This is a genomic window from Bradyrhizobium sp. CCBAU 45321, from assembly GCF_028128975.1.
Lineage (GTDB): Bacteria > Pseudomonadota > Alphaproteobacteria > Rhizobiales > Xanthobacteraceae > Bradyrhizobium > Bradyrhizobium yuanmingense.
This window is the reverse complement of record NZ_LFKZ01000130.1, coordinates 168,998-224,839: the sequence shown is the minus strand read 5'-3', so window position 1 is coordinate 224,839 and position 55,842 is coordinate 168,998. Positions and strand designations below refer to the sequence as shown.

Annotated in this window: 51 protein-coding genes (2 of these 51 only partly in view); 25 read left to right on the top strand and 26 right to left on the bottom strand. The window is 64.7% G+C overall.

The window, feature by feature from the left end; genetic code table 11:
- From ACM43_RS33570 to ACM43_RS33560, 3 genes are all read left to right on the top strand, one after another.
- Positions 1 to 316, top strand: the 3' portion of a protein-coding gene (locus ACM43_RS33570) for a DJ-1/PfpI family protein (protein ID WP_157283137.1). It extends 389 nt beyond the left edge of the window; the window shows 316 of its 705 coding nt (coding positions 390-705); its start codon lies off the left edge, out of view; it ends in the stop codon at positions 314 to 316.
- Between the two features lie 55 nt (positions 317 to 371).
- Entirely contained in the window at positions 372 to 1,598 is a 1,227-nt protein-coding gene (locus ACM43_RS33565; protein WP_157283136.1) for an ABC transporter substrate-binding protein, read from the top strand.
- Between the two features lie 371 nt (positions 1,599 to 1,969).
- The gene (locus ACM43_RS33560; protein ID WP_271545967.1) at positions 1,970 to 3,583 is read left to right on the top strand and encodes an acyl-CoA synthetase; all 1,614 of its coding nucleotides are present in this window, start codon (positions 1,970 to 1,972) and stop codon (positions 3,581 to 3,583) included.
- A gap of 36 nt (positions 3,584 to 3,619) precedes the next feature.
- On the opposite strand, the gene ACM43_RS33555 is transcribed toward ACM43_RS33560, so the two are convergent.
- Together ACM43_RS33555 and ACM43_RS33550 are read right to left on the bottom strand one after the other, a co-directional pair.
- Positions 3,620 to 4,570: an AraC family transcriptional regulator gene (locus ACM43_RS33555; RefSeq protein ID WP_271545966.1), complete on the bottom strand. Its 951-nt coding sequence runs from the start codon at positions 4,568 to 4,570 to the stop codon at positions 3,620 to 3,622.
- A 197-nt stretch (positions 4,571 to 4,767) separates the two neighbouring features.
- The gene (locus tag ACM43_RS33550; protein WP_271545964.1) at positions 4,768 to 5,967 is read right to left on the bottom strand and encodes an MFS transporter; all 1,200 of its coding nucleotides are present in this window, start codon (positions 5,965 to 5,967) and stop codon (positions 4,768 to 4,770) included.
- A 186-nt stretch (positions 5,968 to 6,153) separates the two neighbouring features.
- Here ACM43_RS33550 and ACM43_RS33545 point away from each other — a divergent pair, with 186 nt between their 5' ends.
- The 3 genes from ACM43_RS33545 to ACM43_RS33535 all read left to right on the top strand — a co-directional run bounded on the left by ACM43_RS33545 (position 6,154) and on the right by ACM43_RS33535 (position 9,077).
- Positions 6,154 to 6,957, top strand: a complete 804-nt coding sequence (locus ACM43_RS33545) for an MBL fold metallo-hydrolase (RefSeq protein WP_157283132.1) — start codon at positions 6,154 to 6,156, stop codon at positions 6,955 to 6,957.
- Positions 6,958 to 7,097: 140 nt separating this feature from the next.
- Positions 7,098 to 8,114: an alpha/beta fold hydrolase gene (locus tag ACM43_RS33540; protein WP_271545961.1), complete on the top strand. Its 1,017-nt coding sequence runs from the start codon at positions 7,098 to 7,100 to the stop codon at positions 8,112 to 8,114.
- 15 nt (positions 8,115 to 8,129) lie between these two features.
- Positions 8,130 to 9,077, top strand: coding sequence for a fatty acid desaturase (locus ACM43_RS33535; RefSeq protein WP_271545959.1), 948 nt, complete (start codon positions 8,130 to 8,132; stop codon positions 9,075 to 9,077).
- A gap of 56 nt (positions 9,078 to 9,133) precedes the next feature.
- Here ACM43_RS33535 and ACM43_RS33530 read toward each other — a convergent pair whose 3' ends face one another.
- Entirely contained in the window at positions 9,134 to 9,382 is a 249-nt protein-coding gene (locus ACM43_RS33530) for a hypothetical protein (protein WP_028138614.1), read from the bottom strand.
- A gap of 137 nt (positions 9,383 to 9,519) precedes the next feature.
- Positions 9,520 to 10,500 carry a helix-turn-helix transcriptional regulator gene (locus tag ACM43_RS33525; protein ID WP_271545957.1) on the bottom strand — a complete coding sequence of 327 codons (981 nt, stop codon included), beginning with the start codon at positions 10,498 to 10,500 and terminating at the stop codon, positions 9,520 to 9,522.
- 86 nt (positions 10,501 to 10,586) lie between these two features.
- Between ACM43_RS33525 and ACM43_RS33520 the strand changes: the two genes are divergently transcribed.
- Positions 10,587 to 11,231 carry a glutathione S-transferase family protein gene (locus ACM43_RS33520; RefSeq protein ID WP_271545955.1) on the top strand — a complete coding sequence of 215 codons (645 nt, stop codon included), beginning with the start codon at positions 10,587 to 10,589 and terminating at the stop codon, positions 11,229 to 11,231.
- 7 nt (positions 11,232 to 11,238) lie between these two features.
- Here ACM43_RS33520 and ACM43_RS33515 read toward each other — a convergent pair whose 3' ends face one another.
- The 3 genes from ACM43_RS33515 to ACM43_RS33505 form a co-directional block, all read right to left on the bottom strand.
- Positions 11,239 to 12,024 carry an enoyl-CoA hydratase/isomerase family protein gene (locus tag ACM43_RS33515; RefSeq protein ID WP_271545953.1) on the bottom strand — a complete coding sequence of 262 codons (786 nt, stop codon included), beginning with the start codon at positions 12,022 to 12,024 and terminating at the stop codon, positions 11,239 to 11,241.
- A 123-nt stretch (positions 12,025 to 12,147) separates the two neighbouring features.
- A complete protein-coding gene (locus tag ACM43_RS33510; RefSeq protein WP_271545951.1) occupies positions 12,148 to 12,366 on the bottom strand; it encodes a hypothetical protein in 219 nt (72 codons plus the stop codon).
- A gap of 253 nt (positions 12,367 to 12,619) precedes the next feature.
- Positions 12,620 to 14,065 carry a TAXI family TRAP transporter solute-binding subunit gene (locus ACM43_RS33505; RefSeq protein ID WP_271545950.1) on the bottom strand — a complete coding sequence of 482 codons (1,446 nt, stop codon included), beginning with the start codon at positions 14,063 to 14,065 and terminating at the stop codon, positions 12,620 to 12,622.
- A 402-nt stretch (positions 14,066 to 14,467) separates the two neighbouring features.
- On the opposite strand from ACM43_RS33505, the gene ACM43_RS33500 reads away from it, so the two are divergent.
- Together ACM43_RS33500 and ACM43_RS33495 are read left to right on the top strand one after the other, a co-directional pair.
- Positions 14,468 to 14,815 (top strand): DUF3307 domain-containing protein, encoded by a 348-nt coding sequence (locus ACM43_RS33500; protein ID WP_050991738.1) that lies wholly within the window; start codon positions 14,468 to 14,470, stop codon positions 14,813 to 14,815.
- 309 nt (positions 14,816 to 15,124) lie between these two features.
- Complete coding sequence (locus ACM43_RS33495; RefSeq protein WP_035997226.1) at positions 15,125 to 15,523, top strand: hypothetical protein; 399 nt, start codon at positions 15,125 to 15,127, stop codon at positions 15,521 to 15,523.
- On the opposite strand, the gene ACM43_RS33490 is transcribed toward ACM43_RS33495, so the two are convergent.
- Positions 15,520 to 15,834 carry a YkgJ family cysteine cluster protein gene (locus ACM43_RS33490; RefSeq protein WP_271545947.1) on the bottom strand — a complete coding sequence of 105 codons (315 nt, stop codon included), beginning with the start codon at positions 15,832 to 15,834 and terminating at the stop codon, positions 15,520 to 15,522. The two genes, ACM43_RS33495 and ACM43_RS33490, sit on opposite strands and share 4 nt — an antisense overlap.
- Positions 15,835 to 15,839: 5 nt before the next feature.
- Positions 15,840 to 16,538 carry a helix-turn-helix transcriptional regulator gene (locus ACM43_RS33485; RefSeq protein ID WP_025033709.1) on the bottom strand — a complete coding sequence of 233 codons (699 nt, stop codon included), beginning with the start codon at positions 16,536 to 16,538 and terminating at the stop codon, positions 15,840 to 15,842.
- 113 nt (positions 16,539 to 16,651) lie between these two features.
- Between ACM43_RS33485 and ACM43_RS33480 the strand changes: the two genes are divergently transcribed.
- On the top strand, positions 16,652 to 16,927 hold the full coding sequence (locus ACM43_RS33480) for a hypothetical protein (protein WP_157283123.1): 276 nt from the start codon (positions 16,652 to 16,654) through the stop codon (positions 16,925 to 16,927).
- 38 nt (positions 16,928 to 16,965) lie between these two features.
- A complete protein-coding gene (locus ACM43_RS33475; protein ID WP_271545944.1) occupies positions 16,966 to 17,694 on the top strand; it encodes a glutathione S-transferase family protein in 729 nt (242 codons plus the stop codon).
- 264 nt (positions 17,695 to 17,958) lie between these two features.
- Here ACM43_RS33475 and ACM43_RS33470 read toward each other — a convergent pair whose 3' ends face one another.
- From ACM43_RS33470 to ACM43_RS33445, 6 genes are all read right to left on the bottom strand, one after another.
- On the bottom strand, positions 17,959 to 19,110 hold the full coding sequence (locus ACM43_RS33470; protein ID WP_035997239.1) for an ABC transporter substrate-binding protein: 1,152 nt from the start codon (positions 19,108 to 19,110) through the stop codon (positions 17,959 to 17,961).
- 90 nt (positions 19,111 to 19,200) lie between these two features.
- Positions 19,201 to 19,620, bottom strand: coding sequence for an acyl-CoA thioesterase (locus ACM43_RS33465; protein WP_271545942.1), 420 nt, complete (start codon positions 19,618 to 19,620; stop codon positions 19,201 to 19,203).
- A gap of 10 nt (positions 19,621 to 19,630) precedes the next feature.
- Positions 19,631 to 20,392 (bottom strand): SDR family NAD(P)-dependent oxidoreductase, encoded by a 762-nt coding sequence (locus tag ACM43_RS33460; protein ID WP_271545940.1) that lies wholly within the window; start codon positions 20,390 to 20,392, stop codon positions 19,631 to 19,633.
- A 230-nt stretch (positions 20,393 to 20,622) separates the two neighbouring features.
- Entirely contained in the window at positions 20,623 to 22,506 is a 1,884-nt protein-coding gene (locus ACM43_RS33455; RefSeq protein WP_271545938.1) for a feruloyl-CoA synthase, read from the bottom strand.
- A gap of 10 nt (positions 22,507 to 22,516) precedes the next feature.
- Positions 22,517 to 23,326, bottom strand: coding sequence for a crotonase/enoyl-CoA hydratase family protein (locus tag ACM43_RS33450; protein WP_035997250.1), 810 nt, complete (start codon positions 23,324 to 23,326; stop codon positions 22,517 to 22,519).
- A 127-nt stretch (positions 23,327 to 23,453) separates the two neighbouring features.
- Entirely contained in the window at positions 23,454 to 24,299 is an 846-nt protein-coding gene (locus ACM43_RS33445) for an SDR family NAD(P)-dependent oxidoreductase (RefSeq protein ID WP_271545936.1), read from the bottom strand.
- Between the two features lie 181 nt (positions 24,300 to 24,480).
- Between ACM43_RS33445 and ACM43_RS33440 the strand changes: the two genes are divergently transcribed.
- The 4 genes from ACM43_RS33440 (at position 24,481) to ACM43_RS33425 (ending at position 30,004) form a co-directional block, all read left to right on the top strand.
- Positions 24,481 to 25,977 (top strand): aldehyde dehydrogenase family protein, encoded by a 1,497-nt coding sequence (locus ACM43_RS33440; RefSeq protein ID WP_271545934.1) that lies wholly within the window; start codon positions 24,481 to 24,483, stop codon positions 25,975 to 25,977.
- 235 nt (positions 25,978 to 26,212) lie between these two features.
- A complete protein-coding gene (locus ACM43_RS33435; protein ID WP_271545932.1) occupies positions 26,213 to 27,340 on the top strand; it encodes an alkene reductase in 1,128 nt (375 codons plus the stop codon).
- Between the two features lie 246 nt (positions 27,341 to 27,586).
- Entirely contained in the window at positions 27,587 to 28,090 is a 504-nt protein-coding gene (locus tag ACM43_RS33430) for a GFA family protein (protein ID WP_271545930.1), read from the top strand.
- Between the two features lie 252 nt (positions 28,091 to 28,342).
- Positions 28,343 to 30,004, top strand: a complete 1,662-nt coding sequence (locus tag ACM43_RS33425; protein WP_271545928.1) for a thiamine pyrophosphate-binding protein — start codon at positions 28,343 to 28,345, stop codon at positions 30,002 to 30,004.
- Positions 30,005 to 30,165: 161 nt separating this feature from the next.
- On the opposite strand, the gene ACM43_RS33420 is transcribed toward ACM43_RS33425, so the two are convergent.
- A complete protein-coding gene (locus tag ACM43_RS33420; protein ID WP_271545926.1) occupies positions 30,166 to 31,545 on the bottom strand; it encodes an LLM class flavin-dependent oxidoreductase in 1,380 nt (459 codons plus the stop codon).
- Between the two features lie 296 nt (positions 31,546 to 31,841).
- Here ACM43_RS33420 and ACM43_RS33415 point away from each other — a divergent pair, with 296 nt between their 5' ends.
- The 6 genes from ACM43_RS33415 (at position 31,842) to ACM43_RS33390 (ending at position 37,599) form a co-directional block, all read left to right on the top strand.
- Positions 31,842 to 33,239, top strand: coding sequence for a M20 family metallopeptidase (locus ACM43_RS33415; RefSeq protein ID WP_271545925.1), 1,398 nt, complete (start codon positions 31,842 to 31,844; stop codon positions 33,237 to 33,239).
- 86 nt (positions 33,240 to 33,325) lie between these two features.
- Positions 33,326 to 34,237, top strand: a complete 912-nt coding sequence (locus ACM43_RS33410) for an amino acid ABC transporter substrate-binding protein (RefSeq protein WP_271545923.1) — start codon at positions 33,326 to 33,328, stop codon at positions 34,235 to 34,237.
- A 145-nt stretch (positions 34,238 to 34,382) separates the two neighbouring features.
- A complete protein-coding gene (locus ACM43_RS33405) occupies positions 34,383 to 35,114 on the top strand; it encodes an amino acid ABC transporter permease (RefSeq protein ID WP_126259516.1) in 732 nt (243 codons plus the stop codon).
- Between the two features lie 3 nt (positions 35,115 to 35,117).
- Positions 35,118 to 35,810 carry an amino acid ABC transporter permease gene (locus ACM43_RS33400; protein ID WP_271545918.1) on the top strand — a complete coding sequence of 231 codons (693 nt, stop codon included), beginning with the start codon at positions 35,118 to 35,120 and terminating at the stop codon, positions 35,808 to 35,810.
- A 12-nt stretch (positions 35,811 to 35,822) separates the two neighbouring features.
- The gene (locus ACM43_RS33395; protein WP_128266202.1) at positions 35,823 to 36,554 is read left to right on the top strand and encodes an amino acid ABC transporter ATP-binding protein; all 732 of its coding nucleotides are present in this window, start codon (positions 35,823 to 35,825) and stop codon (positions 36,552 to 36,554) included.
- A 184-nt stretch (positions 36,555 to 36,738) separates the two neighbouring features.
- Entirely contained in the window at positions 36,739 to 37,599 is an 861-nt protein-coding gene (locus ACM43_RS33390; RefSeq protein WP_157283109.1) for a D-amino-acid transaminase, read from the top strand.
- A 136-nt stretch (positions 37,600 to 37,735) separates the two neighbouring features.
- Here ACM43_RS33390 and ACM43_RS33385 read toward each other — a convergent pair whose 3' ends face one another.
- The 3 genes from ACM43_RS33385 to ACM43_RS33375 are packed head-to-tail and all read right to left on the bottom strand — an operon-like array spanning position 37,736 to position 41,020.
- Entirely contained in the window at positions 37,736 to 38,197 is a 462-nt protein-coding gene (locus ACM43_RS33385) for a carboxymuconolactone decarboxylase family protein (protein ID WP_271545917.1), read from the bottom strand.
- 26 nt (positions 38,198 to 38,223) lie between these two features.
- Positions 38,224 to 39,834, bottom strand: a complete 1,611-nt coding sequence (locus ACM43_RS33380) for an MDR family MFS transporter (RefSeq protein WP_271545916.1) — start codon at positions 39,832 to 39,834, stop codon at positions 38,224 to 38,226.
- Positions 39,835 to 39,838: 4 nt separating this feature from the next.
- Complete coding sequence (locus ACM43_RS33375) at positions 39,839 to 41,020, bottom strand: HlyD family secretion protein (protein ID WP_271545914.1); 1,182 nt, start codon at positions 41,018 to 41,020, stop codon at positions 39,839 to 39,841.
- Positions 41,021 to 41,225: 205 nt separating this feature from the next.
- On the opposite strand from ACM43_RS33375, the gene ACM43_RS33370 reads away from it, so the two are divergent.
- Complete coding sequence (locus ACM43_RS33370) at positions 41,226 to 42,137, top strand: LysR family transcriptional regulator (protein ID WP_157283105.1); 912 nt, start codon at positions 41,226 to 41,228, stop codon at positions 42,135 to 42,137.
- Here the strand turns inward: ACM43_RS33370 and ACM43_RS33365 are convergent.
- Positions 42,121 to 42,465 (bottom strand): hypothetical protein, encoded by a 345-nt coding sequence (locus ACM43_RS33365; RefSeq protein ID WP_271545912.1) that lies wholly within the window; start codon positions 42,463 to 42,465, stop codon positions 42,121 to 42,123. The genes ACM43_RS33370 and ACM43_RS33365 overlap by 17 nt on opposite strands.
- On the opposite strand from ACM43_RS33365, the gene ACM43_RS33360 reads away from it, so the two are divergent.
- Positions 42,458 to 43,477, top strand: a complete 1,020-nt coding sequence (locus ACM43_RS33360; protein ID WP_271545910.1) for a DUF3616 domain-containing protein — start codon at positions 42,458 to 42,460, stop codon at positions 43,475 to 43,477. The two genes, ACM43_RS33365 and ACM43_RS33360, sit on opposite strands and share 8 nt — an antisense overlap.
- 81 nt (positions 43,478 to 43,558) lie before the next feature.
- On the opposite strand, the gene iaaH is transcribed toward ACM43_RS33360, so the two are convergent.
- Positions 43,559 to 44,980 carry an indoleacetamide hydrolase gene (gene iaaH / locus ACM43_RS33355; RefSeq protein WP_271545909.1) on the bottom strand — a complete coding sequence of 474 codons (1,422 nt, stop codon included), beginning with the start codon at positions 44,978 to 44,980 and terminating at the stop codon, positions 43,559 to 43,561.
- Positions 44,981 to 45,055: 75 nt separating this feature from the next.
- Positions 45,056 to 48,505 (bottom strand): indolepyruvate ferredoxin oxidoreductase family protein, encoded by a 3,450-nt coding sequence (locus ACM43_RS33350; RefSeq protein ID WP_271545907.1) that lies wholly within the window; start codon positions 48,503 to 48,505, stop codon positions 45,056 to 45,058.
- 153 nt (positions 48,506 to 48,658) lie between these two features.
- Between ACM43_RS33350 and ACM43_RS33345 the strand changes: the two genes are divergently transcribed.
- Positions 48,659 to 49,114 carry an Lrp/AsnC family transcriptional regulator gene (locus ACM43_RS33345; RefSeq protein WP_036021113.1) on the top strand — a complete coding sequence of 152 codons (456 nt, stop codon included), beginning with the start codon at positions 48,659 to 48,661 and terminating at the stop codon, positions 49,112 to 49,114.
- Between the two features lie 245 nt (positions 49,115 to 49,359).
- Complete coding sequence (locus ACM43_RS33340; RefSeq protein WP_271545905.1) at positions 49,360 to 53,475, top strand: bifunctional diguanylate cyclase/phosphodiesterase; 4,116 nt, start codon at positions 49,360 to 49,362, stop codon at positions 53,473 to 53,475.
- Here the strand turns inward: ACM43_RS33340 and ACM43_RS33335 are convergent.
- The 4 genes from ACM43_RS33335 to ACM43_RS33320 all read right to left on the bottom strand — a co-directional run.
- Positions 53,449 to 53,790, bottom strand: coding sequence for a hypothetical protein (locus ACM43_RS33335; protein WP_157283101.1), 342 nt, complete (start codon positions 53,788 to 53,790; stop codon positions 53,449 to 53,451). The two genes, ACM43_RS33340 and ACM43_RS33335, sit on opposite strands and share 27 nt — an antisense overlap.
- 220 nt (positions 53,791 to 54,010) lie before the next feature.
- Positions 54,011 to 55,003 carry a UDP-glucose 4-epimerase GalE gene (gene galE, locus ACM43_RS33330; RefSeq protein ID WP_035997363.1) on the bottom strand — a complete coding sequence of 331 codons (993 nt, stop codon included), beginning with the start codon at positions 55,001 to 55,003 and terminating at the stop codon, positions 54,011 to 54,013.
- A 19-nt stretch (positions 55,004 to 55,022) separates the two neighbouring features.
- Positions 55,023 to 55,826: a WecB/TagA/CpsF family glycosyltransferase gene (locus ACM43_RS33325; RefSeq protein WP_271545900.1), complete on the bottom strand. Its 804-nt coding sequence runs from the start codon at positions 55,824 to 55,826 to the stop codon at positions 55,023 to 55,025.
- On the bottom strand, positions 55,819 to 55,842 hold the 3' portion of the coding sequence (locus ACM43_RS33320) for a Wzz/FepE/Etk N-terminal domain-containing protein (RefSeq protein ID WP_271545898.1). 2,352 nt of this gene lie beyond the right edge of the window; only the last 24 of its 2,376 coding nucleotides appear in the window; its start codon lies off the right edge, out of view; its stop codon occupies positions 55,819 to 55,821. Before ACM43_RS33320 ends, ACM43_RS33325 begins: the two co-directional genes overlap by 8 nt.

Genomic DNA, 55,842 nt, shown 5'->3' with positions numbered 1-55,842 from the left:
GCTTGCTGCCTTTGGCGCCATCGCCGTCGACGAACGCGTCGTGGTTGACCGCAACCGCATTTCCGGCGGCGGTGTCACCGCCGGTATCGATTTCGGTTTTCAGGTCGCCGCCGAGCTCTGCGGCGAAGACGTTGCGAAAAATCTCCAGTTGATGCTGGAATATCAGCCGCAGCCGCCGTTCGACATCACCGTGCAGAATGCGCCGCGTGAGCTAATTTCCCGCATGCGCCGCGAGGCCGAACCTTGGCTGCAAAAGCGCGCAGCCGCGGTGCAGAAGGCAGTTTCTAAACTCAAGGCGAAAGCAACGGCAGCTTAAGCCCGTTCGGCACAGGGAGGAAAGCCACAAGCGCCACTATTGGAAAGGTGTTCGCATGAACTGGCACGGCCGCATCGCTACCCTTCTCGTCGTTGGGACTTTCATCGCATCTTGTCCGCCCACTCGCGCCGCCGAACTCTCCGGTAGTGTGGTCCGGATCGGCATCATCAATGACCAGACCGGGCCATTGTCCGACCTGTCGGGATCGGGCTCCGTTGCGGCAGCCAAGATGGCGGCGGAAGATTTTCAGAAATTAGTGCCGTCGATCAAGGTCGAGATCTTGGCCGCCGATCATCAGAACAAGCCTGATATCGGCGTCGGCATTGTGCGGAAATGGTTCGACGTCGACGGCGTCGACATGGTCGCCGACGTGTCCAATTCGGCCGTGGGGCTGGCGATCCAGTCGCTGGCGCGCGACAAGAACAAGATTGCGATCTATTCGGCGGTGGCGACCACCGAATTGACGGGCAAGCAATGTTCGCGAAGCGGCCTGGCCTGGCTGCACGATTCCTACAATCTGGTGTCGGGACCGATCCGTACCCTGGTCAGCCAGGGCTACGACACCTGGTTCTTCATCGCGGCCGATTACGCGTTCGGCAAGAACATGGTGTCGGAATCGCAGCGCGTGCTGGCGGCCGCGGGCGGCAAGTCGCTCGGCGCGGTGTATCACCCGATTGGCAACGCGGACTACAGCTCGTTCATCCTGCAGGCGAAGGCGTCTGGCGCGAAGGCGATCGCCTTCGCCAATGCCGGCGATCAGCTGGTCAATCTGATGAAGCAGTGGAACGAGTTCGGCATGAACACGGGAAACCAGAAGCCCGTGGCCGAACTGATGTTCGACACCGATGTTCATGCCATGGGCCCGAAAATCGCCATGGGCCTGACCACGCTGACGGCATGGTACTGGGCGCTGGATGACGAGAGCCGGGCGTTCGGCCAGCGCTTCTTCAAGCTTCGCAGCGCCATGCCCACGGCACCGCAAGCCGCGGTCTATTCCGGCGTCAGCCACTATCTGAAAGCAGTCGCTGCCGTAGGCACGGATGCAACGGATCCAGTGCTGGAGAAGATGCGCGCGACGTCCGTCGACGATTTCTACGCACGCGGCGCGCGGTTGCGCGAGGACGGCAAGCTCGTGCACGACTTCTACCTTGTGCAGGTGAAGGATCCGTCCGAGGTCAAGGCACCCTGGGAGTACTACAACGTGCTCGAGAAAATTCCGAGCGGTGAAGTCTACGCTTCGCTCGCTGACAGTGAATGCCCGCTGGTCAGGCGGGGTAATTGAGCTTGGAGTGCCAAACCGCGATGATGCCACTATGCTCCTGTTTTGCCCGACGAAGCAAATCACGGGAGACGTCATTCGGATGGGAGCAACCATCGCGGCCAATTCTCCTCGGCTCGCTTAGGCGCGCCGGACGGGCGAGTGGAACCACTGTCCCTTGGCTTTTTGGCTCCTGAAATCCTGCCCGACTCACACCCAATCCCGCTTCCCACCTAACCCATTGATCTTGCAGCCACCGTCTACTGTGCATGGGGTTGTTTTCGCGGGTTTTATTTGCCCGCGTGTAATTTGACGTCGCTGACGGCGCCGACTACGGTCCGCGAAACACGAAAGCTCGCGGCCTTTGTGCTGAACGAAAATTCCACGGGGAAGAAATGACCGGCCACATTGCAGCCACCATCTCGAAAGCGCGCGAGCATTCCATCGGCGATCTCCTGCGCCGCTCCGCAGGCCGCGAGCCGAACAAGCTCGCGGTGAGCTGCGGCGACGTGAGCTGGAGCTTTGCCGAGATTGACGCGATCTGCAACCGGCTCGGCCGCGGCCTGCTTGGCCTCGGCGTCGGGAAGGGCGACCGCCTCGCCGTGCTCTCGCGCAACTCGCACGCCTTCGCTGCGCTGCGCTTCGCGGCGGCGCGGATCGGCGCGGTGCTGGTGCCGATCAACTTCATGCTCAATCCGGACGAGATCAATTTCATCCTGAAGAGCTCCGGCGCAAAGCTGCTCGCGACCGGTCCCGATTTCGTCGAGCCCGCACGCGCGGCGAGCGCAAAGGATTGCGCGGTCGAGAAGATGATCTGGCTGCCGGGCGAGGATCCGGCCGCGCCGCCCGCAGACCTCACCACCTTCGATGATCTCCTGCATCCGGACGGCTCGTTCCTGGACGCCTCGGTCGACAGCCGCGATCTCGCGCAGATCGTCTACACCTCAGGCACGGAATCGCTGCCCAAGGGCGCGATGCTGACCCATGAAGCCGTGATGTGGCAGTATGTCAGCTGCATCATCGACGGCGGCATGAGCGTGGACGACAAGTTCCTGCACGCTCTGCCGCTCTATCATTGCGCGCAGCTGGATGTGTTCCTGGGCCCGCAGGTGTATCTCGGCGCCTCCGGCGTAATTACCGGCAAGCCGACCGCCGACAACATCCTGGCGCTGATCCAGGCGCACAGGATCACCTCGTTCTTCGCGCCGCCGACGATCTGGATCGCGATGCTGCGCTCGCCGAACTTCGACAAGACCGATCTGTCGACCTTGCAGAAGGGCTATTACGGCGCCTCGATCATGCCGGTGGAGGTGCTGCTCGAATTGCAGCGCCGTCTGCCCGCGGTCAAGTTCTGGAATTTCTACGGCCAGACCGAGATCGCGCCGCTCGCGACCGTGCTGCGACCGGAGGATCAGCTCCGCAAGGCCGGCTCCGCCGGCAAGCCCGTGCTCAATGTCGAGACGCGCGTCGTCAACACGGCGATGGAGGATGTCAAGGTCGGCGAAGTCGGCGAGATCGTGCATCGCTCGCCGCATCTGCTCTCCGGCTATTACAACGATCCGGTCAAGACTGCGGCGGCATTTGCCGGCGGCTGGTTTCACTCCGGCGATCTCGCCACCGTCGACGAGGAAGGCCACATCACCGTGGTCGACCGCGTCAAGGACATGATCAAGACCGGCGGCGAGAACGTCGCGAGCCGCGAGGTCGAGGAGATGGTCTATCGCATTCCGGAGGTCTCCGAGGTCGCGGTGGTCGGCCTGCCCGATCCGCGCTGGATCGAGGCCGTGACCGCCATCGTCGTGGTCAAGACCGGGGCGAAGCTCGACGAAGACGCCGTCATCAGGCATTGCGCCGGCCACATGGCCCATTTCAAGGTGCCCAAGCGCGTGATCTTCGTGGACGCCCTGCCGAAGAATCCGAGCGGCAAGCTGCTCAAGCGCGAGCTGCGCCAGCGCTTCGTCGGCGGCGAGACGCTCGACAAGGCGGTGCAGAAGAGTTTTGGGACCTAGCAGGCGCCGTTCCGGCGCCGTCGCGGCGGAACTCGCTTATTCGGCCTCGCCAGCCAGCTTCCTGACATCGTCGGGCGTCGCTCCGAAACGGCGGCGAAACGCGCGATGGAAGTAGGAGACGTCGTGAAAGCCAGCGAGGTGCGCGATCTCGATGATCTTGCGGCTGCGCATGGCAGGACTTCGCAGCAGTCGTTCGGCGCGCAGTAATCTTTGCTCCAGCACGAAGCCGCTATAGGTGATGCCGGCGCGCTCGAACAGCAATTGGATGCTGCGCGGACTGATCCGGTGCGCGGCTGCGAGGTCGGACAGCGACAATGCGGGGCTGTCCAGCTGAGCCAGGATGTCGGACTTGAGCGCTTCGAAGCGCGCCGCCGCAAGGCCCCGCAATTGAGCCTCTTCGGCGGCATCGCCGCGTGCGCCGAGCATCAGGACGGCGAGGTCGAACAGGTGCTGCGAGACCGCATCGAGCTCCGCCGGCGCGAGCTTGTCCGCGTGCGCGTGTGCGAGGTCGTAATATCGCAGGAACATCGATGTGATCGGGTTGGCGCCGGAGATCGACCCCGCGATTAGGTCCTCGGCATTCGGGCAGGCGCGCAGCAGAGCTTTCCGCGGCAGCAGCGCGGTCTGGAAATTACCATACGCCAGTTGCGTGATTTGGGCCCCCTTGATCGAGGGATCGCCGATCGTGATGTCGCCGGCGGCGACCTCCAGTGGCCGTTTCCCCATGGCCCCACGCAATGCCGAATTGGGCGACGTCGTGATCACCAACTCGTCGTTCGTTCCCAATGACACGAAGGACATCGGCGTGCCGAACGAGGCCGAGAGTCTGAGGCGGGGAAGAATGGCAGGCGCAATGGTTCGGTGAACGCGCCCTTCACCAACCGGCACGAAATCGACGTTCGCTACCTGACGGCAAAACTGCTCGCGCCATTGCTCATAGGCCGCACCGTTCGGGTCGCCATCGAATGAGAGCTGCGGCTGGGTCATCGATCGCCGGAACGCCTATTGCCGATTCATTGCGGTCCGCACTTTCGTCGGCGCGCCGGGGATGCGGCAACTGGAAAAGCGCCAGATTGCGCGAAAAACCACTCGCACCTACGCGCTGAGCCAGCGACGAGGTGCCGCAGCCTGCTTATTGGGCAAATCGAGCACTTTGCGCCGCGACCGCCAGGCGCCGGAGAACCTCAATACCTCTTCACCGCCGCACTGAAGGCCAGCCACAGCGCGATCGACGCCAGGCCAAAGCCGCCGAGCAGCAGGAAGGTCGGCCCATAGCCGATCCATTGCGCGATCCAGCCGCCGAGAGCGGGACTGAGGCTCGCGCCGATACCCTGCACGGTGATCACGGCGCCCTGGCCGAGATTGATGCGGCCGGTGCCGTTGAGCGAGCGCGCGACCATGCCGGGGACGGCGACCGTTTGCAGTCCGGTGCCGATGCCGTCGAGCACCTGCATCGGCACCACGCCCCACCATCCCGTGACGAAGAACGCGAGCACGCCGCGGACCGGCAAGAACATGAAAGACACCAGGATCACCGGCCAGTAATTGCGCTTGCTCGCGGCCTTCATCGCGATCAGCGAGGTCACGATCATCACGCCCTGTGCGATCACCACGGTCGTTGCGACGAAGCTCGGGCCGTTGGCCTGTCCCTCGGCGACCGCGGCAAGTCCGTACAGCGGCACGATCGCGGCATTGCCGAGGTGGAACAGCGCGAGGGCGAGAGCAAGCACGAGCAACGCCTTGTGCTTCAGCAGCATCGTCATCGCATCCGGCGGCGCCTTGGAATCGTCCTCCTTGCTGCCGCGCGCGGCGCGGTCGTCGATCGCCTTGGCTGGAATCATCAGCACGCAAGCGATCGCGATGGCGCCGAACAAGGCCGCCAGCGCGAACACGGCAAAATAGCCATACTTGTAGCCGAGATAGCCTGAGAGCGCGGCTCCGACCATGTTGCCGGCGTGGTTGTACGCCTGGTTGCGGCCATTGAGCGCATTGAAGCCCTTCTGCTTGGCGATACCGAGCGTGATGCCCGTGACGGCCGGCACGATTGCGGCGCTCGCCAGCGATTGCGCGACTTGCGAGAACGTCACCGCCCAGAAGTTTTGCGAGATCAGGATGATTGCGGACGCCGAAACGACGCAGATGCCGGGAATGATCACCCACAGCCGCTTGTTGCGGCTGGAATCGATGAAGCCGCCGATCGGAGTCGTGACCAGCATGCCCGCGACGTTGCCGATCGTCATTGCCGTGCCGATCAGGCCGGTCGCCCAGCCGCGTTCCTGAAGGAAGACCCCGACGAACGGCCCGATGCCCGACTGCATGTCGGCCATGAAGAAATTGAGCGCGAACAGGGGCCAGATGCGAGACGTTGAAGGGCGCGATGTCATCGAGACGCTGAACTTGATGCTGCCGATCGAATCGGATCTCGCATGAGACGGGCTCGGCGGGCGCTGCGGGCGCCCGGGGCGGACCAGAACTTAACCTGCTCTCATGGCGTTGGTTCCGGTTGCTCTTGCGATCCGGCGCGCGCGACGTCATGTCTTGCAAGGATGGACTCACGATGGATCAGCGCGATGCCCCTCTGGACCTGCGCAACCTGCGGCGCTCAATTCCCGGATAGCGGGAATCCCCCTGCGGCCTGTCCGATCTGCGAGGACGAGCGCCAGTTCGTCGGCTGGGACGGTCAAGCCTTCCTCACGCGCGAGGAGCTCGCGCGCAAGCACCGACTGGTGGGGCGCGACGATCTCGGCCTGACCGGGATCGGCATGGAGCCGAGCTTCGCCATCGGGCAGCGCGCGCTGCTGGTGCCCGACGGCGGCGGCTGCTTGATGTGGGACTGCATTCCACTCGCGAGCGACGAGGCCATCCATCACATCGCAGCGCTCGGCGGCCTCAAGGCCATTGCGATCTCGCATCCGCATTATTATGGCGCGGCCGCCGACTGGAGCGACAGGTTCGGTGGCGTGCCGGTCTATCTGCATGCCGACGATCGCGCCTTCGTCACGCGACCTCACCCGGCGATCGTGCACTGGACCGGCGAAAGCCATCGCCTCTCCGACGACGTGCTGCTGCTGCGCACCGGCGGCCACTTCGCCGGCGCCACCGTGCTGCATTATGCGCGTGGTGCGGACGGCAAGGGCGCGCTGCTCACGGGAGATATCGCGCAGGTGACGATGGACCGGCGCTTCGTCAGCTTCATGTATTCCTACCCGAACTACATGCCGCTCAACGCCGCTGCGGTACGGCGGATCGCGTCGGCTGTCGAGCCGCTCGCCTTCGACCGGATCTACGGCGCCTGGTGGGGCCGCAACATCGCCGGCGGTGCCAAGGCGGCGTTTGCTGCGTCGGTCGCGCGCTATCTCGCGGCCATCGCTTGAGCCGGGTTGCGGATGGGATTTATCTTGCCGGCCTCTAATAACTGTACTAAAAGTACACTATAAGGAAAGCGACACGTCCGGTGAAAGCCGGCATGATCGATGCATCGCGGACGCCGGGAAGGTGAGCGGGAGCTGAGTGCATGACGGTGCAGCGCGATGACGAGATCTTCGAGGCTGGCGACGTCGCGCTCCAATCCGGGACCGTCTTTCCCTCCCTGAAGCTCGCCTACAAGACCTACGGCACGCTGAGCCCGGCCAAAGACAACGTCATCCTCTATCCGACCTCGTTCAGTGCCCAGCACACCGACATTGAATGGCTGATCGGTCCCGACGGCGTGCTCGATCCCACGCGCTACTTCATCATCATCCCGAACCTGTTCGGCAACGGCCTATCGTCTTCGCCCTCGAACACGCCCGCGCCCTTCCCGGAGGTGAGCTATCACGATGCCATCGCGGTCCAGCACCGGCTGCTCACCGAACGCTTCGGCATCTCGAAGCTTGCGCTGGTCTATGGCTGGTCGATGGGCGGCATGCAGGCCTATCACTGGTCGGCGCTGCATCCCGACATGGTCGAGCGCGCCGCCGTCGTTTGCGGCAGCGCCCGCTGCGCGCCCTATAACTACGTCTTCCTTGAAAGCGTGAAGGCCGCGCTCACGGCCGATCCCGCCTTCCGCGACGGCCGCTTCCTCGAAAAACCCGTCGCCGGCTACCGCGCCATGGGACGCGTCTATGCCGGCTGGGCGATGTCGCACGGCTTCTATCGCGACGAGCTCTGGCGCGAGGCCGGCTTCACTTCACTCGAGGATTATCTCGCCCGCGCCTGGGATGCGACCTTCGCGCGGCGCGATGCTAACGATCTCCTGGCGCAGATCGGCATCTGGCAGCGTGGCGACATTAGCCGGTGTGTGGCATTCGCCGGTGATCTCGATCGCGCGCTGGCGGCGATCAAGGCACACATGCTGCTGATGCCGGGCGCGACCGACCGCTATTTCGACGTGCACGACAACGAGGACGAGCTCGGCAAGCTCGTCAACGCGAGATCGGCGGTGCTGCATCCGATCCCATCGCTGCATGGCCACCGCGCCGGCAACCCCATCAACAATCCCCGCGACCAGGCCTTCATCAAGGCCGAGATCGCCGAGCTTCTCCGCAAATAGGGCACGCAACCGATCATGAGCGACGCAACCATTTCGGACGCCGGCCATCGCCTGAAGCCCCTGACGCCCACCACGCTGCGCGAATTGTCGGTTCGCTCCAACATCAGAGGTGCGGTGCAGAGCCTCGGCCATTACAGCGTGATTGTGCTGGTGGGCGCGCTGATCTGGAAGGTTTCGTCGAGCTGGGGCGCGCTCTGGGCGCTGCCGCTGATGGTGGTGCAGGGCTATGTCGTTGCCTTCCTGTTCATGGCGGTGCACGAGACCGCGCACAAGACGGCATTCAGGAGCCGGGGCCTCAATCTCGGCGTCGGCTATCTCTCGGCGTTCATCATCGGGCTGCCTTACGAATATTACTGTCTGTTTCACTGGGACCATCATCGCTACACTCAGGACCCGGAAAGGGATCCCGAGCTGATCGTTGGCGTGAAGCCGACGTCCGACACCCAGCTTGCGCTCGCCTATAGCGGCATGCTCCAGGTCGCCGGCCGTCTGCGGCTGATGCTCGGCCACGCGATCACCGGCAAGGTCGTCGTGCCATGGATTCCCGAGAGCAAGCGCAGCACCATCGTGGCCGAGGCGCGCGCCTATGTCGCGCTCTACGCCCTGCTGTTCGCGCTGTCGCTGTGGTTCTCTTCAGCGCTGCTGCTCTGGGTCTGGATCGTGCCGCTCCTGATCGGGCAGTTCTTCCTGCGGCCCTATCTTTACGCCGAGCATACCGGTTGCGACCGCACCCGCAGCGCCTTTCAGAACACCCGCACGACTTACACTGGTGCTATCGTCAAATGGTTCGCGTGGAACATGCCGTATCATGTCGAGCACCACGCTTATCCCTCGATCCCCTTTCACGCCCTGCCGAAGCTGAACGCGATTGTCGACGGCGAGATCGTCCATCGCGGCCGCGGTTACATCAGAACGACGCGCGAGACCTGGGCTTGGTTTCGCCGGCAGCGGCAGGCCGGCTAGCTCAACGCAAAACTCCGGCCGCGATGCGACCGGAGCTTTGTCGGGATATCGAGATATCAGTAGATCCCGTAGGCGCAGACGTTCACGACGCGCACGCGCAGGCCGTGACGGGTCCGGACCAGGCGCTCCTGATAGCAATTGCTGACGCCGGTGTTGAGGTAGATACCGCCAAAGCCCCAGCCGGGACCCCAGTGGTGATGACCATGATGGTGATGGAAGCCGCCGGCCGAGGCCGCGGTGGGGGCGAGAGCGGCAACGCCGAGCGAGCCGGCGGCGATCAGACCAAGTGCAAGCTTACGAAACATCTTCATTCTCCATTCGGCGCTAGGGCCATTGTTGCGTCCCTGCATTTCCGTCGAGACGAGACGCGATCGCGTTCATGGCAAGCGGGAAGAATCGTGTTTCAGGAATGTTTCGTCGGCTGCGGCAGAATGCGCCGCGATCAGGCTTTCTGCGCCGCGCGATACCGCGCGGCCATCGCCTGCGTCAGCTCGGCCATCTTGTCGCGGAGATCGGCCGGTTCAAGGACTTCGACTTCCGGGCCGAGCCGCAGCAGTTCGGCCGCGGCATGCCACGATGTCTTTCCGACCGGCACGCGCGCAATGCGCCAGCCGTCTGCATCGATTGTCTCCTCGAGCTGCGTGCGTGCCTTGACATAGGGCTGGCTCAGCGCGCCGAGCAGCTTCACGCCGAACGGCGACAGCCGGACGATCGCGACATTGGGATGCATCTCCGCTTCGAGCCGCAGCGTCGCGGCCCGCCAATGGGCGGCGAGGTCGAAGCCGGCGGGACGATCGAAGCGGTCGCCAAGGGCTGTGCAGTCGAGCACGCGTGCGACGCGATAGGTACGCACGCTGGCGTCGACTTGTCCTGCGAGATACCAGCTGCCGCCCTTCAGCACGAGGCCGAGCGGCGCGACGCGGCGCTGCTTCTCAGCACGCCAGCTCTGGTACCGAATCCTGATCAAGGTCCCGCGCAGTACGGCGCCGGCGATGGTGCGCAGGTGCTTCGGGTCTTCCGCTTCGCCGAACCAGCCGGGCGCGTCCAGGTGGAAACGCTCCTGCATCCGCCCGGCATCCTCGCGCAAATTCGGAGGCAGTGCCGCCATCAGCTTGTTTTGGGCGGCGATCATCGCGGCATCGAGCCCGAGCGCGGCGGCCGGGCCCGGCAATCCTGCCAGGAACAACGCGCCCGCCTCGCTCTGCGACAGCCCGTTCAGTCGCACGCGATAGCCGTCGAGCAGGCGATAGCCGCCTTCCGCGCCGCGGTCGGCGTAAACGGGAACGCCGGACGCCGCGAGCGCGTCGATGTCGCGATAGATCGTGCGCACCGAGACCTCACAGGCCGCCGCGAGCTCGGGAGCGGTAACCATCCCCCTGGCCTGAAGGGTGGTGAGAATCGACATCATTCGGCTCGCGCGCATGATCCCTTAGATCATACCTGACAGAGGATGTCAGGTATGGTCCGCTACAAGCGGCGCCATCGCCAGCCGGCCAGATGGAGATTGCCATGACCGATCCGAACCGCATCACCCTGTTCTATTCGCCGCAGTCGCGGGCCACCGGCACGCGGATGCTGCTGGAGGAGCTGGGGGCTCCTTACGATCTCCATGTCCTCAACATGAAGGCCGGCGAGCAGCGCAAGCCCGCCTATCTCGCCGTCAACCCGCTGGGCAAGGTGCCGGCGATTCGCCACGGCGAGGCGCTGGTGACCGAGCAGGTCGCGATCACCATCTATCTCGCCGACCTGTTCCCGCAAGCGGGGCTGACCCCCGCCCTGAACGATCCGCTGCGCGGGCCTTATCTGCGCTGGATCGCCTATTATGGGTCGTCGTTCGAGCCGGCCTTGATCGACAAGTTCATGCAGCGAGAGCCGGCGCCGATCACGCAATCGCCCTATGCCGATTACGATACGATGCTGGGTGCGCTCGAGGCCCAGCTGGCGAACGGGCCCTATCTGCTCGGCGAGCGCATGACGGCGGCCGACGTATTGTGGGGCGTCGCCTTCAGCTGGACCATGATGTTCGGCATCGTGCCGAAGAAGGATGTCTTCGTCCGCTATGCGGAGCGCATGACGGCGCGGCCGGCGTTCCAGCGCATCAATGCCGCAGATGCGGAGATGGCGGCGCAGCATGCCGCCGCGGCGGGTGGATGAGAGGGCGTCAAAATCGCGGTGCCCGCTTCTCGGCGAACGCCTTGATGCCTTCCTTGATCTCGTCGCCGCGCATGCTGTCGCGGTGGCGCTGATCGGCGGCGTCCTCCTCGAGCTCGCCGCGGGCGAATTCGTTGATCGCCCGCTTCATGCCGCGCATCGCCTCCGGGGCGTTGCCGGCGAGGATCGCAGCGAGCTTGTCGACCTCCTGATCCAGCAAGTCCACCGGCACCATCGCGGTGAGATAGCCGATACGCAGCATCTCCGGAGCGTCGATCTTCTGCGCGGTGAGGAACAGCTTTTTCGCATTGTCCATGCCGAGGCGAGTCACGTAGCGTTTGATGCCGCTCGGGTAGTAGTGCAGCCCAAGTCGCGCCGCCGGCATGAACATTTCCGCGGTATCGACGCCGATGCGGAAATCGCAGGCGAGCGCGAGGTCGGTCGAGCCGCCATAGACGCCGCCATTGAGCCGGCAGATCGTCGGCACGCCGAGATCCTCGAGCCGGTTGACCACCGCCTCGAAGGCCGAGCCCGCGCTCTGCTGCTCGCTCGCGCTGACCGCGCGTTCCGCGACTGAATTGAGATCGTAGCCGGCGGAGAAGGCGCGCCCGGTGCCCGTCAGCACCAGCACGCGAATATCAGGGTCGGCCTCGACCCGGCCGAACAATCTCGTCAGCTCGTCGAGATCCTCGGCCTGGAGCCGGTTGAGATGCTTGGGCCGGTTGAGGCGGATGGTGGCGCGGGCGCCGATGATTTCGAGCAGGGGGCTGGAAGCTGCGTCGGCTGTGTCCGACATTCTCGTCTCCGTTGTCGGCGCCAAAGTGCCCGCCCGGGCGGAGGCCGTCAACGACGGCGCCGGTCGTTTGCCGCGCCGCTGCACCGGGCCTGCCGTCCACGCCGCTGTCCCTGGCGAGGTGCCCTACCTGAAATGTGGCGGTTCGTCGTAGCCGCGGCGGCTGCTGAAGAACAGCAGCACCATCAGCCCGACGCCGACGATGACGGAGAACCCCGCGCCCAGCGCCAGCGCCACATAGCCTTCCGTCGGGATCGGCTCACCTTCGACCGCGATTGCGGAATAGGCGAAGTAGCCGGCCGCCGCCAGCATTCCCAGAAGAAGGATGATGAGGAGTGCACGCATGCCGCGTTCTCCGGTTGCAACCGGAAACCAACGGTTGCGGATGGGCAGGGTTCCAGACGGCCGGCTGGCGATCGGACGGGCCTCGGTGTCGTGCCCCGGACGCAGCGCAGCACGCAGTGATGCGCCGCAGAGCCGGGGCCCATGTGGCAACGCATACTGTCGCCGGTTCCTGGGTCCCGGCTCAGCGCTGCAACGCCTTTGTGCATTGCAGCTTGTCCGGGACACGGACGGTGGTGTGCTCAATCCGGCGGGGTCAGGCGCTCTGGGCGGTCTTCACCACCACGACATTGCTGTCGTCCGACGGAGCCGGGCCGGCATCGCGTACCGTCTTGTCGGCTTCGCCGGCATGACGTTTCAGATAGTCGCGGCGCATGCCGATCTCGTCACGAACGAATTCGTAGCCGAGCTTGAAGGTGTCGAGCCCGTCGGTACTGATCGTGCCGTCCCTGAGGCCGATGACGGCACCGCGCAAGATGGTCTCGAGCTCATCCTGGAGACATTCGAGCTGATCCAGCGAGTGGGCGTGCTCGATCCGCTCGCCGATGTCGAGGATGGCGGTCGAGAGCTCGCTGGCCTTCTCCGGCGCGATGCGGGTGATCTTGGCGTAGATCGCCGCGAAGATCGAGCCGATGATGCTGAGCGCGGCGACGCCCAGATACATCACGTCACTGTACTTATCCAGGAACGACTTGGTGTCGTCGTTGATGTAGTCGGCGGCGCCGCGATGTGCGATCACGAAGGCGTCCTTCTCCACCGAGGCCGGCTCGATCCTGGTGGCAAAGCCGTTGTCGAGCCCGAGCGCCGACTTATTCTCGTAGACGATGCGGGCGAGCTCGCCGGCCGTGCTTGGGGACATCCGGGATTGCGCGACCAGCAGCCATTCGAGACCGATCGTGTCGAGATCGTCGTCGGGAATCTGCGGGGATGTCGACACCGAGCCGGCTGTCACGGTCTCGTCGGAAATGCCGGGAAATTTGCGCGCCAGCGTCTTGGCTTCTTCGATGGTGTTCAGTGTGAAGCCGCCGCGCTTGGCGGCTTGCTCATAGGATTTGTCCCGGACCGCCTTCGAGGCGTGGACGATCGCGATCACCGCGCTGAAGCCGTTTGCCGGGGCGAACAGTTTGTCGAGCGTCGCGCCCTGCGGCGCCATCTGGATCTTCGCAGCCTCAGGGCCATCGGGGACGTCGAGGATGCTGCGGACGAAGGCGAGCGAGGATTCGTTCTCGGCGACGACCGCGACCTTCTTCTTCTTCAATTCGGCCAGCGACTTGATCTTCTTGTTGCCGGGACCGAGCAGGAGCACGAGATCGTGCTCGAGGATCGCCAGCGTGCGCGCCCGTAGCGGCACCTTGGCGTCGGTGCGCAGCACGGCGAGGTCGGCCTGCCTGCGGTCGAACTGCGCGAGCGCCTTGGCATTGTCGGCGTTGTTGACGATGTTGATCCGCAAGCGCGACGCATTGTTCTTCAGGAGGGCGGCGAGCTTGGCCGCGAACAGCGCCTCATCGCTGTTGGGGCCGCCGACGGCAAAGGTCAGCGTCTCCGAATTGTGCACCAGCGTGCGGCCGGCCCAGACGGTGGCGAACGACAGCAGCAGGGTCAGCACGACGTAGAGGAGAACCTGCTGCTGGTTGGTCTTGATCACCTTGGAGCGCCGGGGCGGCGGCATGGTCGGCGATGCGATGGGGCCTTCGGTACTCATGGCAGCACTCTGGCCTTATCGTTTGGCTGGCGGCGGCGCGTGGCTTGGAAGCGCGGCGGGCCCCGGTAATTCGTAAACGCCTGAAAAAAGAACGATATTCCCGATCGCCGATGATAGCGCGAAGGCGGCGGAATGCAAATTTCGAGCCGGAGGTACTTACTCGATATGTCCGCGGCGATTGGCCATCCTATCACCGGTTAGCCACACTTGGCGATTTTCCGGTTCCACCCGGCTGCATTCCGCCGCGGGAGATGTCATAAATTGCGCGTCCCGGCGATTTGACCGGTCCAAGAAGAAGTTGCGCTGAACGCTCCAATTCTTCTCGTCACGTCAATGAGGGCGTCAGCTTTGTCGTTTCCACCCATGTCATCGGCGATTCCGGTTGAAGCGCTCATTGGCTGGATGTTGCTGCTCACCTTCAAGCACGTCATCGCCGATTTCGTTCTTCAAACCGCCTGGATGGCGCACGGCAAGGATCAGAAGCATGGCTGGGCCCTGCCGCTTCTGGTGCACTGCCTGGTCCACCTTGCCGTCGCGCTGCCGCTGATCGTGATCGTGGCGCCGCGATTCTGGTTCGTGGCCTTCATCGACTTCCTGATCCACATCACGATCGACCGCGCCAAGGGATACGTCTCCGCCAATTTCGGCGTCGACCTCGCCCATCCCTGGTTCTGGACGCTGATCGGCGTCGACCAGGCGCTGCACCACCTGACCGGCTTCGGCCTCGCGATCTTCATGGCGGCGAACTGAGGGGCGGGCTGCCCTTTTGAGCGAGGCAACTTTTCATCGGCACTAGAGGTCGTCATGCCCGGGCTTGTCCCGGGCATCCACGTTCTTCGTGCATCTGGGCTGTCCGTGGACGGCCGGGACAAGCCCGGCCATGACGCAGTGGAGACGCCGGTGCCCCGCTATCCCAGCCGGCGCGGTAGTCCCCGAGTCCCCACTGCGCCCCACCGATTCGCGGCCGACGCGCAACTACCCCGGATGACTACCGGGCAGAGTGGTTAACCTTTCGTTAGAGAATTGCGCTGCATCTTCCTCACACGAGGGAGAACTGCAATGTTTTCAAGCCGCGACGCCTTTGAAAGCGATTTCTGCCCGGTCCGCGACGAGCTCCTTGGCGAGATGTATCGCGCCAGCGAGAGTGGCCTGCCGAGGCTGGTTGAGAGTGTTTCCCCTGACGTGCGCGCCAGGCTTGCGCTGTTCTGCTACCGCCGTAGCCATTTGCACTCGCTGGCGGTCGCGATCGCAGCGAGCTGCAGCGAGCGCGACCTGATCGAGAATGGCGGCCGCGTCGGCTCGACGCTCTTCGCGCTGTCGCGCGAAGGCACCGCGAAAGCTTCGACGTCGCTGACGGGTGGGCGCAAGCCGATCACGCTGTCGACCAAGCCGCTCTCGGTGCTCGCACCGCTCGATGACGAGCTCGACGACGAGATCGGCGAAGCCGTCCCCGCCTAAGCGGCCTCGATAACGGGCAGGCCGAACTTCCGCCGCGCCATCGCGCATTCGGCGTCACCAGGCATGCAGGTGCGGCACACCTCCGGCCGCACGTCATAGATGCCACAGGCCGTCATCTTTCCGATCTCGCCTTGCAACGCCGCGCAGCGATCGCCGTCGCAGCGCATGCCCGATTGCCGGTCGTTGACGAGCGCCTCCGGGATCAGCGCAAGCTCCTCGTCGCTCTCGATCGAGAAGCGCGGCCAGTTCTGCGAATAGCCGCAGCAGGCGCCGCAGCCCTGGCAACAGCTCGACAGCTCGGTCTCGTCCATCGTCCTCACGTGTCCTTCGGCGGACCCCAGACCAGGCTTTGCCGCCATCTCGCGCGCAGCACGTCGCGCCTCTCAGGATATTTCTCGTCGAGATAGGTCGCCTCGACCACGCGGTCGGTGCGGAAGCTGCGGAAGTCGCCGCGCAGCTCGCACCAGGCCGCCAGCAGCCGCACCGCTTCGAGATAGCCGACCGAGATCGGCCAGATCATGCGCTCGCTGGGGCGGCCCTGTTCGTCGCGATAGCGCAGCATGATCTTCTTGCCTTCATGGATTTGGGTGCGGGTGCGCGCCATGTCCAGGCGGTCCGGTTCCCGGTTCCAGCTCGGACGCGCCCGGCTCGCCGGCTCCAGCACGAAGGGGCGCAGGCGCTCCGGGACGGTATCGGCGATCTTGGCCATCAAGTCTTCGGCCGCGCGCGCCAGCGCAGAATCGGCGTGGCCCGCGACCCATTGCGCGCCCAGCACGGCCGCCTCGATCTCGTCCGGCGTCAGCATCAGGGGCGGCAGGTCGAAACCCTTTTCCAGGATGTAACCCATGCCGGCTTCGCCGCGGATCGGCACGCGCTGGCCGATCAGTGTTGCGATGTCGCGGTAGATGGTGCGCTTCGAAGTCTCGAGCTCGGCCGCGATCGCGTCTGCCGTCAGCGGCTTACGCGTGCGCCTCAGCACCTGGATGATTTGAAACAGCCGGTCGGCGCGTCTCATGACAATTCTCTTCTCGAACGATGGATCAGAAATCGGCGCGCGGCTGCTGACAGGATGTTGGCAGCAGGGGGGTTCTATACCGGGACAACACATCGACTGAAGAGGATTTGTCCATGATCATTCCAACCCATTTCGGCCAGGCCGGTCCACTGTGGCGGGCGCAGCTGTGGCACGGCCAAATGTTGCGGGCTTGGGCGTTTGGCCGCCTCGTTCCGCTCGATTTCATGGCCGTTGATCTCCGATTTGCGCTCGCAAGCGTGGTGACACGCTCGCTGAACCATGCCGCGGATGCGCTGGTCCGCCATCTGATGGGCCGCGCCTGGCGCGGGGCCCGCTTCGCAGAAGATATCACGGCTGCTGCCACCATGGTGGCAGCAGCCGGCCGCTAGGTTCCTTCCACTCGTTCGACAGGTTCAGGAGAGCTTGCATGATCACGCTTTACGGTTTTGGCGCCGGCTTCGGCCTGCCGGAAATCAGCCCCTTCGTCACCAAGACCGAGGTGCAGCTCAAGATGGCGGGACTGCCTTATCGGAAAGAGCGGGCGATGCCGCCGGCCTCGCCCAAGGGGCAGCTGCCCTTCATCGACGACGGCGGCGAGGCGGTGGCCGATTCCACCTTCATCCGGGCCCATATCGAGCGCCGCTATGGCTTCGATTTCGATGCCGGCCTCACTTTGGCCGAGCGTGCGCAGGCCTGGGCGTTCGAGCGCATGATCGAGCACCATGTCTATTGGGCGCTGGTGGGCGCGCGCTGGGTCGATCCGGTCAATTTCGCCAAAGGGCCCGCGCATTTCTTCGACGGCGCGCCGGAGCACAATCGCGAGAAGCTGCGCGAGGATGCGCAGTTCCGCGTCGCCGAGAACTACCTGCTCTCCGGACTCGGCCGCCATGCGCCGGATGACGACGTCGATCTTGCCGTGCGTTCGCTGTTCGCGCTCTCGGTGCAGCTCGGCGACAAAGCCTACCTGTTGGGCAACAGGCCCTGCGGCGTCGATGCCACTGCGTTCGGCATGCTCGCCGGCGTTCTCTCGCCGTTCTTCGAATCCGCCTTGCGCGAGCGGGCAGAGGGATTTCCGAACCTCACCGCTTATGTCGACCGCATGATGGACGACTATTATCCCGAGTTCGCCTGGACGCCGCTACGGCAGGCGGCGTAGGGCCACCGGCGCGTCCGCGGGTTCGGTGCAACCTCTCCCGCTTGCGGGGGAGGTCGGCGCGAAGCGCCGGGTGGGGGCTCTCTCCTCTAGGGGATTGTCACTGCAGGCCTCGGACAGTCCCAACGCGGAGGCACCCTCTCCCCAACCCTCTCCCGCTTGCGAGAGAGGGGGCGCACCTGGGCCGGTGCCGCAGCTTGCCCCATTGACCAAACAAAAGAGCCGGCCCATCGGGCCGGCTCTCGTCGTTTCGAATCTTGGCGACGCCTACTTCACCAGCGTGTACTTGCCGTCCTTCACCGTGAGCAGGATGCGCGAGCGCTCGTCGAGGCCGTAGCGGTCCTTTTCGGTGAAGTTGTAGACGCCCTGGCTCGCCGCCAGCTCCTTCTCCGTCAGCAGCGCCTGGCGGATGGCTTCGCGGAATTCCGGCGTGCCGGGCTTGGCCGTCTTCAACGCCGCCGGAATGACGCGCTTGAGGATCTCGAACGCATCAAAGGAATGGCCGGCGAACTGGCTGCGGCTGTTGGGGCCGTACTTTGCCTCGTAGGCGGAGTTCAGCGCGAGGCCCGGCTTCTTGGTCAGCGCGCTGTCCGGCTGTTCCTCGGGGGCCATGACGGGACCCGAGGCCATCAGCACGCCTTCCGCTGCTTTGCCGGCAATGCGGATGAAGTCCATGCTGGCCGCGCCGTGGGTCTGGTAGATCAGGCCCTTGTAGCCGCGTTCGCGCAGCTCGGTCTGGGGCAGTGCGGCCGCGGTGCCGGAGGCGCCTACCAGGATCGCGTCGGGATTGGCGGCGACGAGCTTCAGCACCTGGCCGGTCACCGAAGTGTCGGGACGAGCGAACCGCTCCTCGTCGACGATGGTCATCCCCATCGGCACGGCCTGCGCCTTCAAATCGTTGAACCAGAGGTCGCCGTAGGAGTCGGAATAGCCGATGTAACCGAGCGTCTTCACGCCCTTGGCCTTCATGTGGTCGTACAGCACCTTGCCGACGATCGGAATCGGCTGCGGCATCGCCACCGACCACTTCATGCGCTCCGGCGTGATCGGGAAGGGTGCCAGACCGAAGTGCGGGATACCGGCTTCGTTGGCGACATTGGAGACCGCGATGGTCGGCGGCGTCAGCGCCGAGCCCATGATGATGTCGGCCTTGGATTCGGTGACGAAGCGACGGGCGTTGGTGGTGGCGGTGGTGGGATCGCCGCCGTCGTCGAGCACGATCACCTTCAGCGGCACGCCGCCGATCTCCTTCGGCACGAATTCCAGCGCGTTGCGCTCGGGAATGCCGAGTGCCGCACCCGGGCCGGTCGTGGTGGTGGTGATGCCGATGGTGACTTCGCTGGTCTGGGCCAGCGCGGGCAATGCCGGCAGGGCCAGCGCAGCCGCAGTGATGGCAGCGGTCAAATAAAAGCGTTTCATCTATTCCTCCCTTGACGTGTTCATTTGAAAGCAGAAATCGCGGGGTAATTCAGCCCCGTCTTTTGGTGATGCGGCGATTTAGCTCTGGACTTAACTCCCCGTGAATTTGGCTATCATTTCCGCCGGGAATGGTGCGGATTTCAGCTTGTCAGGGTTACCAGGATCGCGGCCGACCAGGACGCGGGTCTCGAAACCCTCAATCGCGAGCGCCTCGCCCTTGTAGACGTTGTGCTTCACCTCGAAGCTCGAGCGCTTGATGCTCTCGATTCTGGTCTCGATGGTGATCCAGTCGCCATAGGTCGAGGGGATGTAGAACTTGGCCCGCGTGTCGACCATGGGGATGCCCACCAGGCCGTATTTGCGGACCAGGTCCTGCTTGGAGAAGCCGGCGGCTTCGAACAGGGTCGAGGTCGAATCGTCGAACATCGCGAAATAGCGCGGGTAGTAGACGATGTTCGCGGGGTCGCAATCGCCCCACTGGATCTGGACCTCGCGCCGGTTCACGAACATGAGCGCTGCCTTACTTGGGCGCCATGCGCAGCGAACCGTCGAGGCGCACCACCTCGCCGTTCAGGTAGGCATTCTCGACCATGTGCAGCGCGAGCGCGGCGAACTCGTCGGCCTGGCCGAGCCGGCGCGGGAAGGGGATCGCGGCGGCGAGCGAGTCCTGGGCCTCCTGCGGCAGGTTCGCCAGCAGCGGCGTCAGGAACAGGCCGGGGGCGATCGTCAGCACGCGGACGCCGAACTGCGCGAGCTCGCGCGCGATCGGCAGCGTCATGCCGACGATGCCGCCCTTGGAGGCCGAATAGGCGGATTGGCCGATCTGGCCGTCATAGGCGGCAACGGAGGCGGTGTTGATGATGACGCCGCGCTCGCCGGTCGTCTGCGGCTCCAGCTTGGACATTTCGGTGGCGGCGAGGCGCAGCATGTTGAAGGTGCCGATCAGGTTGACCTTGATCACCTTGTCGAAATCCGAAAGCGCCATCGGGCCGTCGCGGCCGACCACGCGCTTGGCAACGCCGATGCCGGCGCAATTGACCAGCACGCGCGCCGGGCCGTGGGCCTTGGTCGCCTGCGCGATCGCGGCTTCAGCGGAGGCGGCATCGGAGACGTCGCAGGTGACGGCCACGCCCTTGATCTCTGCCGCGACCGTTTCGGCCAGCTTGGTGTTGAGGTCGCACACAGCGACCTTGGCGCCCTGTGCCGCCAGCTTTCTTGCGGTGGCCGCACCAAGTCCCGATGCGCCGCCGGTGACGATGGCTGCCTGATCCTTCAACAACATGGCGTTCTCCTTTGACCGTTCTTGGGTGCGACCGGATCGGCCGGTCTGCTCCCTCTCCCCGTTCTTACGGGGAGAGGGTTTGGGTGAGGGGCTTGCTTCCGCGAATGCGGTGGCAGTGGGACTCGCGGCGGCTCCCCCTCACCCGAATTTGCGCGTTGCGCAAATTCGACCTCTCCCCGCAAGCGGGGCGAGGTGAAGGAAGCGCCGACTGGTTCACTCCCATTGTCATGTTAGCCGACCGATATCACACGGTTCGACGGATTGGCAGCGTAGAGCTCCTCGATCAGCTCGCCGCGATGCTCCAGCACTGCGCGCTGGTTGATCGAGCCCTTGTCGGTGACTTCGCCCTTGTCGATCGAGAGCGGCGTGTCCATCAGGATCGCGCGCGTGATCCGTGTCGAGGATCCCGTGGCCTGGCCGAGGAAACGGGTCAGGCGCTCGCGGAAAGCCTCGCGCACCAGGCGGTCGCGCGTCGCGACGATGAGATCGTCGGGCGGCAGTGTCGGGTTGATCAGCCGGCAGCCGTCGAGATCGAGCACGACCAGCGCGGAGATCTCGTCGCGGTTGATGCCGGCGATGACGACGTCGCGCACCAGGGGCGCGCAGGCCGCGGTGAGGCGCGCGCGCAGCGGGCCGACGCTGACCCAGGTGCCGCTCGCGAGCTTGAAGTCCTCGCTGACGCGGCCGTCGAAGTCGAAGCCGGCGTTGAAATCATCGGGATCGGCGGGCTTGAGCGCATCGCCCATCTTGTAAAATCCTTCCTCGTCGAAGGATTTTGCCGTGATGTCGGGTTGGCGCCAGTAGCCGGGCATCACGTTCGGCCCCTTGGCGCGCACTTCCAGCTTGCCGTTGTTCGGCACCAGCTTGGCGTCGTTGCCAGAGACCGGCAGGCCGACATGGCCGGAGCGGCTGGTGCGCGGATTGACCGACATGAAGAACGGCGCGGTCTCGGTCGCGCCGAGACCGGTCAGCATCGGCACGCGATAGCCCTTCTCCTTCGCCGCGAGCTCGTCGAGGCTGTCCCAGACGAACGGCGACAGCGCCGCGCCGGAGAAGAACATCGCATGCAGCCGGTCGAAGAACTTGGCTCGCAAGCCCTGGTCGTCGCGCAGATAGGGCAGCAGCGATTCGTAGCCCTTGGGCACGTTGAAATAGACCGTCGGTGAAATTTCCCGGAGATTGCGCACGGTCTCCTCGATGCCCCCAGGCACCGGCTTGCCGGCGTCCAGATACATCGAGCCGCCGTTGTAGAGCGTCAGGCCGATGTTGTGATTGCCGCCGAAGGTGTGATTCCACGGCAGCCAATCGATGATGACTGGCGGCTCGTCCTTCAGGAAAGCGAGCGTCTCGCGCAGCATCACCTGATTGGCGCAGATCATGCGCTGGGTGTTGATGACGGCCTTGGGATTACCGGTCGAGCCCGAGGTCAGCAGGAATTTTGCGATCGTGTCGGGGCCGATCCGGCCGTGGACATCGTCGAGGTCGCCACGGATCGGCGTCGCCATCAGGTCGGCCAGCAGGGTGACGTCGCGGCCCGGCACTTGGCCATAGGACGCGGCGATCTCGGTGCCGAGCGAGACGTTGGCGGCGAGCGCATCGGCGAACTTGTCGGCATCGTCGGCGAAGACGAGGCCCGGCGTCAGCAGCTTCATCAGATAGGACAGCTTGCCGTAATCCTTCGACACCAGCGAATAGGCCGGCGACACCGGGCAGAACGGAACGCCGGCATAGAACGCGCCGAACGCCAGGAGCGCGTGGTCGATCGAATTGCCCGAGAGGATGACGACCGGCCGCTCCGCCGACAGGCCGCGCTGGATCAATGCGGAGGCGATGTGCCGGCTCGCGGTGAGCAGCTCGGCATAGGTGATCTTGCGCCAGCCGCGGCCGCCTTCGCGCTCGGCCATGAAGACGCGGTCCGGCGTCGTCGTGGCCCAATGATGCAGGCGGTCGGTGATGCGGACCGGATATTCGCCGAGCGGCTGCTTTGGCCGCAGGTAAATCGTGCCGTCGTCGCGCCGCTCGATGTTGACGACGGGATCACCGAACGAGATGGGCCGCAGCGGGAAATTGCTCGCGCCGCGCTCGATGCCGGAAGAGGACGGCTGGGCGCTCATGACTTTACGCTCATGATTTGGGCTTCACCTTCGCGGTCTTGTGCTCGAGGAATTCGCGGATCCGCCGCTTGGCCTCCTTGTCGCTCTGCGCGACGGTGGCCATCAGCGACTCCATCAACAGGCCGGTCTGCGGATTGGCCTCTGCGATCATCGGCAGCGCCTGGAGCACGGCAAAATTCGTCAGCGGGGCGTTGGACGCCACCTTGGTCGCAAGCTCCAGTGCTTTGCCGAGCCCGTTGCCGGCCTCCGTCAGATATTGCGCAAAGCCGTAGGACGCGCCCTCGGTCGCGCTGTAGACGCGTCCCGTCAGCATCATGTCCATCATCCGGGCAACGCCGATCAGCCGCGGCAGCCGCACCGAGCCGCCGCCGCCGACGAAAATGCCGCGCTGCCCCTCCGGCAGCGCGAAATAGGTCGAGGGCTCGGCGACGCGTATATGGGCCGCGCAGGCAAGCTCCAGCCCGCCGCCGATCACGGCGCCCCGGAGCGCTGCGATCACGGGCACGCGGCTGTACTGGATGCGGTCGAACACCCGGTGCCACATCTGGGAGTGCAGGAGCCCGCCGGTGGCGTCGTGCTCGGTCAGCTCGGAGAGGTCGAGACCACTGGAGAAATGGTCGCCGATACCGTGGATGACGACCGCGCCGATATCCTCGGGCAGGTTCGCAAAACACTCGCCGATTTCCAGGATGATGCCGTCATTGAGCGCATTGCGCTTGGCCGGCCGGTTCAGACCCACGGTCAGAACCCGGTCCGCCCGCTCGATCCTCAAAAGCCCGGAGGGACCCGCATTCGCGGTCTCGGCGTTTCCTTGTGTCATTTGCGTCCTTGTCAGAATAGTTATGTTGTATAACGAATTTTGGGGGAGTCAAGGTGGGGCAAGGCCAGGCGGCCGTGACCCCACCCTCTCCGTGAGACCCGGGGACGAGCGAGAGAGCGGTGCAGGCCTACTCACGCGCCACAAACTTCGCGAACGCATCGGCGTAATCCGGATGCCAGCGCGACAATGGCGGGCGGTTCTCGACGATATCGCCGGCCGCCCAGAGCATGCGCTTCTCGTCGAGCGCGCGCGGCACGTCATTATCCGGGCAGAGAATGTAGAAGTCGCCGACCTCCAGCCGCGCCAGCATGAAATCGACCGTCTGCTCCGGCGTCCAGGCGCCGGCCGGCTTCTCGGTGCGGCCCTTTGCGGTCAGGCCGGTGAAGACGAAGCCGGGGATCAAGAGGTGCGCCGTGACGCGACAGTCTTTCGTGTTGCGCAACTCGTGCTGGAGCGCCTCGGTGAACGCCTTCACGCCGGCCTTGGAGACGTTGTAGGCGGGATCGCCGGGCGGCGTGGTGATGCCCTGCTTGGAACCGGTGTTGATGATGAGGCCGCGCCTGCCACTGGCGATCATGTTCGGCGCGAAGATGCGCGAGCCGTTGATGATGCCCCACATGTTGACGGCGATGATGCGCTGCCAATTGTCCGGCGCGTCGAACAAGGTGCTGCCGGGCTGAATACCGGCATTGTTCATGAGGATGTCGGTCCCGCCGAACCGCGCGTGGACGGCGCGCTCGAGTTCCGTCACGCTCTCGATCCTGCTGACATCGACGGCCGAGGTCATGACGTTTGCGGCCGATGTTACGGATGACAATTTTGTTGCAGCTTCTGCCAAGCGTGTCTCGTCGACATCCGCGATACACACCTTCATTCCAGCGCGTGCAAAGGCGGTGGCGGCGGCAAATCCGATGCCGGCTGCGCCACCCGTGATCACGGCAACATTGTCCTTGACGATGGCGGGATGTGACATCGAGCGTCTCCGTGGAAAGCCTTCAGCCGAGCTATAGCATGGCAGCCGTGCGACCCTGCACAAGTCGGCATGGGAGGTCTTCGTTCCGCGCTGCCTTTACGCCTATCAGGCGCGGCTGTATCCTCGGCCGAACGATCCCGCCCAGATCGAACCAATCAATCACCTGACAGGGAGTGCAGCCATGGCTGTGTCGCAGGCTATTCCGATCACGCGCCATCCGTTCGCCAACGGGTCCTACAAGCAGATGCTGATCGACGGCAAGTGGGTCGATGCAGCCTCGGGCAAGCGCTTCGAGACCCGCAATCCCGCCACGGGCGAGCTGCTCGCAACCGTCGCCGAAGGCGACAAGGAAGACATCGATCGTGCGGTCGCGGCCGCGCGCCGCGCCTTCGAAGGTCCGTGGAGCAAGGTCAAGCCGTTCGAGCGACAGAACCTGCTCCTGAGGCTCGCCGATCTCGTCGAGAAGAATTTCGACGAATTGTCGCAGCTCGACACGCTCGACATGGGCGCGCCGCTGAGCCGCACCCGTGCCTACCGCCTGCGCGCCGTCGGCATGCTGCGCTATTACGCCGGCCAGACCACCGCGATTCACGGCGAGACCATCGAGAACTCGCTGCCTGGCGAGATCTTCTCCTACACGCTGAAGGAGCCGGTCGGTGTCGTCGGCGCCATCATTCCCTGGAACGGGCCGCTGACCGCGACGATCTGGAAGATCGGCCCGGCGATCGCGACCGGCTGCACCGTGGTGCTCAAGCCGGCCGAAGAAGCGCCGCTGACCTCGCTGCGCATCGCTGAGCTCGCGCTGGAAGCGGGCGTGCCGCCCGGTGTCATCAACGTCGTTCCCGGCTATGGCGAGACCGCGGGCGCGGCGCTCGCCTCGCACCACGACGTCGACAAGGTCGCGTTCACCGGCTCGCATGTCACGGGCCAGTCGATCATCCGTGCCTCCGCCGGCAACCTCAAGCGCGTCTCGCTCGAGCTCGGCGGCAAGTCGCCGGACATCGTGTTCGCCGATGCCGATCTCGACGCCGCCGTGCCGGGTGCCGCGATGGCGGTGTTCGCCAATTCGGGGCAGATCTGCAGCGCCGGCACGCGCCTGTTTGTCGAGCACTCGATCTACGACGAGTTCGTCGGCCGCGTCGCCGAGTTCGGCAAGAAGCTGCAGGTCGGCAACGGCCTCGATCCCAACGTGCAGATCGGCCCGCTCGTCTCCGAGCAGCAGCTCGAGCGCGTCACCGGCTATCTCGACATCGGCCAGAAGGAAGGCGCGAAGGCGCTTGCCGGCGGCGGCCGTGTCACCGAAGGCGCGCTGTCGAAGGGCTTCTTCGTCTCGCCGACGGTGTTCGCGGGTGTCGAGGACAACATGCGCATCGCGCAGGAGGAGATTTTTGGCCCCGTCATTTCCGCGATCGCGTTCAAGGACATGGACGAGCTGGTCAAGCGCGCCAACAACACCACCTTCGGCCTCGGCTCCGGCCTGTGGACGCGCGACGTCAGCAAGGCCCATGCGGTGGCGAAACGCTTGCGTGCCGGCTCGGTGTGGGTCAATTGCTACCAGGCGATGGACCCGGCGGTGCCGTTCGGCGGCTACAAGATGAGCGGCTACGGCCGCGAATCCGGCAAGCAGCACGTCGAGGAATATCTCAACGTGAAGGCCGTCTGGATCAAGACGGCGTAAGGCCGGCTCTCCTTCGCCTCTCCCCGCTTGCGGGGAGAGGCCGGAATTCGCGCAACGCGCGGATTCCGGGTGAGAGGGACTCTCCGCGAGTCCAACTCTCACCGCGATTGCCGAGGCAGCCCCTCACCCCAACCCTCTCCCCGTAAGAACGGGGAGAGGGAGAACAACCACCGCCTTCAGGCGGTCAGTCTCCCTCACAATCATCTGCATCCTTTCAAAGACATCCGGGGACCACATGAAATTCGAAGCATTGTTCAAGCCGTTGCAGGTCGGTCCCTACCAGCTCGCGCATCGCGTTGCGATGGCGCCGCTGACGCGCATGCGGGCCGAGCGCGACACTTTTGCACCGCGGCCGCTCAATGCCGAATATTACGGCCAGCGCGCGACGAAGGGCGGCCTGATCATCGCCGAAGCCTCGCCGGTGCTCTCGCACGGCCGCGGCAATCCGGCGACACCCGGTATCTATTCGGAGGCGCAGGTCGCAGGCTGGCGCAAGGTGACGGATGCCGTGCACGCCAAGGGCGGCATCATCTTCCTCCAGCTCTGGCATGTCGGCCGCGTCTCTCATTCCTCCTTCCACGGCGGCGAGCTGCCGGTTTCGGCCTCGGCAATTCCGATCAAGGCCGAAGGCATGAAGGCGATGACGGCCGACGGCAAGATCGCCGACTACGAGACGCCGCGCGCGCTAGAGACCGATGAGGTCAAGGGCATCGTCGAGGCGTTCCGGCAGGGTGCCAAGAACGCGCTCGCCGCCGGCTTCGATGGCGTCGAGATCCACGGCGCCAACGGTTACCTGCTCGAGCAATTCCTGCAATCGCGCAGCAACCAGCGCACCGATCAATATGGCGGTTCGATCGAGAACCGTGCGCGCCTTCTGCTCGAGGTCACGCAGGCCGCGATCGACGTCTGGGGCGCGAACCGTGTCGCTGTGCGGCTGTCGCCCCACGGCATCGCCAATGATTCCGGCGAGCCGGATCCGATGCCGCTCTACACCCACGTGGTGAAGGCGCTCGACAAGCGGGGTCTCGCCTACCTGCATCTCATCGAGCCGCGCTCGAGCGGCGCCGGCCGCGCCGAGGTCAACTGGCAGAACGTGCCGTCCGCCATGGTGCTGTTCCGCCCGCTCTACAGCGGCGTCTTGATGACGGCCGGCGGCTTCACCGGCGAGACCGCGAATGCGGCGATCGCGGAAGGCCACGCCGACATCATCGCCTTCGGCCGCATCTTCATCTCCAATCCGGATCTGCCGCGTCGTCTTGAGCACGGCTACCCGATCACGCCGTATAATCGCGCGACGTTCTACAGCGGCGAGGAGAAGGGGTACACGGATTATCCGGTCTATGACGAGCTGACGCCGGCTTAGGCGCTCTCTTCCGTCATTCCGGGGCGCGACGAAGTCGCGAGCCCGGAATCCATCGGGGCCGCATACCGGGACGTGGGATGGATACCGGACTCGATGCTTCGCATCGCCCCGGAATGACGAGCTTGATTTGTTGCGCGACCGCCACCACAAATTCCGTGATTACGAGCGCAGCGAAGCAATCCAGCATCTCCGCTGAGGCACTCTGGATTGCTCCGCTGCGCTCGCAATGACGACGGAGAGACGTCCATGGCCAAAGCCGCAGCCGCTGCAGGGATCGCCACCGGCCAATGCCTCTGCGGCAAGGTTTCCTTCGAGATCGACGTGCCGGCGCGCTGGGCCTGGCACGATCATTCCGCTGCCAGCCGCCGCGCCCATGGTGCGGCCTACGCCACCTATGTCGGAAGCTGGAAGAAGCGCTTCCGCATCACCTCGGGCAAGACCGCGCTGACCCGCTACGAGGACAAGGCGACGAAGACCGCGCGCAGCTTCTGCTCGCATTGCGGCACGCCGATCACGTACGAGCGCCCGCGCGGGCCGCACATGGTCAACATCCCCCGCGCCCTGTTCAACGAGCGCACCGGCCGCCAGCCGCTCTATCACATCGCCATCGAGGAGCTGCAGGAATGGGCCTATACCGGCGAGTCCCTGGTGCCGCTGAAGGGCTTTCCCGGCGTCGTCTGGCAGCGCTCGAAAAAGAAGAAGCGCCCAGGCGGCGAGGATCCGTTCGAGCTGGGGCGGGAGGAGATGTAGCTCAACTCTCGTGCCCCGGACGCAGCGCAGCACCTCTTCGGTGGTGCGCTGCTGAGCCGGGGCCTATGCAGCGGAGAATGGGGTGAGCAACTGGGTCCCGGCTCAGCGCCGCAACGTTGCACGTTGCGACGCGTCCGGGACACGAAACCGCCGAGCGCAACGCAGCCATGACCGCGCTTCCTTGCGCCTCTGCCAACATCTCGGCCATCATGCTTTCGGTCCTTGCGGCAACGGTCCGCTCCTGGAGGAAACATGAAGAACAAGATTACCGGCCGCTCCGCCTTTCTCGCGCTGCTCAAGGACGAGGGCATCACGCATCTGTTCGGCAACCCTGGAACCACCGAGCTGCCGATCATGCATGCGCTGAAGGACCATCCCGATCTCACTTACGTGATGGCGATGCAGGAGAGCCTGGTGGTCGCGATCGCCGACGGCTACAGCCGCGCTTCGGGCAAGCTCGTCGCCTGCAACGTTCACGTCGCGCCCGGCCTTGGCAATGCCATGGGCTCGCTCTACAACGCCCAGTTCACGGGCACGCCGATGATCCTGACCGCAGGCCAGCAGGAGCAGGGCCACGGTCTAATGGAGCCGGTGCTCTTTGGTCCGCTGGTGCGCATGGCCGAGCCGCTGGTGAAATGGGCGGTCGAGGTGACACGGCTGGAGGACCTGCCGCGCATCGTGCGCCGTGCCGCCAAGGTGGCGATGACGCCGCCGACCGGGCCAGTGTTCATCTCGCTGCCCGGCGACATCCTCAACAGCGAAGCGGGGATCGATCTCGGTCGCTCCACCCGCATCGATGCGCGCACGAAACCGTCGGACGAGGCGCTGAAGGCCTTTGCCGCACGCCTGCTCAAGGCCGAGCGTCCCGTGATCGTCACCATGGACGAGGTGGTCAAGAGCGATGCGCTGAAGGAGGCCGCTGAACTCGCCGAGCTGCTCGGCGCTGCGGCCTATCAGTCCTCGACGCCGTACGGCTCGCACTTTCTGTCCGAAAGCCCGAGCTTCGTCGGAACGCTCGCGCGCGTACAGAAGGTCGCCCGCGATACGCTCGCGCCATACGATCTGCTGATCGCGCTTGGCGGTGATCCCTTGCGGATGTCGGTCTATAGCGAGGTCGATGCGCTGCCTGAGGGCCTCGGCATCGTGCAGATCGGCCTCGTCGATTGGGAGATCGCCAAGAATTACGGGGCCGAGATCGCACTGAAGGCCGATCTGAAGGAAACCCTGCGCGCGCTAATCCCGGTACTCAAGGAGATGGGCGGCGCGACACTCGCGAGCCGCGCCAAGCAGCGTCTTGCCGAACTCGCGACGAAGAACTGGACCGCGCGCCGCGCCGCTTTGGTCGAGCAGATCGGCAAGAGTGCCGGCCGCACACCGATCGATCCGGACTTCCTCGTGCTGCAAATGGTCGAGGCGATGCCTGACAACGCCATCCTGGTCGATGAAGGTCTCACCTCCAGCCGCCAGATCACGGCCCTGTATCCGCATCGCGACCGCTACGGCTATCACGGGCTCGCCTCCGGCGGCATCGGCTGGGGCCTGCCGGCCTCGGTCGGCGCCAGCATTGCCAATCCCGATCGTCCCGTGGTGTGCTTCTCCGGCGATGGCAGCGCGATGTACTCGATCCAGTCGCTCTGGACCGCGGCGCATCACAAGCTGCCGCTCAACGTCGTCATCGCCAACAACGGCGGCTATCGCATCATCAAGCAGCGCCTGCTCGCCTTCCACGGCGACGACAATTACGTCGGCATGGATTTCGTCGATCCGCCGGTCGATTTCGCCGGCGTCGCCAAGGCACTTGGCTGTGAGGCGATCAAGGTCAGCGATGTCAGCGAGCTGAAGGCAACGCTGGCGTCGGCGTTTGGCCGGCCGGGGACGAAGCTGATCGAGGTGATGGTGGACGGGAAGGTGTAGCCCCGCTGTCGTCCCCGCGAAGGCGGGGACCCATACCGCGTGATCTATCGACTGCGGCTGGTAGGCGTACCGAACTCCCGAGTCTTCGCCAAACCACTCCCTGTGGTTATGGGTCTTGGCCTTCGCGGGGACGACAGCCTGCCTGTGGCGCGATTTTCCGCCTACCCCTTCTTCCCCACGCGATACCCCGCGGCCGGATGCGGCGCACTTAACCGCGCGCGGCCCCCACCGAACAGCTTCTCCCGCAGCGTGCCCTTGGCGTACTCGCGCTTGTACCGCCCGCGCCGTGTCAGCTCCGGCACCAACATCTCGGCGATATCCTCGAAATCGCCGGGCGAGATCGCGAAGGCGACGTTGAGCCCGTCGACGTCGGTCTTCTCGAACCAATCCTCGATCTTGTCGGCGACGCTTTCCGGCGTGCCGACCACGACCGGACCGGCGCCGCCGATGCCAACATGCTCGATGACGTCGCGCACGGTCCAGATGCGGTCGGGGTCGGCGCGGGTGACGTTGTCCATGGCGCTGCGGCCGGCATCGTTCTGGACGTGGCGCACCTGCTGGTCGAGGTCGTAGCCGGAGAAGTCGACACCGGTCCATCCCGACATCAGCGCCAGCGCGCCTTCGGGGCTGATGTGGCGGCGGTAGTCGGCGTATTTTTCCTTCGCCTCGGCCTCCGTCCGGCCGAGGATGATCGTCATCATCGAGAACATCAGGATTTCGGCGGGGTTGCGGCCGAGCGCGGCAGCCTCCTGCCGGATCGCGGAGACGCGCGGCGCGATCACCTTGGCCGACGGTCCCGACATGAACACGCACTCGGCGTGCCTGGCCGCGAATTGCCGGCCGCGCGGCGAGGTGCCGGCCTGGTACAGCACCGGCGTGCGCTGCGGCGAGGGCTCGCTGAGGTGAATGGTGTTGTTGATGCGGTAGTTCGCGCCCTCATGATTGACGCGATGAACTTTTGCCGGGTCGGTGAAGATGCCGCGCTTGCGGTCGCGCAGCACGGCATCGTCCTCCCAGCTTCCTTCCCAGAGCTTGTAGACGACCTCCATATATTCGTCGGCGATGTCGTAGCGGTCGTCATGCCCGGTCTGCTTGTCCCTGCCCGCACCGCGCGCGGCGCTGTCGAGATAGCCCGTGACGACGTTCCAGCCGATCCGCCCCTCGGTGAGGTGATCGAGCGTCGACATCCGCCGTGCGAACGGATAGGGCGGCTCGAAGGACAGGTTGCTGGTGACGCCGAAGCCGAGATTTTGCGTCACCGCCGCCATCGCCGAGAGCAACAGCAGCGGCTCGTTCGACGGCGTCTGCGCTGCATTGCGCAAGGCTGCGTCAGGGCTGTTGCCATAGACGTCGTAGACGCCAAGCACGTCGGCCAGGAACAGCCCGTCGAAACGGCCGCGCTCCAGCGTCTTGGCGAGATCGATCCAGTAGGGCAGGCGGTTATACTCGGCGGTGCGGTCGCGCGGATGGGTCCACAGGCCCGGTGATTGGTGTGCGACGCAATTCATCGCAAAGGCGTTGAGCCTGATCTCTTTGGCCATGCTGGTCCCTCGGCGCTCTGTACTGAGCGCTCTTCGAATGATAGACGTGCGCCCCAACTTGGCGAACTTCTTGCATATAATTGGCCCTTGGCAAGGGCCAAGAATAGAAGGCTTGCGCTTGGCAAGGCCAAAGTCAGCGTCGCAGCTGCGCTTGGCAAGCCAGTCTCAAGGAAGCAAGAACGAAAATCCCAAGAGAACCACGAGAAGAGAACTACAAGAACTATCCAGTCCCCGCCACTTTCGAAGGCCAACCCGCCTCAGGTAAGGTCCTTCGTCTCACATCTCGAAAAGCAAGTATGACCAGAGCCGACGCCATCGCCCGCGCCCGTGAGGATTTCAAGTCCGGCGCGTTCCTCGCCGAACTCGACCGCCGCGTCGCCTACAAGACCGAGAGCCAGAATCCGCAGCGCGGCCCCGAGCTGCGTGCCTATCTGGAGCAGGAGATGCAGCCGGCTTTCGCCGCGCTCGATTTTTCCAGCCGCATCGTCGAATCCCCGAGCGGCAAGGCGCCGTTCCTGTTCGCCGAGCATCACGAGAGCGCGTCTGCGCCGACCGTGCTGGTCTACGGCCATGGCGACGTCGTCGACGGTATGGAAGGCGAGTGGCGTGAGGGCCGGGATCCCTGGCGCACCAATGCTTCCGGCACGCGCCTCTATGGCCGCGGCACCGCCGACAACAAGGGCCAGCACAGCATCAACATGGCGGCGCTGCGTGCAGTGCGCGAGGCGCGCGGCGGTAAGCTCGGCTTCAACGCCAAGTTCATCATCGAGATGGGCGAGGAGATCGGCTCGCCCGATCTCGGCAAGGTCTGCGATCTCCACCGCGAGGCTCTCAAGGCCGACCTGTTCATGGCCTCGGACGGGCCGCGCCTCTCGGCCGATCGGCCGACGCTCTTTCTCGGCTGCCGGGGCGGCATCCGCATCCATCTCGACGTGAACTTGCGCGACGGCGGGCACCATTCCGGCAATTGGGGCGGCGTGCTCGCCAACCCCGCGACCATCCTGGTCAACGCGATCTCCACCCTGGTCGACGGCCATGGCCGCCTTCAGCTCGACGCCTTGAAGCCGCCGCGGCTGACCAACCAGATCCGCTCCTATCTCGCCGACGTCGAGGTGGTGCCGACGGCCGACGAGCCGGCGCTGGCCGAAAACTGGGGCGAGGAGGGTCTTTCGGCCGCCGAACGGCTCTACGCCTGGAACACGCTGGAGGTGCTGGCGATGTCCTCAGGCAATATCGAGAAGCCGGCCAACGCTATCCCGGGCCAGGCCAATGCCGTGCTGCAGCTGCGTTTCGTGGTCGGGACGAAGGTTGAAGGGTTGATCGAGGCGATCCGTGCGCATCTGGTCGCAAAGGGCTTTCCGATGGTCGAGGTGCGGGCGGCGCAGAGTTTTGCTGCATCGCGCACCGATTTCGACAGCCCGTGGATCAAATGGGCCGCAAATTCGGTGCGTGAGACCACCGGCAAGGCACCGGCCGTGCTGCCGAATTTCGGCGGTTCGCTGCCCAATGACGTGTTTTCCGAGATCCTGGGCCTGCCGACAATCTGGGTGCCGCATTCCTATCCCGGCTGCTCCCAGCATGCGCCCAATGAGCACATCCTGCTGCCATTAACCGAAGAGGCCTTGACGGTGATGGCCGGGCTGTTCTGGGATCTCGGCGAGTTGCCAAAGCCACTGACAGGCCCGTTAACCTGAGCCCTTGATCCAGCCGAAAGTTACATTCTAATCCGGCTCGATTTGTGCTTGCATCCGGGCCGCATCATCCGAAAGGGGAAGAAAAAGTGAAACATTTCCGTCACATCGGGCTCGCGCTTGCCGCGACCTTCGTCGTCAGCCAGGCCGGGGCCCAGGAGCTGACCGGCACGCTGAAGAACATCAAGGACACCGGCGCGATCACGCTCGGCTTCCGCGACTCCTCGATCCCGTTCTCCTATCTCGACGACAACCAGAAGCCCGTCGGGTTCGCGATGGACATCTGCTACAAGATCGTCGACGCCGTGAAGAAGGAGCTCAAGCTCGACAAGCTCGAGGTTAAGCTCAACCCGGTGACCTCAGCGACCCGTATCCCGCTGATGGCCAATGGCACCATCGACCTCGAATGCGGCTCGACCACTAACAATGCCGAGCGTCAGAAGCAGGTCGCCTTCACCAACACCCACTACCTGACGGCCAGCCGCTATGTCTTCAAGAAGTCGAGCGGCCTGAAATCGATCGACGATCTCAAGGGCAAGACCGTGGTCTCGACCGCCGGCACCACCAACATCAAGCAGCTCACCGAGGCCAATGTCGCCAAAGGCCTCGGCGCCAATATCATCCCGGCCAAGGATCACGCCGAAGCCTTCCTGATGGTCGAGACCGACCGCGCGGTCGCCTTCGTCATGGACGACATCCTGCTGGCGAGCCTCGTCGCCGGCTCGAAGAACCCGGACGACTATGTCATCTCCAAGGATGCGTTCTCCAAGCCCGAGCCCTACGGCATCATGCTGCGCAAGGACGATCCCGCCTTCAAGAAGGTGGTCGATGCCGCGACCGCGGCGCTCTACACCTCGGGCGAGGCCGAGAAGATCTACAACAAATGGTTCACCCAGAAGATCCCGCCGAAGGGCCTGAACCTCAACACGCCGATCTCGGCCGAGCTGAAGAACGAGTTCGCCAAGCCGACGGACTCGCCGAACCCGGACGATTACAAGTAAGGTAAAACCTCGATCTTTCGATTGGGATCATGTCCGGCCACTCTTGACACCAGGGTGGCCGGACATTTGCATAGGCGCCCAGGACTGCTCTGAACAAGACTTCTCTGAAGACGTCCAATGACGGGCGCGTTCGCGCGGGGGACACGTGAACTATAACTGGAACTGGGGAATCTTCTTCCAGCCGAACCCGATGGGGACCGGCACCTACCTCGACATGCTGCTGTCGGGCCTGGTGCTGACCCTCAAGACCGCGGCGCTGGCTTGGGTCATTGCACTGATCACCGGCTCGCTCGTCGGCGTGATGCGCACGCTGCCGTCGAAGGGAGCGAACTGGTTCGGCTTCGCCTACGTCGAATTCTTCCGCAACATGCCCCTGCTCGTGCAGCTCTTCCTGTGGTACTTCGTACTCCCGGAGCTGTTGCCAAAAGGCGCCGGCACTTGGCTGAAGCAACTGCCGAACGCGCCGTTCTGGACGGCGGCGATCGGCGTCGGCTTCTTCATGTCGGCGCGCGTGGCCGTGCAGCTGCAGGCCGGCATCGGCTCGCTGCCGCGTGGGCAGAAGATGGCGGCAACGGCGCTGGGCCTCACCACCGCGCAGGGCTATCGTTACGTGCTGCTGCCGATGGCCTTCCGCATCATCCTGCCGCCGCTGACGTCTGAATTCCTCAACACCATCAAGAACACGGCCGTCGCGATCACCATCGGCCTGCTCGAGCTGACCGGACAGGCGCGCTCGATGCAGGAATTCTCGTTCCAGGTGTTCGAGGCCTTCACCGCCGCGACCATCCTCTATCTCCTCGTCAACGCCGTCGTCGTGACCGCGATGCGCTTCCTCGAGCGCTGGGTCGCGATCCCCGGCTACATCACGGGGAAATAAGCGATGTTCGGCAATCTCGATTTCGATGTCATCCGCCGCGCGCTGCCCTATCTGTTCTACGAGGGCATGACGTTCACCCTGACGCTGACCTTCCTTGCAGCTCTCGGCGGTCTCATCTTCGGCACGGCGCTCGCCCTGATGCGGCTGTCCGGCTTCAAGATTCTCGGGCGCATCGCCGGCATCTATGTCGACTTCATGCGCTCGCTGCCGTTGGTGCTGGTGATCTTCTGGTTCTACTTCCTGGTGCCCTATATCGGGCAGTGGGTGACCGGTGCCTCGCGTCCGATCAGCGTCGGCGCCTTCGCATCCTCGCTGATTACCTTCATCATGTTCGAGGCGGCGTATTTCTCCGAGATCATGCGCGCCGGCATCCAGTCGATCTCGCGCGGCCAGCCGGCCGCGGCCAGCGCGCTGGGGCTGACTTACGCGCAGACCATGCGCTACGTCGTGCTGCCGCAGGCCTTCCGCAACATGCTGCCGGTGCTGATCACGCAGACCATCGTGCTGTTCCAGGACACCTCGCTGGTCTACGTCCTGTCGATCACCGACTTCCTGGGCGCGGCGAGCAAGGTGGCGCAGCGCGACGGCCGCCTGGTCGAAATGTATCTGTTCGCCGCCGTGGTCTACTTCACCATCTCCTGTATCGCGTCCTACGGCGTCCGCCGCCTCCAGGCGCGCATCGCCATCATTCGCTAGGGCTCCCCGCTCATGATCGAAATCAGCCACGTCAACAAATGGTACAGCCCCACCTTCCAGGTGCTGACCGACTGCACCACCAATGTCACCAAGGGCGAGGTGGTCGTGGTCTGCGGCCCCTCGGGCTCGGGCAAGTCGACGCTGATCAAATGCGTCAACGCGCTGGAGCCGTTCCAGAGCGGCGACATCCTGGTCGACGGCATCAAGGTGAACGATCCCAAGACCAACCTGCCGAAGCTGCGTTCGCGCGTCGGCATGGTGTTCCAGCACTTCGAGCTGTTTCCTCACCTGAAGATCATCGACAATCTCTGTCTCGCGCAGGAGAAGGTGCTCGACCGGTCGCGCGACAAGGCGATGGCGAAAGGCATGCAGCTGCTGGAGCGCGTGGGCCTCAAGGAACAGGCGCAAAAGTATCCCGCGAATCTGTCCGGCGGCCAGCAGCAGCGCGTTGCGATCGCCCGTGCGCTCGCCATGGATCCGATCGTCATGCTGTTCGACGAGCCGACCTCGGCGCTCGATCCGGAAATGGTCAGTGAGGTGCTCGACGTCATGGTGGACCTCGCTCATGAGGGCATGACCATGATGGTTGTCACCCACGAGATGGGCTTTGCCCGCAAAGTGGCCAATCGCGTGATCTTCATGGACCGTGGCGAGATCGTCGAGGACGCGGCGAAGGAAGACTTCTTCGGCAAGCCCCGCAGCGACCGCGCACAGAAGTTCTTGTCGAAGATTTTGTCGCATTAACGGTCGTCATCCCGGGGCGCGCATAGCGCGAGCCCGGGATCCATCATGCGGCAGTACCGCGGTGAGATGGATTCCGGGCTCATTCGCGTTGCGAATGCCCCGTAATGACGGATCGTGGGTTTATCGAGCCCGCCAAATCTCCTATACCCGTGGCCAAATCCCTTCCCCTCCCAGGAGACCTGCCTTGGACTCGATCGCCTACGTCAACGGCTCATTCGTCCCGCTCTCGGAAGCCAAGATCTCGGTGCTCGATCGCGGCTTCCTGTTCGCCGACGGCATCTACGAGGTCTCGGCCGTGCTCGACGGCAAGCTGGTCGACAATGCTTCGCATCTGGGGCGGCTGGAGCGGTCCGTCGGCGAGATCAAGTTGAAGCTGCCGGAGACCATCGAGCGCATCACCGAGTTGCAGAAGGAGCTGATCGCGCGCAACAAGCTCGTGAACGGCCTCGTCTATCTCCAGGTGACGCGCGGCGCCGACAAGGGGCGCGACTTCCCGTTTCCCAAGGCCGACGTCAAGTCGAGCCTGGTGATGTTCACGTCCGAGAAGGACATCATCAACGCCGCGGTGGCCAAGACCGGCATCAATGTCATCACGGTGCCCGACATCCGCTGGGAGCGCCGCGACATCAAGAGCGTGGCGCTGCTGGCGCAGGTGCTGGCGAAGCAGGCCGCGGCCGAAGCCGGCGCGGGCGAAGCCTGGATGCTGCAGGATGGCTACGTCACCGAGGGCGGCTCGTCCACGGCGTTCATCCTGACCAAGGACGACGTCATCGTCACCCGCCAGAACTCCAACGCGATCCTGCCCGGCTGCACCCGCAAGGCCGTGATTGCGCTTGCCGAGGAGCGCCAGCTGCGCGTCGAGGAACGCTCCTTCACGGTCGCCGAAGCGCTCGCCGCCAAGGAAGCCTTCATCACCAGCGCATCCTCGTTCGTGCAGCCGGTGGTCGCCATCGACGGCAAGACGATCGGCGACGGCAAGCCCGGCCCGATGGCGACGCGCTTGCGCGAGATCTACGTGGACTTCGCCAAGGCGACGGCGGTCTGAGCCACACACTCGGCTGCCGTAGGGTGGGCAAAGCGAAGCGTGCCCACCTTTTCTTGAGTTCATGGAGAGATGGTGGGCACGGCGCAAGTGCGCCTTTGCCCACCCTACAAGACTGCGTCCGAGACGGCGCTGCAGCCTACGCCACCGACGCCTTCACCTTCACCGGATGCACGGCTCGGAACGCGATCGCGATCCTGTTCCAGGCATTGATGGCACCGATCAGCATGGTCAAGTTCACCGTCTCCTCCTCGGAGAACTGCGCGCGAACCTGTTCGTAAGTCTCGTCGGGCGCGTGCGTCTCGGCGATCAGCGTCAACGCTTCGGTCCAGGCCAGCGCGGCGCGCTCGCGGTCGGAATAGAGCGGGGATTCGCGCCAGGCGTTGAGCAGGTAGATGCGCTGCTCGGTCTCGCCGCGCTTGCGGGCGTCCTCGGTGTGCATGTTGATGCAGAAGGCGCAGCCGTTGATCTGCGAGGCCCGGATCTTGACCAGCTCGATCAGCGATTTCTCAAGGCCCGTCGACTGGATCTGCTGCTCAAGCGCCATCAGCGCTTTGATCGTATCGGGCGCGGCCTGGTAGTAGTTCATGCGGGGCTTCATGGTCGTTCTCCTTTTCTTTGGTTGGGTTAGTGGGCTCCGCCGGCCGAGACTTGGCCGGGCTTCTTCAGAAAGAATACGGCGACGAGGGCAACGATCAGCGCCATGCCGAGCAAGTAGAACGTGTCGCTGAAGGCGAAGATGAAGGCCTGCTTCTGTACGGTATGGCCGATCGCGACATAGGCGCGATGCGCGGCGTCCGCACGGTCGAGAACGCCGTGATTGACGAAATATTGCGTGAGCTGCTCGAGCCGCGTGCGCGTGGCCTCCTCGAAAACAGAGACCGACTGCATCAGCACGTTGGAGTGATATTGCTCGCGCTTGGACAGCACGGTTTGCAAAAGCGCGATGCCGACGGCGCCGCCGAGATTGCGCATCATGTTGAACAGGCCGGAGGCCGAGCCCGCATTCTCCGCTTCGATGCCTGCCGTCGCCACCGCCGACAACGGCGCCATCACCAGCGCCTGGCCGATGGCGCGCACGACATTGGGCCACAGCAGCTGGTCGGCGGCATAGTCGTTGGTCATGTAAATGTTCATGAAATTTGATGCTGCGAACAGAACGAAGCCGACGCCGATGATGATCCGCGCATCGAACTTCTGCATCAGGCGCGGCACCAGCGGGATCAGCACGAGTTGCGGCAGCCCGGTCCAGGCCAGCACCATGCCGATCTGCTCGGCATTGTAGCCCTGGATGCGTGACAGATATTGCGGCAGGATGAACACGGAGCCGTAGAGTGCAATGCCGAGCAGGAAGTTCGCGAGCATGCCGAAGCCGAAGTTGCGACGCACGAGCAGACGCAGATTGAGCAGCGGCTTCTTCACCGTGAGCTCGATGATCAGGAATGCCGTCAGCGCAACAGCGGCGATGATCGAGAGCTTGACGATGAACGGCGAGCCGAACCAGTCGTCCTTGTTGCCTTCCTCCAGCACGGTCTGGAGCGCGGACAGGCCGATCGCCATGGTGATGATGCCGGCCCAGTCGCCCTCGCGAAGCAGCGCCAGCTTCATCGGCTTGGGCTCGAGCGCGTACCAGAGCATGCCGACCATGATCGCGCCGGGCACCAGGTTGACGTAGAAGATGTATTGCCAGCCGAAATTCTCGGTGAGATAGCCGCCGATGGTCGGGCCGATCGCCGGCGCGAAAGTCGCCGACAGCGCGAACAGCGCAAGGCCGACCGGCTGCTTGGCGCGCGGCAGCAGCATGATGATCAGCGTGAAGGCCATCGGGATCAGCACGCCGCCGGTGAAGCCCTGGATGGCGCGCAGCACGATCATCTGCGACAGATCCTGCGCCAGCGCGCAGGCCGCGGACAGAATCAGGAACAGGATCGCGTTGGTGAGCAGGTAGATGCGGATCGAGAACACCTGCGCCAGCCAGCCCGACAGCGGGATGACCACGATCTCGGCGATCAAATAGGAGGTCGAGATCCAGCCGCCGTCGTCGATGCCGGCGCCGATCGCGCCCTGGATGTCCGCGAGCGAGGCGTTGACGATCTGGATGTTCAGAACTGCCATGAAGGCGCCGAGCGTGGCGCCGATCACCGCGATCCAGGTTTTTGTCGACACCGTGGGCGCGAGGGGGGCAGCGGGGGCGGGGAGGCCGGCAGCGGCGTCGACCGTCGGTTGGAGCGTGCTCATGGTTTCAACCGCCATTCGCGCGGGACGTACTGCCGGCGAGACGCTTGGCCGTCTCCCGCTCGGCCAGCACCGCCTGTTTGGTGTCGACGGTCGGCACCGCGGACATGCCGGGCCGCAGCAAGCCGGTGAGGCTGTGGTCGTCGAGGACGATCTTCACCGGAACGCGCTGCACGATCTTGGTGAAGTTGCCGGTGGCGTTGTCGGGCGGCAGCAGTGCGAATTCGAGCCCGCTCGCCGGCGACAGGCTGTCGACATGGCCGCGCAGGGTGGTGTTGCGGAAGCTGTCGACGTGCAACTCGACCGGCTGGCCCGGCCGCACATGCGTGAGCTGGGTCTCCTTGAAATTGGCGACGACGTAGACGGCGTCGAGCGGCACCACCGCCATCAATTGCGTGCCGGCCTGCACGTATTGGCCGACACGCAAGCTGCGGGCGCCGACCGTGCCGTCCACCGGCGCGGTGATCTCGGTATAGGACAGGTTCAGCGCCGCCTGCTGCGCGACCGCGCGGGCGCGTTCGAGCTGGGCGGTGGCCTGAGCGCGCTGGGTGGTGAGCACGTCGACCTTGCGCTGCGCGGCGACGAGGCCGGACTTGGCATGCTGCAATTGTGCGCTGCTGGCGCGCAGCGCCGCGTCGGTCTGCTGCGCGCGCTGGATCGTGCCGGAGCCCGACTTCATGAGGTCGTCGTAGCGGGCGCGCTCCTCCTGCGCGAATTTCAGATTGGCTTCTGCAGCTGCGACGTCGGCGGTGCTCTGTTCGATGATCGGCTGCTGCAGTTCGAGCTGGGCGTCGATGTTGCGGACCGAGGCTTCGCCGGCAGCGACGTCGGCTTTCGCCTGGTCGAGCGCCGCCTTGAAATCGCGGTCGTCGATCTTGGCCAGCAGCTGGCCCGCCCGAACCTTCTCATTGTCCCCGACCAGCACCTTGGCGATGTAGCCAGAGACCTTCGGCGCAACGATCGTGGAGTCCGCCTTCACATAGGCGTCGTCGGTGGATTCGAGGTAGCGGCCGTTGGCCCAGTAATCGTGTCCGTAGTAGCCCATGGTCGCAGTGGTTGCGAGCAGTGCGAGCACCAAGGCCGCCCGCCGGACCCTGTTCCGGGCCGGCGTAGCGGGCGGCGCCTTGGCGTAATCGCGCGTGATTTCAGCGGCTTGCTGGAAGGTCTCGGTGCGGGGCATTTCGGACATCGCAGTCTCCTGTCGGCTCGCTGAGACTATCGGTCTTGCTGGCCCGGATGATAATCGGCTAGATTCTGGAAGGATTATCCATTCAGGGTGGATAATCTGAGCAGTCACCCCTGTTCGTGATGTCTACCGGGTCAGGCGCGCGGCTACGCCAGCGCGATTGCCGCGCGATTGCTGCTGAGGCGCACATCCCAGTGCAAGGAAAGCCATGGATCGATTGACCAGCCTCGAAGTGTTCAGCCGGGTGGTCGAGACCGGCGGCTTCTCCGCAGCAGCCCGCAAGCTCAACATGTCGACTACCATGGTGAGCAATCACGTGCAGGCATTGGAAGACCGGCTCGGGGTGCGGCTGCTTCACCGCACCACGCGCAAGGTCAATCTGACCGAGATCGGGAAGGCCTATTACGACCGCTGCGTCCAGATTCTCGCCGACATCGAACAGGCCGACGACATCGCGAGCGAATTGCAGTCGGTGCCGCGCGGCACGCTGCGCATTCACGTCGCCACGCACATGGTGCCGTTCGTCGCGCCGATTGCGGCCAAACTGCTGTCGACCCATCCGGAGCTCAAGATCGATCTGCGCATGGGCGAGGCCGAGGTCGACCTCATCGAGGAAGGCTATGACGTTGCCCTGCGCATGACACAGCCACCGGATTCAAGCCTGATCGTGCGGAGCCTTGCCACCTGGCGCCACGTGCTGTGTTGCTCCCACGATTACATCGAGAAGCACGGCCGGGTGCAAAAGCTCGACGAACTCGCCGGGCACAATTGTGGTCGGCACTTGAACTATCCGTTCGGCGACGAATGGCGCTTCCTCGATCGCAAGGGCACGCCGGCCTCGGTGCGCGTCTCCGGCAGCTTCGTCACCAATAGCGGAGAAGCGCTGCGCAAGGTCGCGCTGGAGGGCGCCGCGATCTGCCTGATGGCGGGGTTCCTCATTCAGGATGATCTCGAAGCCGGCCGCCTCGTGCGCCTGTTGCCGGAATATCGGACGGTCGAGCTCTCCATGAACGCGGTCTATCCGCATCGTCATCATCTGTCGGCGAAGGTGAGGACCTTCATCGACCTGCTCGTGCACCACAGCGCCGAGCAGCAGAAGCTGATCAACCCGTATTCATGAGACCGTTCACCGGCGGCTCCACGTGCGGCAGAAAGCGTGTTGACATCGCCGAGTTGTCTGCAACAATACAACCTGAGATATGAATGATGTATTTGGGACCGAGGCAATCGGTTCGATCCTTTTTGATACGACGTTTCGTCCAGGCCAGCTTTCTAGCTTCTCCTCTTCCATCTGTTGCTCTTCCATGTTTGACGGATCGACGGGCGGCAAGCCGGTCAACGTTCTCTTGCGTGAGAGCTTCGCAAGGGATCGGCGGCAACATCCCTGTGATGGAGCTGGATGGCTTGGTCTGGCCCGACTGCCGCTCTAGGGAGGCTTCGATGACCATTGCCAGAACAGGATGGATTGCGACTTTGCTGCTCGGCCTCGTGATGGCGAGTGGCGTGCAGCCTTCTCCTGCTGCGGCCGACGATGCGTGGCCAGTCAAGAACAAGCTGATCGGCAAGGACGGAGGCAAGTCGAAGGATGTCAGCGGCATCGCCTGCACGACCGCTGATGGGTTTCCCCGTTCGTGCCTCGTTATCGACGACAATCTCCAGGGCGCTCAATTCATCGAATTGACCGACGGCAAGCTCGTCGCCGGCAGCCCCGTGAAGTTGATCGACAACACGTTCAATGGCAAGGCGCTCGAACTTGATGGCGAGGGCATCGCCTTCTCCAAACGGCAGTATTACGTCATCGGCTCGCATGGCCATCCGCGGGACAAGGACCACAAGCTCGACCCCAAGAAAGATGCCGATAAGATTCGAGCGAGGATTGCCGCAAGCAGCCAGATCGTTCGGTTCCGCACGACGGGGGCAGATGGCAATGCGTCGGGCATCGAGCGTACGGGACAATTGCGAGAGGTCATCGCGGCCGAACCTGCACTTCTCGAGTTCATGGATATCAGGCTGGAGAAGAACGGCTTGACCATCGAGGGCGTGGCGATCAAGGACGATCGGACGTTGCTCGCGGGATTCCGGGGGCCCGTCTTGAACGACAATCGCGCCGTCGTCCTGTCGGTAGAGATAGACGCGCTGTTCGGTGATCGAAAAAGCACGCCTCACCGGCTGTTCCGACTTCCGCTCGGTGACAACAGGGGTGTACGCGATCTCGCCGCGTTCGGCGATCGCATCCTCATCCTGGCCGGTCCTGGTGCGGACGGGCCGGGAGCCTACGCAATATATTCTTGGGACGGAGCGTCCGAGACCGTGCGGCTATTGAAGGAACTTCCGTTCGATCCAAAGCGAAAGCCGGAGGGACTACTGCCGTTGGGCGCGACTTCCGCCGGACTGCGCGTCCTGATCGTATTCGACAGCGATAAGGAAGGTACGCCCACCCCCATCGAAATACCACGATGAACGGGATCGGACCTCCCCTCGCCTTGTCCGGCCGGCCGAACGAACGAGGCGCCACCTTCGATCATTTCCGGAGGGAGTCCGTCAGCGAGCCGGTGGCGGCAAGCGCCCGAACGCAGCCTCGAGCGCCATGCCGATCGCGAGCAGGCGGGAATCGCTACCAGCGGGGCCATCGAGCTCAAGCCCGATCGGCAATCTGCTGCTGGCACCGAGCGCGATCGGGATCTGGATGCCGGGAATCCCGGCATTGCTGCCGGGGTCCGTGTTCTGAATGAACAGGCCGAAATTCTCGAGGCTGCTGGACTCCGGATTGGAGGGGATGGCGACGCGCGGCGTGGTCGGGAAGGCGATCGCATCGAGCCGGTTGTCGGCAAAGCTCCTGGCGTACAGCGCCTGCAGCGCGGGGCGCGCAATCTCGATCGCGGCGTCGTAGATCGGCTTGGCGTCGACCAGGGTGCCGTCGGGACCAGGCAGCTTGCGCAGGATCACCAAGCCGTCATAGGTGCCCTTCACATCGGCGCTGGCGATCTGCTCCGCCAGTGCCGCGATGGAGAGGCCGGTGCCGGTGTGCCTGAGATAGGCGACCAGATCGTCATAGGCCTCGTACAGCGCGACGGGAAAGCTGACCTGGGCGTCGAGCTCTGCCAGTTGCGGCATCTCGATCTCGACGACCGTGACGCCTTGCACCTTCATTTTTGCGACGGCTTCCTGGAACGCGGCCTCGGTGTCGGCATCGAGATTGGCTAGCATCGATCTCGCGAGGCCGACTCGGACCTGAGTCAGATCCGCCGGCGCAAGCGCATCGCCACCGGCGATGACGCGGTCGAGCAGCGCGACATCTGCCATGGTCGCAGCCATCGGGCCTGCGGTATCGCGGGTGTGCGAGATCGGCGCGATGCCGTCTTGCGGGTAGCGACCGACGGTCGGGCGCAGCGAGGCGCATCCGTTCAGGGCGGCAGGCACCCGCACCGATCCGCCGGTGTCCGTGCCGAGCCCGCCGGCGACGATCCGCGCGCCGATCGCCGCGCCCGTGCCTGACGAGGAGCCGCCGGCGATTAAAGCGCGATCATAGGCGTTGCGCACGCCATACTCGGCGCCGGTCTTGAACGCGGTGTTGTAGCCGGAGATGCCGAAGGCGAGCTCGTGCATGCTGGTCTTGCCGATGATGACCGCTCCGGCATCGCGCAGCTTTGTCACGACAGGCGCGTCGGCCTTCGGAATGTAATCCTTCAGCGCCGGTGTGCCGGCGCTGCAGGGCAGTCCCGCGACCTCGATATTGTCCTTGATCACGATAGGTACGCCGCCGAGCGGCTTTGTCTTGTCGCCTGCCGCGTCGAACGCGGCCGCGGCCTTCAAGGCGCCAGCTTCGTCCAGGGTGACAAAGGCATTGAGTTCGGCGTTGGCCTTGGCGCGGGCCAGGGCTTCCCGGGTGAGTGCGGTGCTCGTGAATGTCCCGGCGGCGAGGCCGGCCGCGGCCTCGGTCAGCGTCAACTGGTCGAAATCCATGATGCATCACCCGATTGCAGGAGGCCTTCAGAGCGCCCCTTAAGGAGCAGAGGCTGAAGCGTCCGCGGCGCCGCGTCAACCGGTGGCGAGCATCCTTGCCGGCGTTGGCGTGTCCAGTTCGGCGAGTAGCCGCTCGACGTCGGCCTTCACCTTCACAACCGCGATGTCCTTCACCGGGCCATAGCCGCGGATATCCATCGGGCCTTTGGCGATCGCCACGAGATTTGGCAGATGCGCCGCATCGAGCTCGCCCAGCATCCGCTCGATCAGGCCTTCATACCAGGCGATCAGTTCACGCTCGGCGCGCCGGTCCGCGGTGTAGCCGAACGGATCGAACGGCGTGCCACGCAGTGCTTTCAAGCGCGCGAGCATGGCCAGAGGCACCTGAATCCACTGGCCGAAGGCGCGTTTGCGCGGACGTCCCCGTGCATCGCGCCGCGACTTCAGGAACGGCGGGGCGAGGTGGTACTGGATGCTGAAGCCGTCCTCGAATTCACGCTTCAGCTCGTCGAGAAAGCCGCTTCGCATGTGCAGCCGCGCCACCTCGTACTCGTCCTTGTAGGCCATCAGCTTGAACAGGCCGCGAGCGACCGCCTCGGTCAGCGCCTCACTGTTCAGCTTGGCCTCGGCATTGCGGACCTTTCCGACCATCGCCCGGTAGCGCGCCGCGTAGGCGTCGTTCTGATAGGCCGTGAGGAACTCGGCGCGCCGGGCAATGAGCTGGTCGAGCGTCTCGGCTTCAGGTGCCTTGTTCGAGGTCGGCAGAAAATCCGGATCGGCAGCGGCGATCCGGCCCCAGGCAAAGGCCTGCTTGTTGCGTTCGACCGCGACGCCGTTGAGCTCGATCGCGCGGAGCAGCGCCTGCAACGAGACAGGGACGAGACCGCGCTGCCAGGCAAAGCCCAGCATGATGATGTTGGCGTAGACGGCATCGCCGAGCAGGCGCTCGGCCAGCGCATTGGCATTGACCGTGTCGAGATTGTGCTCGCCGATGACCTGACCGATCGCGCGCAGGCGGCTTGGCGCAGCGAGATCGGCGTCGCGGAAGCGGACCACGTCGCCGGTCGGCATTTCCGCGGTATTGACGGCGGCACGGGTGCCGCGGCGATATGTGCCTGAGGCTTTGGGCGAGGCGCTGACGACGAGGTCGCAGCCGATCAGCGCATCGGCCGCGCCCTGGTCGACGCGAACCTGGTGCAGCGCCTCGGGGCTCGCGGCCAGGCGAATGTAGCTCAGCACAGGCCCGAATTTCTGCGCAAAGCCGGTGAAGTCGAGCACCGAAACGCCGCGGCGTTCCAGATGCGCGGCCATGCCGATCAGCGCGCCGACGGTGATCACGCCGGTGCCGCCGACGCCGGTCACCAAGAGATCGTAGGGCCGCTCGAGCGTTGCGGGGGCGGGCAGGGGTAGCGTGGCGGCGTGGCCGGCCGCATCGATCCGGCTCGCGCTCTTCTTCCGCCGCGTCGCGCCTTCGATCGTGACAAAGCTCGGGCAGAAGCCGTTGAGGCAGGAAAAATCCTTGTTGCAGGACGACAGATTGATCTGCCGCTTGCGGCCGAACGGCGTCTCCTTCGGCTCGACGCTGAGGCAGTTGGATTCGACCGAGCAGTCGCCGCAGCCTTCGCAGACGAGGTCGTTGATGTAAGCGAAGCGCTTGGGATCGGCCATCTGCCCGCGCTTGCGCCGGCGCCGCTTCTCGGTGGCGCAGGTCTGCTGGTAGATCAGCACCGAGACGCCGGGAACCTCGCGCAGCTCGCGCTGCACGGCATCCATCTCCTCACGCGGATGGATGGTCACGCCGGATGGCAGGTCGGCCGGCCTGAATTGCGCGGGATCGTCCGACACCAGGGCGATGCGCTCGACACCCTCGGCGCGAACGCTGTGGGCGATGGCATGGACGCTGACGGGCCCGTCGACCGGCTGACCGCCGGTCATGGCGACCGCGTCGTTAAACAGGACCTTATAGGTGATGTTGGCCTTGGCCGCGATCGCCTGCCGGATCGCCATCGAGCCGGAGTGATAATAGGTGCCTTCGCCGAGATTCTGGAACACGTGCTTGCGGCCGGTGAATCGCGATGAAGCAGCCCAGTTCACGCCCTCGCCGCCCATTTGGATCAGTGAGGAGGTCTCGCGGTCCATCCAGCTCGCCATGAAGTGACAGCCGATGCCGGCGAGCGCCTTCGATCCTTCCGGCACTTTGGTCGAGGTGTTGTGCGGACATCCCGAGCAGAAATAGGGCGTGCGGGTCGCGCCGCTGACATTGATCGTGCGCGCGGCCTCCGGCATCAGGGCGGCCGCGCGCGCGGCGAGATTGAGACCCGGAAACATCGGATCGAGCCGGCGCGCGAGCACGTTCGCGAGCGCGCGAGGCGACAATTCGCCGATCCAGGAGATCAACCGTGCGCCGGTTTCGTCGTGCTTGCCGACCATGCGCTCGGGCTTGCTGCCGGGATAATCGTAAAAATATTCCTTGAACTGGCTCTCGATGATGCCGCGCTTCTCCTCGACCACCAGGATCTCGCGCTTGCCCTTCACGAACTCCATCGCGTCGTGCAGCGCCAGCGGCCAGACCATGCCGACCTTGTAGACGTCGATGCCGATGCGGCGACAGGCCGCTTCATCGAGGCCCATAAGCCGCAGCGCTTCCATCAGGTCGAGATGCGCCTTGCCGGTGGTGACGATGCCGTAGGTGGCGCTGGGGATATCGTAGATGTGGCGGTCGATCGGATTGGCCTTGGCGAAGGCGTAGACGGCGTGCTTCTTGGCTTCCAGCCGCTCCTCGATCTGCGGGCCCGGCAAATCGGGCCAGCGATAGTGCAGGCCGCCGGGCGGCGGCGTGAAGTCGGGCGTGCGGAACACGCGCGGCGGGCGCAGCGCGACGGATGCGCCTGATTCCACGATCTCGGAGATCGCCTTGAAGCCGACCCACATGCCGGAGAAGCGGCTCAGCGCATAGCCATATTCGCCGAACGCCAGATATTCGCCGACGTCCGAGGGGTGCAGCGTCGGCATGAACCAGCTCATGAAGGCGACGTCGGACTGGTGCGGCATCGAGGAGGAGACGCAGCCATGGTCGTCGCCGGCGACCACCAGCACGCCGCCATGCGGCGAGGAGCCATAGGCATTGCCGTGCTTGAGCGCATCGCCGGACCGATCGATGCCCGGGCCCTTGCCGTACCAGAGCCCGAATACGCCATCGACCTCGCGGTCGCCTTGCGTCTCGACCTGCTGCGATCCCAGCACCGCGGTCGCCGCGAGGTCCTCGTTCACGGCGGGGAGGAATTCGATGTGGTCCCGCTTGAGCCGCTCCTGGATGCGCCAGAGCTCGAGATCGATGCCACCGAGCGGCGAGCCGCGATAGCCGGAGATGAAGCCTGCGGTGTTGAGCCCGGCCGCACGGTCTCGTCGCGCCTGGTCGAGCGCGATGCGGACGATGGCCTGCGTGCCCGTGAGGAAGACGCGGCCCTCCTCGCGCTCATAGCGATCGGAGAGCTCGTACGTGTCGAGTGAGGCAATGGCGTCCATGGCGGACCTCGCGCGGCATCCTGCCCAGTGATGGAAGGTTATGCCCGGGCCGCTGGTAGGTCTTACCTATTTATCCCTTCTGTTATAGAAATTCGGTAGAATTTTGCATGCAGGCGTCCAATCTGGTAGATCTGCTCGAACTGGAGCCTTCCCATGATCGAAGAGCAGGACACCCGCATTCTCGCCCATCTCCAGCGAGATGGCCGCGCCACCAACCAGCAACTCGCCGACGGGGTCGGCATGTCCACCTCGGCCTGCTGGCGTCGGGTGCGGGCGCTGGAAGAGAGCGGCGTCATCCAGGGCTATGCGGCGCTGGTCGCGCGCGAACGGGCGGGCTTTGCGATGTCCGCCATCCTCCACGTCTCGCTGGAGCGGCACGATGCAAAGTTCGTCGATGAATTCGTGGCGAGGGTCACGAAGCGCCGCGAGGTGCTGGAGTGTTTTGCGACCACCGGGGACGCCGATTATCATTTGCGCGTCGTCGTGCAGGACATGGCGGCCTACAACCGCTTCCTCGACGAGTTCATGTTCCGCATCCCCGGCATCCGTTACGTCCGCAGCAACGTGGTGCTGAAGGAGATCAAGACCAGCGTGGCGCTGCCGTTTTGAAGGAGGTGCTACGGCACCGCGACATCAACCTCCCGTAAACCAACACAGGCTGCAAACTGGTAGACGGAACATGCCATTAGTCGGCGGTTCGACCTCGCAGCGGTATTCCGGTCAGTTTTGTCGCGCTCGTTCGCAGCTCGTTCACTTTGATCGACGGTTTGCGCCGAGCAATAACGACCACTTAGGCGATCGCCGCGCATAAAGGCCCCGGGATAAATAGGCAGAAATGCCCGGGAGCTGAGATCGTGCCGACGACACTCGCGCGCACCTTTGCGGCGTTGAGCGCCATCAATGAAGCGATCCTGTACGCGAGATCGCCGGAGGAGCTGTACCAGAAGGTCTGCGACGCCGGGTTTTCGAGCGGGGATTTTCTGGCCGTTGCCGTTTTCCTGGTCGAGCCGGACGGCCGAAGGCTGCGCTACGCGGCCGGTTGTGGCGATGACATTGCGCGGCTCCGCTCGATCGTGATCACGACGGAAGCCGGCACGCCAGAGGGATCCGGCGTCGGCGGCGAGGCGTTTCGCGATCAGAAGCTGTGCGTCAGCAACGACTATCTGAACGATCCGCGCTCGCTGGCGTGGCGCGAAGGCGCCGCCAAGGCGCATATCGGTGCGGCCGCGGCGCTGCCGCTGCTCTGCAATGGCAAGAGCGTCGGCGTATTGTATGTGACGCGGAGCGAGGCCAACTCGCTGAACGAGCAGATGGTGTCACTGTTCGAGCGCATGTCGGCGAACGTTTCCTACGCGCTGGACAATTTCGCCCGTGAGACCGCGCGGCAGACCAGCGAGCGGGCGACGCGGCGGCTCAACCGCATGTTCGGCGCCATCAGCGCCACCAACGAGGCCATCCTGCGCGCCAAGACCGAGCGGGAGCTATACCAGCTCGTGTGCGACGCTTCGGTCCACAGCGGCAAGTCGCTGGCGACCATCGTGCTGCTTCGCGAGCCGGACTCGCACTGGATGAAGCCTGTCGCCGCCACCGGGCAGAACCTCGATCTCGTCACCCAGGCGCGCTATTCGGTCGATCCGGACAATCCTTACGGCAAGGGTATCTCGGGCGAGGTGTTCCGGACGCAGAAAGCCATCGTCGAGGACGATCTTGCCAGCCGCACAAGGGGCACGCCGTGGGAGCAGGCCAACGTCAACACCGGCGTCGCCGCCTGCGTGGTCGCGCCGTTGATCAGGTACGGCGAGAGCGTCGGCGTGCTGCTGTTCTTCATCAGCCGGTCCTGGGCCAAGGACGAGGAGATCGTCGCGCTGCTGCTGCGCATGGCCGAGAACGTCTCCTTCGCGATCGAGAATTTCGGCCGCGAGGCCGAGAAAGCCCGGATCTCCGCCGAAGAAGAGTGCCTGGCGCGGATGTATGCGGCGCTCAGCGCCACCAACGAGGCGATCCTGCGGGCACGGTCGCGGGCTGAGCTGTTCGACCTCGTCTGCGAGGCGACCGCAACGGGAGCAAAGTTCACCTCGGCCACCGTCGCGCTGGTCGACCATCAGACCGGGCTGCTGCGCGTCGTCGCCTGCTACGGGCCGAATGCGGATCAGGTTCGCAACTTCACGTTCTCCACCTCCGACCAGGTGCCCGAAGGGCGCGGCTTGACCGGCACCGCGTTTCGCACGCGCCAGCCCGCCGTCAGCAACGACGTGCTCGCTGACGAGCGCATTGCGCCGTGGCAGGCCAGTGCCCGCCGCAACGGCATCGCGTCCTCCGCGGCCTTGCCGCTGTTCAACGGCGACCGGGTCGAGGGCGTCTTTCTGTTCAACTCCCCGGAGCGCGGCACCTTCACCCCGGAGCTTGTCGAGCTACTGCGCAAGCTTCAGGCCAACGTCGCCTTCGCGCTCGAAAGTTTCGACCGCGCCGACGAGAAGGCGCGGGCGGACAAGCAGCGCAATCGTCTGAGCGGAATGTTCGAGGCGCTGAGCGCGACCAACGAAGCCATCATGCGCGCCAAGACGCGCGAGGAGTTGTTCGAGGCGGCCTGCCAGGCGGCCGTGCTCGGCGACCTGTTCGCCTCGGCGACGATCGGCATCATCGACGACGCGCGCGAGCTCGTCCGCGTCGTTGCCGTCAAGGGACGCCTGCAGGAGCGTATGACCGGGCGCACCTGCATCATTTCCGCCGATCATCCCGAAGGCCAGGGCATCATCGGCACCTCGCTGCGGACGTGCCGGCCCAGTGTGATGAACGATTATCTGAACGAGCCGCGCTCCGCATATTGGCGCGCAAAGGCCATCGAGGATGGAACGCGGGCTGCGGCGAGCTTCCCGCTTCTGAGAGCGGGACGGGAACCGATCGGCATTCTGCTCTTCCTCGCACCGGAAGAGAATACGTTCACGCCCGATCTGGTCGAGCTGCTCGGGCGCCTCGCGGAGAACGTCTCCTTCGCACTCGACAATTTCGAGCGCGCTGAGGAGAAGGCCCGCACCGAAGCGCAGAAGGAGCGCCTGACGCGCATGTTCGCGGCGCTGAGTGCGACCAACGAGGCGATCATGCGCGCGAAGTCGCGCGCCGAGCTGTTTGACCTCGTCTGCCTTGCGGCATCGAACGGCGCCAAGTTCACCTCGACCACGATTGCCCTAGCCAGATCCGGCACGGACCAGCTCGAGATCGTCGCCGCCGCAGGTCCCTCCGCCGGCACCACGCGCAATGTCCGTCTCTCCATCGATCCGGATCGGCCGGAAGGGCGCGGCATGAGCGGCACGGCGTTCCGCACGCGCCAGCCCTGCATCAGCAACGATTATCTCAACGACGACCGCGTCCGTATCTTCCACCCCATCGTGCGCGGGGACGGCGCGCGGTCGGGCGCCGCGTTTCCGCTCATCGTTCACGACCAGGCGGTTGGCGTCATGATCTACATGTCGACCGAACCGGCGACCTTCACGCCCGAATTCGTCGAGCTGTTGCAGCGCCTCGCCGACAACGTCGCTTTCGCGATGGAGAACTTCGATCGCGCCGACGAGAAGAACAAGGCCGACGAGCGCATCGAATACCTCGCCTCGCACGACAGCTTGACCGACCTGCCGAACCGCGAGACCTTCAACGCCCTGCTGCGCGAGGCGATCGATGCGGCGCAACGCCACGATCACCGCTTTGCGGTGCTGTTTATCGACCTCGACCGCTTCAAGGTCATCAACGATTCGCTGGGTCACGAGGCCGGCGACCTGCTCCTGCTCGAGGTGGCGAACCGCCTGCGCGGCGCTCTGCGAGCGAGCGACGTGGTCGCGCGCCTCGGCGGCGACGAGTTCGTGGTGATCCTCGACCAGTGCGGCGAGATCGAGGACGTCCAGCGCATCGCCACCGGGCTGCTCGCCGCGCTCGCCGAGCCCATGCAGCTGGCCGGCCACGAGTGCCATTCCACCGCCTCGATCGGCATCGCGATGTATCCGGCCAACGGCTCCGACGCCCAGACGCTGACCAAGAACGCCGACATGGCGATGTACCTCGCCAAGGAGGACGGCAAGAACGGCTATCGCTTCTTCTCCAACGAGGTGAAGACGCAATCGATCGAGCGGCTGTCGCTGGAGAGCGCGCTGCGCCGCGCGCTGGAGCGCGAGCAGTTCTCGCTCAACTACCAGCCCAAGGTGGATATGGCGACGGGGCAGATCACGGGCGTCGAGGCGCTGCTGCGCTGGACGCATCCCGATCTCGGCAATGTCTCGCCGGCACAGTTCATTCCGCTCGCGGAGGAAACCGGGCTGATCGTGCCGATCGGCCGCTGGGTGCTGAAAGAGGCCTGCGCGCAGGCCATGGCCTGGCAGCGCCGCGGCCTGCTGCCGCTGTCGATGGCGGTCAACCTGTCGCCGCGGCAGTTTGCCGACGAGCATCTGTTGCAGGACGTCGACGAGGCGCTGGCGGCCTCCGGCATGTCGCCCGTGCTGCTCCAGCTCGAGGTCACCGAGAGCATGATGATGCGCAATGTCGGCCGCGCGCTGAAGGTGCTCGACTCCATCCAGAGCCGCGGCATCCGTCTCGCCATCGATGATTTCGGCACCGGCTATTCGTCGATGTCGCTGATGAAGCACTTCCCGATCGACACCATCAAGATCGACCGCTCCTTCGTGCGCGACCTGCCGCAGGATTCGGAGGATCAGGCCATCGCGCAGGCGATCATCAGCATGGGCAAGGCCCTCGGCATGACCGTCGTCGCCGAAGGCGTCGAGAACGCCGAGCAGGAGGCATTCCTGCGCGCCCATGGCTGCGACGAGATGCAGGGCTTCCTGATCTCCAAGCCGCTGCCGGCGCGGCAGATGAGCGAGCTGCTGCGGCCCATGGCGCTGCCCGTCGCGCCGCCGCTGCAGCCGGAGCAGGACGCTGCAGTCACGGAAGCTGCGGCGTCACGGCTGAAACGCACTGTCGTCTGACGGCTGCGGCTGCAGCTCGCGAATCTCGTCATCCTTGGTGTCTGCCTTGCGCGGAAAATCCTCCGGCCAAGACACCGAGGTCTGATCCTCGAACAGAGCGAGGAGCAGACACGCGCCCTCTGCAAAGGTCGATCCGTCTTCGAGGCCGAGCGCATGCGACCACGCACCGGGCATCGGCTGGCGCACGTCGAGCACCGCGATCGCGGGTCCCCACCACCAAGCCGGCGCCGGCGAGCGCTCGTCCTCGGGCACGGCGAGCCAGCGGGCGAACTCGTTCACCACGCGCTCGAATTGCAGGCTTGCGGCCTGATGCATTCGCTCGGTGCTCCTTGTCGCGCCTGAAACCAGGCCGATGCGCGCACTCGGTCGTGGTCGTGAAGTTTTGAAGAACGGCGTCTCTCGGAGGCCGTATGCCGGCCCATCGGGGCCATACCACAAGCAAGCGACGGCCGGAAAAGAGGCCGGCGCGGCTGTCATACTCTCTTCATTCTCTTTAGCGGTTGAAGGTGCCCACCGGCAAGGAGCAATATGCTGCCTAACGTGGCCTGAACGGATGCGCCTTCTGGTGCCAGGCCCAGGCCGTGCGGACGATCGTCGGCAGGTCGGAGTGACGCGGCACGAAGTTCAGCACCTTTCTTGCAGCAGAGGGATCGGCGACCAGAAAGGTGGGATCGCCGGCGCGGCGCGGCTTGATCGTGTGTGGCACCTCGCGCCCGGTCTCCTGCCTGATGGCATCGAGGATCTCGCGCACGGAAAAGCCGGAGCCGGTGCCGAGATTGAAGCTGCCGCCGGCATGGCCTTGCTCCAGAAGCCTCAAGGCCGCCACATGCGCCGCCGCAAGGTCCGTGACGTGGATGTAGTCGCGGATCGCGGTGCCGTCGGGCGTGTCGTAATCGTCGCCGAACACCGCGAACTCGACATGGCCCTGAAGCGCCATCATCGCGCGGGGGATGAGGTGGGTTTCGTTGTCGCGCAGCTCGCCGATGCCGCCGGCCGGATCGGCGCCGCTGGCGTTGAAATAGCGCAGGCAGAACGCGCCGAAGCCGTAGGCCGTGCGGTAGTCGGCGAGCATGCGCTCGATCATCAATTTCGACGCGCCGTAAGGATTGATCGGCGCGCAAGGAAAGTCTTCCGGCAGCGCCTTGGAATCCGCGTTGCCGTAGACGGCGCCGGTCGAGGAGAACACGATGCGATGGCAGCCCGCGTTGCGCATCGCCTGCAGCAGCGACAGCGTGCCCTGGACGTTGTTGATGTAATATTTCTGCGGGTCGGTCATGGATTCCCCGACGAGGCTCGCCGCCGCGAAATGCATCACCGCCGCGATCTTGTGGTCGGCGAAGGCGCGCGCCAGGGCCGCGCCGTCGAGCAGATCGCCCGTCACCAGCGGGCCCGATACGAAGCTGCGATGACCTGTCGAGAGATTGTCATAAACGACGGGCTGATAGCCGGCGGCGGACAATGCACGGCAGGCATGCGAGCCAATATAGCCAGCGCCCCCGGTGACGAGGACGGTCGGTCGGTCGGTCATGTCGTATTCTGCTCTTCTCTTAACGGAGGGGCCGGTTGCGGCTGAAGAGAAGATAGAGCGCGCGGGGGTTGGTGGTCAAATAACGCCAGAGCAGACGGCGCGGCTCGAGCAAGGTGCGCCAGGCCCATTCGAGCCCGATTTTCTGCATCCATTGCGGCGCGCGGGAACGGCTGCCTGACAAGAAGTTGAACAATCCGCCGGATGTCTTGATGACGCCAACATTGGTCAGATGCGGCGTGAATTCCTTCACGAATGCCTGTTCGTTGGGCACACCGAGCGCGACCCACAGATAGTCCGGCGCCAGGGCGTTGATCTCCTCGACCTTGGCACGCAGCGCCTCGCCGCGCAGATAGCCGTGGCTGTGCCCGACGATCTTGAGACGTGGATACATTTTCTGGACGTTCGCGACCGCCGCGGCGTTCTCGGCCTCGCTTGCGCCGAACATGTAGAAGGTGCGGCCGGCGGCTTCGGCCTTGCGCGCAACGACGTGGAACAGGTCCGTGGTTGCGACGCGCTCCGGCAGCGGGAACCAGGATTGCAGCTTCGAAGCGGCGACCAGCGGCTGACCGTCGGCGTTGATCAGATCGGCGGCACGGAACAGGTGCTCGGTCTGCGGCTCGGTCGAGCAGCGCGCCAGCACCTCGCCATTGGCCGAGGTCAGGAACAGCGGACGGCCGATGCGATGGTCGGGATTCGTCGCCTCGATCATGAAATCGGCGGTGGCTTCCAGGTCGATCGCGGCCATGCGAAGTCCGCCGACGGTAATTCTCGGCACCTCGGCAGTTGCTGCCCGTCCGTCGAGGTTGACGCGGCGCTCAAGCATATTGTCTGCCTCGCTG

Excerpts from the sequence above, each read along its gene's own strand:
- ACM43_RS33395 (WP_128266202.1), top strand. The coding sequence starts at position 35,823 with ATGATCGAAATCAGCCACGTCAACAAATGGTACAGCCCCACCTTCCAG.
- ACM43_RS33495 (WP_035997226.1), top strand. The coding sequence starts at position 15,125 with ATGTTTTCAAGCCGCGACGCCTTTGAAAGCGATTTCTGCCCGGTCCGC.
- ACM43_RS33350 (WP_271545907.1), bottom strand. The coding sequence starts at position 48,505 with ATGGACGCCATTGCCTCACTCGACACGTACGAGCTCTCCGATCGCTAT.
- ACM43_RS33460 (WP_271545940.1), bottom strand. The coding sequence starts at position 20,392 with ATGTTGTTGAAGGATCAGGCAGCCATCGTCACCGGCGGCGCATCGGGA.
- ACM43_RS33510 (WP_271545951.1), bottom strand. The coding sequence starts at position 12,366 with ATGCGTGCACTCCTCATCATCCTTCTTCTGGGAATGCTGGCGGCGGCC.
- ACM43_RS33375 (WP_271545914.1), bottom strand. The coding sequence starts at position 41,020 with ATGTCCGAAATGCCCCGCACCGAGACCTTCCAGCAAGCCGCTGAAATC.
- ACM43_RS33500 (WP_050991738.1), top strand. The coding sequence starts at position 14,468 with ATGTTGCTGCTCACCTTCAAGCACGTCATCGCCGATTTCGTTCTTCAA.
- ACM43_RS33420 (WP_271545926.1), bottom strand. The coding sequence starts at position 31,545 with ATGGCCAAAGAGATCAGGCTCAACGCCTTTGCGATGAATTGCGTCGCA.
- ACM43_RS33470 (WP_035997239.1), bottom strand. The coding sequence starts at position 19,110 with ATGAAACGCTTTTATTTGACCGCTGCCATCACTGCGGCTGCGCTGGCC.
- ACM43_RS33515 (WP_271545953.1), bottom strand. The coding sequence starts at position 12,024 with ATGTCGGACACAGCCGACGCAGCTTCCAGCCCCCTGCTCGAAATCATC.
- ACM43_RS33360 (WP_271545910.1), top strand. The coding sequence starts at position 42,458 with ATGACCATTGCCAGAACAGGATGGATTGCGACTTTGCTGCTCGGCCTC.
- ACM43_RS33385 (WP_271545917.1), bottom strand. The coding sequence starts at position 38,197 with ATGAAGCCCCGCATGAACTACTACCAGGCCGCGCCCGATACGATCAAA.
- ACM43_RS33365 (WP_271545912.1), bottom strand. The coding sequence starts at position 42,465 with ATGGTCATCGAAGCCTCCCTAGAGCGGCAGTCGGGCCAGACCAAGCCA.
- ACM43_RS33455 (WP_271545938.1), bottom strand. The coding sequence starts at position 22,506 with ATGAGCGCCCAGCCGTCCTCTTCCGGCATCGAGCGCGGCGCGAGCAAT.
- ACM43_RS33475 (WP_271545944.1), top strand. The coding sequence starts at position 16,966 with ATGATCACGCTTTACGGTTTTGGCGCCGGCTTCGGCCTGCCGGAAATC.
- ACM43_RS33530 (WP_028138614.1), bottom strand. The coding sequence starts at position 9,382 with ATGTTTCGTAAGCTTGCACTTGGTCTGATCGCCGCCGGCTCGCTCGGC.
- ACM43_RS33450 (WP_035997250.1), bottom strand. The coding sequence starts at position 23,326 with ATGACACAAGGAAACGCCGAGACCGCGAATGCGGGTCCCTCCGGGCTT.
- ACM43_RS33485 (WP_025033709.1), bottom strand. The coding sequence starts at position 16,538 with ATGAGACGCGCCGACCGGCTGTTTCAAATCATCCAGGTGCTGAGGCGC.
- ACM43_RS33535 (WP_271545959.1), top strand. The coding sequence starts at position 8,130 with ATGAGCGACGCAACCATTTCGGACGCCGGCCATCGCCTGAAGCCCCTG.
- ACM43_RS33555 (WP_271545966.1), bottom strand. The coding sequence starts at position 4,570 with ATGACCCAGCCGCAGCTCTCATTCGATGGCGACCCGAACGGTGCGGCC.
- ACM43_RS33400 (WP_271545918.1), top strand. The coding sequence starts at position 35,118 with ATGTTCGGCAATCTCGATTTCGATGTCATCCGCCGCGCGCTGCCCTAT.
- ACM43_RS33435 (WP_271545932.1), top strand. The coding sequence starts at position 26,213 with ATGAAATTCGAAGCATTGTTCAAGCCGTTGCAGGTCGGTCCCTACCAG.
- ACM43_RS33430 (WP_271545930.1), top strand. The coding sequence starts at position 27,587 with ATGGCCAAAGCCGCAGCCGCTGCAGGGATCGCCACCGGCCAATGCCTC.
- ACM43_RS33370 (WP_157283105.1), top strand. The coding sequence starts at position 41,226 with ATGGATCGATTGACCAGCCTCGAAGTGTTCAGCCGGGTGGTCGAGACC.
- ACM43_RS33525 (WP_271545957.1), bottom strand. The coding sequence starts at position 10,500 with ATGCGCGCGAGCCGAATGATGTCGATTCTCACCACCCTTCAGGCCAGG.
- ACM43_RS33545 (WP_157283132.1), top strand. The coding sequence starts at position 6,154 with ATGCCCCTCTGGACCTGCGCAACCTGCGGCGCTCAATTCCCGGATAGC.
- ACM43_RS33465 (WP_271545942.1), bottom strand. The coding sequence starts at position 19,620 with ATGTTCGTGAACCGGCGCGAGGTCCAGATCCAGTGGGGCGATTGCGAC.
- galE (WP_035997363.1), bottom strand. The coding sequence starts at position 55,003 with ATGACCGACCGACCGACCGTCCTCGTCACCGGGGGCGCTGGCTATATT.
- ACM43_RS33335 (WP_157283101.1), bottom strand. The coding sequence starts at position 53,790 with ATGCATCAGGCCGCAAGCCTGCAATTCGAGCGCGTGGTGAACGAGTTC.
- ACM43_RS33345 (WP_036021113.1), top strand. The coding sequence starts at position 48,659 with ATGATCGAAGAGCAGGACACCCGCATTCTCGCCCATCTCCAGCGAGAT.
- ACM43_RS33520 (WP_271545955.1), top strand. The coding sequence starts at position 10,587 with ATGACCGATCCGAACCGCATCACCCTGTTCTATTCGCCGCAGTCGCGG.
- ACM43_RS33445 (WP_271545936.1), bottom strand. The coding sequence starts at position 24,299 with ATGTCACATCCCGCCATCGTCAAGGACAATGTTGCCGTGATCACGGGT.
- ACM43_RS33415 (WP_271545925.1), top strand. The coding sequence starts at position 31,842 with ATGACCAGAGCCGACGCCATCGCCCGCGCCCGTGAGGATTTCAAGTCC.
- ACM43_RS33565 (WP_157283136.1), top strand. The coding sequence starts at position 372 with ATGAACTGGCACGGCCGCATCGCTACCCTTCTCGTCGTTGGGACTTTC.
- ACM43_RS33440 (WP_271545934.1), top strand. The coding sequence starts at position 24,481 with ATGGCTGTGTCGCAGGCTATTCCGATCACGCGCCATCCGTTCGCCAAC.
- ACM43_RS33490 (WP_271545947.1), bottom strand. The coding sequence starts at position 15,834 with ATGGACGAGACCGAGCTGTCGAGCTGTTGCCAGGGCTGCGGCGCCTGC.
- ACM43_RS33425 (WP_271545928.1), top strand. The coding sequence starts at position 28,343 with ATGAAGAACAAGATTACCGGCCGCTCCGCCTTTCTCGCGCTGCTCAAG.
- ACM43_RS33540 (WP_271545961.1), top strand. The coding sequence starts at position 7,098 with ATGACGGTGCAGCGCGATGACGAGATCTTCGAGGCTGGCGACGTCGCG.
- ACM43_RS33480 (WP_157283123.1), top strand. The coding sequence starts at position 16,652 with ATGATCATTCCAACCCATTTCGGCCAGGCCGGTCCACTGTGGCGGGCG.
- ACM43_RS33550 (WP_271545964.1), bottom strand. The coding sequence starts at position 5,967 with ATGACATCGCGCCCTTCAACGTCTCGCATCTGGCCCCTGTTCGCGCTC.
- ACM43_RS33325 (WP_271545900.1), bottom strand. The coding sequence starts at position 55,826 with ATGCTTGAGCGCCGCGTCAACCTCGACGGACGGGCAGCAACTGCCGAG.
- ACM43_RS33560 (WP_271545967.1), top strand. The coding sequence starts at position 1,970 with ATGACCGGCCACATTGCAGCCACCATCTCGAAAGCGCGCGAGCATTCC.
- ACM43_RS33380 (WP_271545916.1), bottom strand. The coding sequence starts at position 39,834 with ATGAGCACGCTCCAACCGACGGTCGACGCCGCTGCCGGCCTCCCCGCC.
- ACM43_RS33505 (WP_271545950.1), bottom strand. The coding sequence starts at position 14,065 with ATGAGTACCGAAGGCCCCATCGCATCGCCGACCATGCCGCCGCCCCGG.
- iaaH (WP_271545909.1), bottom strand. The coding sequence starts at position 44,980 with ATGGATTTCGACCAGTTGACGCTGACCGAGGCCGCGGCCGGCCTCGCC.